The organism is Rothia sp. BD8, assembly GCF_044878465.1.
GTDB lineage: Bacteria > Actinomycetota > Actinomycetes > Actinomycetales > Micrococcaceae > Rothia > Rothia kristinae.
The window spans coordinates 228197-285218 of the sequence record NZ_JANJES010000002.1 but is presented as its reverse complement, the minus strand read 5'-3'; the positions used below and the strand labels follow the sequence as shown (position 1 = coordinate 285218).

51 protein-coding genes, 2 tRNA genes and 1 riboswitch (2 of these 54 cut by a window edge) are annotated in these 57022 nt (G+C 73.3%); of the genes, 48 read left to right on the top strand and 5 right to left on the bottom strand.

Going from position 1 to position 57022, the window contains the following annotated elements; all coding sequences use genetic code 11:
* Both NQ707_RS02910 and rpe read left to right on the top strand, forming a co-directional pair.
* Window positions 1-1632: the 3' portion of an RsmB/NOP family class I SAM-dependent RNA methyltransferase gene (locus NQ707_RS02910; RefSeq protein WP_058730311.1), read on the top strand. The gene continues 15 nt to the left of window position 1, outside the view; only the last 1632 of its 1647 coding nucleotides appear in the window; its start codon lies beyond the left edge, outside the window; the stop codon is at window positions 1630-1632.
* A gap of 78 nt (window positions 1633-1710) precedes the next feature.
* Complete coding sequence (gene rpe / locus NQ707_RS02905; RefSeq protein ID WP_064725244.1) at window positions 1711-2412, top strand: ribulose-phosphate 3-epimerase; 702 nt, start codon at window positions 1711-1713, stop codon at window positions 2410-2412.
* Here the strand turns inward: rpe and NQ707_RS02900 are convergent.
* The gene (locus NQ707_RS02900; RefSeq protein WP_404434675.1) at window positions 2387-3325 is read right to left on the bottom strand and encodes an SDR family oxidoreductase; all 939 of its coding nucleotides are present in this window, start codon (window positions 3323-3325) and stop codon (window positions 2387-2389) included. The two genes, rpe and NQ707_RS02900, sit on opposite strands and share 26 nt — an antisense overlap.
* Before the next feature lie 148 nt (window positions 3326-3473).
* A riboswitch (FMN riboswitch) is annotated at window positions 3474-3612 on the top strand.
* Between the two features lie 148 nt (window positions 3613-3760).
* Here NQ707_RS02900 and pnuC point away from each other — a divergent pair.
* The 7 genes from pnuC to hisF all read left to right on the top strand — a co-directional run bounded on the left by pnuC (window position 3761) and on the right by hisF (window position 10211).
* Window positions 3761-4498 carry a nicotinamide riboside transporter PnuC gene (gene pnuC, locus NQ707_RS02895; RefSeq protein WP_058730309.1) on the top strand — a complete coding sequence of 246 codons (738 nt, stop codon included), beginning with the start codon at window positions 3761-3763 and terminating at the stop codon, window positions 4496-4498.
* The gene (gene ribD / locus NQ707_RS02890) at window positions 4495-5598 is read left to right on the top strand and encodes a bifunctional diaminohydroxyphosphoribosylaminopyrimidine deaminase/5-amino-6-(5-phosphoribosylamino)uracil reductase RibD (RefSeq protein WP_263619084.1); all 1104 of its coding nucleotides are present in this window, start codon (window positions 4495-4497) and stop codon (window positions 5596-5598) included. The genes pnuC and ribD overlap by 4 nt, the downstream gene beginning before the upstream one ends.
* A 74-nt stretch (window positions 5599-5672) precedes the next feature.
* Window positions 5673-7667, top strand: coding sequence for a 3,4-dihydroxy-2-butanone-4-phosphate synthase (ribB, locus tag NQ707_RS02885; protein ID WP_404434672.1), 1995 nt, complete (start codon window positions 5673-5675; stop codon window positions 7665-7667).
* Window positions 7664-8149 carry a 6,7-dimethyl-8-ribityllumazine synthase gene (ribH, locus tag NQ707_RS02880; RefSeq protein ID WP_058730307.1) on the top strand — a complete coding sequence of 162 codons (486 nt, stop codon included), beginning with the start codon at window positions 7664-7666 and terminating at the stop codon, window positions 8147-8149. Before ribB ends, ribH begins: the two co-directional genes overlap by 4 nt.
* Window positions 8150-8263: 114 nt before the next feature.
* Complete coding sequence (locus NQ707_RS02875; RefSeq protein ID WP_058730306.1) at window positions 8264-8527, top strand: phosphoribosyl-ATP diphosphatase; 264 nt, start codon at window positions 8264-8266, stop codon at window positions 8525-8527.
* A gap of 30 nt (window positions 8528-8557) precedes the next feature.
* Entirely contained in the window at window positions 8558-9403 is an 846-nt protein-coding gene (gene hisG / locus NQ707_RS02870; RefSeq protein WP_358293962.1) for an ATP phosphoribosyltransferase, read from the top strand.
* A 43-nt stretch (window positions 9404-9446) separates the two neighbouring features.
* Window positions 9447-10211, top strand: coding sequence for an imidazole glycerol phosphate synthase subunit HisF (gene hisF, locus NQ707_RS02865; RefSeq protein WP_064725241.1), 765 nt, complete (start codon window positions 9447-9449; stop codon window positions 10209-10211).
* Window positions 10212-10228: 17 nt separating this feature from the next.
* Here the strand turns inward: hisF and NQ707_RS02860 are convergent, their stop codons facing one another.
* The gene (locus NQ707_RS02860; RefSeq protein ID WP_404434669.1) at window positions 10229-10900 is read right to left on the bottom strand and encodes a maleylpyruvate isomerase family mycothiol-dependent enzyme; all 672 of its coding nucleotides are present in this window, start codon (window positions 10898-10900) and stop codon (window positions 10229-10231) included.
* A gap of 96 nt (window positions 10901-10996) precedes the next feature.
* On the opposite strand from NQ707_RS02860, the gene hisI reads away from it, so the two are divergent.
* The 20 genes from hisI to NQ707_RS02760 all read left to right on the top strand — a co-directional run bounded on the left by hisI (window position 10997) and on the right by NQ707_RS02760 (window position 34887).
* On the top strand, window positions 10997-11500 hold the full coding sequence (hisI, locus tag NQ707_RS02855) for a phosphoribosyl-AMP cyclohydrolase (protein ID WP_133566156.1): 504 nt from the start codon (window positions 10997-10999) through the stop codon (window positions 11498-11500).
* Window positions 11497-13125, top strand: a complete 1629-nt coding sequence (locus NQ707_RS02850) for an anthranilate synthase component I (RefSeq protein WP_058743452.1) — start codon at window positions 11497-11499, stop codon at window positions 13123-13125. Before hisI ends, NQ707_RS02850 begins: the two co-directional genes overlap by 4 nt.
* Window positions 13122-13778, top strand: a complete 657-nt coding sequence (locus NQ707_RS02845; protein WP_058731322.1) for a Trp biosynthesis-associated membrane protein — start codon at window positions 13122-13124, stop codon at window positions 13776-13778. The genes NQ707_RS02850 and NQ707_RS02845 overlap by 4 nt, the downstream gene beginning before the upstream one ends.
* Before the next feature lie 66 nt (window positions 13779-13844).
* A complete protein-coding gene (locus NQ707_RS02840) occupies window positions 13845-14108 on the top strand; it encodes an HGxxPAAW family protein (protein WP_061225461.1) in 264 nt (87 codons plus the stop codon).
* 133 nt (window positions 14109-14241) lie between these two features.
* A complete protein-coding gene (trpC, locus tag NQ707_RS02835; RefSeq protein WP_404434665.1) occupies window positions 14242-15078 on the top strand; it encodes an indole-3-glycerol phosphate synthase TrpC in 837 nt (278 codons plus the stop codon).
* Window positions 15075-16544, top strand: coding sequence for a tryptophan synthase subunit beta (trpB, locus tag NQ707_RS02830; protein ID WP_081046121.1), 1470 nt, complete (start codon window positions 15075-15077; stop codon window positions 16542-16544). The genes trpC and trpB overlap by 4 nt, the downstream gene beginning before the upstream one ends.
* Entirely contained in the window at window positions 16541-17509 is a 969-nt protein-coding gene (trpA, locus tag NQ707_RS02825; protein WP_081046122.1) for a tryptophan synthase subunit alpha, read from the top strand. The genes trpB and trpA overlap by 4 nt, the downstream gene beginning before the upstream one ends.
* Window positions 17506-18393 carry a prolipoprotein diacylglyceryl transferase gene (gene lgt, locus NQ707_RS02820; protein ID WP_058731319.1) on the top strand — a complete coding sequence of 296 codons (888 nt, stop codon included), beginning with the start codon at window positions 17506-17508 and terminating at the stop codon, window positions 18391-18393. Before trpA ends, lgt begins: the two co-directional genes overlap by 4 nt.
* A gap of 301 nt (window positions 18394-18694) precedes the next feature.
* Window positions 18695-23332, top strand: a complete 4638-nt coding sequence (gene gltB / locus NQ707_RS02815) for a glutamate synthase large subunit (RefSeq protein ID WP_404434661.1) — start codon at window positions 18695-18697, stop codon at window positions 23330-23332.
* Window positions 23325-24785 (top strand): glutamate synthase subunit beta, encoded by a 1461-nt coding sequence (locus tag NQ707_RS02810; RefSeq protein ID WP_064725235.1) that lies wholly within the window; start codon window positions 23325-23327, stop codon window positions 24783-24785. The genes gltB and NQ707_RS02810 overlap by 8 nt, the downstream gene beginning before the upstream one ends.
* A 312-nt stretch (window positions 24786-25097) precedes the next feature.
* Complete coding sequence (serA, locus tag NQ707_RS02805) at window positions 25098-26693, top strand: phosphoglycerate dehydrogenase (protein WP_058730603.1); 1596 nt, start codon at window positions 25098-25100, stop codon at window positions 26691-26693.
* A gap of 36 nt (window positions 26694-26729) precedes the next feature.
* A complete protein-coding gene (gene metG, locus NQ707_RS02800) occupies window positions 26730-28280 on the top strand; it encodes a methionine--tRNA ligase (protein WP_404434657.1) in 1551 nt (516 codons plus the stop codon).
* 62 nt (window positions 28281-28342) lie between these two features.
* Window positions 28343-29065 (top strand): hypothetical protein, encoded by a 723-nt coding sequence (locus NQ707_RS02795; protein ID WP_058730605.1) that lies wholly within the window; start codon window positions 28343-28345, stop codon window positions 29063-29065.
* An 89-nt stretch (window positions 29066-29154) separates the two neighbouring features.
* A complete protein-coding gene (locus tag NQ707_RS02790) occupies window positions 29155-29670 on the top strand; it encodes a hypothetical protein (RefSeq protein ID WP_196826296.1) in 516 nt (171 codons plus the stop codon).
* Between the two features lie 54 nt (window positions 29671-29724).
* Window positions 29725-30801 carry a 3-isopropylmalate dehydrogenase gene (locus NQ707_RS02785; RefSeq protein ID WP_058730607.1) on the top strand — a complete coding sequence of 359 codons (1077 nt, stop codon included), beginning with the start codon at window positions 29725-29727 and terminating at the stop codon, window positions 30799-30801.
* Between the two features lie 65 nt (window positions 30802-30866).
* Window positions 30867-31976 (top strand): branched-chain amino acid aminotransferase, encoded by a 1110-nt coding sequence (locus NQ707_RS02780; protein ID WP_061224993.1) that lies wholly within the window; start codon window positions 30867-30869, stop codon window positions 31974-31976.
* Between the two features lie 78 nt (window positions 31977-32054).
* Window positions 32055-32834, top strand: coding sequence for a fumarylacetoacetate hydrolase family protein (locus NQ707_RS02775; protein ID WP_061224992.1), 780 nt, complete (start codon window positions 32055-32057; stop codon window positions 32832-32834).
* A gap of 95 nt (window positions 32835-32929) precedes the next feature.
* Window positions 32930-34447 (top strand): glutamate--tRNA ligase, encoded by a 1518-nt coding sequence (gltX, locus tag NQ707_RS02770; RefSeq protein WP_404434646.1) that lies wholly within the window; start codon window positions 32930-32932, stop codon window positions 34445-34447.
* Between the two features lie 165 nt (window positions 34448-34612).
* Window positions 34613-34684, top strand: a tRNA-Gln gene (locus NQ707_RS02765).
* 130 nt (window positions 34685-34814) lie between these two features.
* A tRNA-Glu gene (locus NQ707_RS02760) sits at window positions 34815-34887 on the top strand.
* Between the two features lie 181 nt (window positions 34888-35068).
* On the opposite strand, the gene NQ707_RS02755 is transcribed toward NQ707_RS02760, so the two are convergent.
* Entirely contained in the window at window positions 35069-35794 is a 726-nt protein-coding gene (locus NQ707_RS02755; protein ID WP_058731260.1) for an IclR family transcriptional regulator, read from the bottom strand.
* A gap of 236 nt (window positions 35795-36030) precedes the next feature.
* Between NQ707_RS02755 and leuC the strand changes: the two genes are divergently transcribed.
* The 9 genes from leuC to NQ707_RS02710 all read left to right on the top strand — a co-directional run bounded on the left by leuC (window position 36031) and on the right by NQ707_RS02710 (window position 46632).
* Window positions 36031-37470 (top strand): 3-isopropylmalate dehydratase large subunit, encoded by a 1440-nt coding sequence (leuC, locus tag NQ707_RS02750; protein ID WP_404434643.1) that lies wholly within the window; start codon window positions 36031-36033, stop codon window positions 37468-37470.
* A gap of 62 nt (window positions 37471-37532) precedes the next feature.
* The gene (leuD, locus tag NQ707_RS02745; protein ID WP_058731253.1) at window positions 37533-38132 is read left to right on the top strand and encodes a 3-isopropylmalate dehydratase small subunit; all 600 of its coding nucleotides are present in this window, start codon (window positions 37533-37535) and stop codon (window positions 38130-38132) included.
* 185 nt (window positions 38133-38317) lie between these two features.
* The gene (gene murA / locus NQ707_RS02740; RefSeq protein ID WP_058731252.1) at window positions 38318-39649 is read left to right on the top strand and encodes a UDP-N-acetylglucosamine 1-carboxyvinyltransferase; all 1332 of its coding nucleotides are present in this window, start codon (window positions 38318-38320) and stop codon (window positions 39647-39649) included.
* A 5-nt stretch (window positions 39650-39654) separates the two neighbouring features.
* Entirely contained in the window at window positions 39655-40461 is an 807-nt protein-coding gene (locus NQ707_RS02735; RefSeq protein WP_081046038.1) for a 1-acyl-sn-glycerol-3-phosphate acyltransferase, read from the top strand.
* A 74-nt stretch (window positions 40462-40535) separates the two neighbouring features.
* On the top strand, window positions 40536-41663 hold the full coding sequence (locus tag NQ707_RS02730) for an NAD(P)H-dependent glycerol-3-phosphate dehydrogenase (RefSeq protein WP_081046039.1): 1128 nt from the start codon (window positions 40536-40538) through the stop codon (window positions 41661-41663).
* A 250-nt stretch (window positions 41664-41913) separates the two neighbouring features.
* Window positions 41914-42684, top strand: a complete 771-nt coding sequence (locus NQ707_RS02725; protein ID WP_100463003.1) for a succinate dehydrogenase cytochrome b subunit — start codon at window positions 41914-41916, stop codon at window positions 42682-42684.
* A complete protein-coding gene (locus NQ707_RS02720) occupies window positions 42681-44645 on the top strand; it encodes a fumarate reductase/succinate dehydrogenase flavoprotein subunit (protein WP_404434638.1) in 1965 nt (654 codons plus the stop codon). The genes NQ707_RS02725 and NQ707_RS02720 overlap by 4 nt, the downstream gene beginning before the upstream one ends.
* Complete coding sequence (locus NQ707_RS02715; protein WP_404434636.1) at window positions 44642-45394, top strand: succinate dehydrogenase/fumarate reductase iron-sulfur subunit; 753 nt, start codon at window positions 44642-44644, stop codon at window positions 45392-45394. The genes NQ707_RS02720 and NQ707_RS02715 overlap by 4 nt, the downstream gene beginning before the upstream one ends.
* Window positions 45395-45489: 95 nt before the next feature.
* A complete protein-coding gene (locus tag NQ707_RS02710; protein WP_100462999.1) occupies window positions 45490-46632 on the top strand; it encodes a D-alanine--D-alanine ligase family protein in 1143 nt (380 codons plus the stop codon).
* Window positions 46633-46681: 49 nt separating this feature from the next.
* Here NQ707_RS02710 and NQ707_RS02705 read toward each other — a convergent pair whose 3' ends face one another.
* A complete protein-coding gene (locus tag NQ707_RS02705) occupies window positions 46682-47221 on the bottom strand; it encodes a DUF3515 family protein (RefSeq protein ID WP_231377303.1) in 540 nt (179 codons plus the stop codon).
* Between the two features lie 233 nt (window positions 47222-47454).
* Here NQ707_RS02705 and NQ707_RS02700 point away from each other — a divergent pair, with 233 nt between their 5' ends.
* The 5 genes from NQ707_RS02700 (at window position 47455) to rsmD (ending at window position 53484) form a co-directional block, all read left to right on the top strand.
* The gene (locus NQ707_RS02700) at window positions 47455-48483 is read left to right on the top strand and encodes a hypothetical protein (protein WP_404434634.1); all 1029 of its coding nucleotides are present in this window, start codon (window positions 47455-47457) and stop codon (window positions 48481-48483) included.
* Window positions 48480-49613, top strand: coding sequence for a thiamine-phosphate kinase (gene thiL, locus NQ707_RS02695; protein WP_129357457.1), 1134 nt, complete (start codon window positions 48480-48482; stop codon window positions 49611-49613). Before NQ707_RS02700 ends, thiL begins: the two co-directional genes overlap by 4 nt.
* Window positions 49603-50595 carry a DAK2 domain-containing protein gene (locus NQ707_RS02690; protein WP_404434632.1) on the top strand — a complete coding sequence of 331 codons (993 nt, stop codon included), beginning with the start codon at window positions 49603-49605 and terminating at the stop codon, window positions 50593-50595. Before thiL ends, NQ707_RS02690 begins: the two co-directional genes overlap by 11 nt.
* Window positions 50592-52832 carry an ATP-dependent DNA helicase RecG gene (locus NQ707_RS02685; RefSeq protein ID WP_133566080.1) on the top strand — a complete coding sequence of 747 codons (2241 nt, stop codon included), beginning with the start codon at window positions 50592-50594 and terminating at the stop codon, window positions 52830-52832. The genes NQ707_RS02690 and NQ707_RS02685 overlap by 4 nt, the downstream gene beginning before the upstream one ends.
* Window positions 52833-52911: 79 nt before the next feature.
* Entirely contained in the window at window positions 52912-53484 is a 573-nt protein-coding gene (gene rsmD / locus NQ707_RS02680; protein WP_058730888.1) for a 16S rRNA (guanine(966)-N(2))-methyltransferase RsmD, read from the top strand.
* Window positions 53485-53548: 64 nt separating this feature from the next.
* Here the strand turns inward: rsmD and NQ707_RS02675 are convergent, their stop codons facing one another.
* Complete coding sequence (locus NQ707_RS02675; RefSeq protein WP_404434629.1) at window positions 53549-54811, bottom strand: aminotransferase class I/II-fold pyridoxal phosphate-dependent enzyme; 1263 nt, start codon at window positions 54809-54811, stop codon at window positions 53549-53551.
* 41 nt (window positions 54812-54852) lie between these two features.
* Between NQ707_RS02675 and coaD the strand changes: the two genes are divergently transcribed.
* The 5 genes from coaD to mutM all read left to right on the top strand — a co-directional run.
* Window positions 54853-55344, top strand: a complete 492-nt coding sequence (gene coaD, locus NQ707_RS02670; protein ID WP_358293880.1) for a pantetheine-phosphate adenylyltransferase — start codon at window positions 54853-54855, stop codon at window positions 55342-55344.
* A 66-nt stretch (window positions 55345-55410) separates the two neighbouring features.
* Window positions 55411-56022: a DUF177 domain-containing protein gene (locus NQ707_RS02665; protein ID WP_064725610.1), complete on the top strand. Its 612-nt coding sequence runs from the start codon at window positions 55411-55413 to the stop codon at window positions 56020-56022.
* A 2-nt stretch (window positions 56023-56024) separates the two neighbouring features.
* A complete protein-coding gene (rpmF, locus tag NQ707_RS02660) occupies window positions 56025-56228 on the top strand; it encodes a 50S ribosomal protein L32 (protein WP_058730891.1) in 204 nt (67 codons plus the stop codon).
* 14 nt (window positions 56229-56242) lie between these two features.
* Window positions 56243-56941, top strand: coding sequence for a ribonuclease III (gene rnc / locus NQ707_RS02655; RefSeq protein WP_058730892.1), 699 nt, complete (start codon window positions 56243-56245; stop codon window positions 56939-56941).
* A 1-nt stretch (window position 56942) separates the two neighbouring features.
* Window positions 56943-57022, top strand: partial view of a bifunctional DNA-formamidopyrimidine glycosylase/DNA-(apurinic or apyrimidinic site) lyase gene (gene mutM / locus NQ707_RS02650; protein WP_404434625.1) — the start only. Its footprint extends 868 nt past the window's final position; the window shows 80 of its 948 coding nt (coding positions 1-80); the start codon lies at window positions 56943-56945; the stop codon falls past the right edge of the window.

The window sequence follows — 57022 nt, the reverse complement described above, 5'->3', positions numbered from 1 at the left end:
GGCCGCGGACGCGGCGGGAACGCGGGCTCCGGGCCCGGACGCGGTGGGCAGGCCCGCCCGGGGGAGCGGCGCAACGCCAAGGGGCGCCAGCGCCACCGCGGGGCAGGCCCGCAGCGGGACTTCTCCCGCACCGCCCCCAGCCAGCGGCGTCGCACCGGGGACCCGGCGCGCCTGGTCGCCTTCGAGACCCTGCAGGCCGTGCAGACCGAGGACGCCTACGCCAACCTCGTGCTGCCCCGGGCCATCCGGCGCCACCGCTTGGATCAGCGCGACGCCGCCTGGGCCACGGAGCTGACCTACGGCACCCTGCGCGAGCAGGGGCTCTACGATGCGATCCTCTCCCGGTGCGTGGACCGGCCCCTGGCGCGCCTGGACGCGAAGGTGCTGACCGTGCTGCGCCTGGGCGCCCACCAGCTGCTGGGCATGCGCACCGCCGCCCACGCCGCGATCAACGAGACCGTGGGTCTGACCCGCGCCGTCGTCGGGGCGGGCCCGGCCGGGATGGTCAACGCCGCGCTGCGCCGGGTCAGCGAGAGGACCCGGGAGCAGTGGCTCACCGAGCTGACCGCGGATCTCACGGATGAGACCCGCCGGCTGGCCCTGGAGCGGTCCCACCCGGTGTGGATCGTGCGGGCCCTGCGCCAGGCCCTGGCCGCCCACGGCCGGGTGCCCACCGAGATCGAGCAGCTGCTGGCCGCGGACAACGCGGCCCCCGTGGTGCACCTGGTGGCCCTGCCCGGGCTGGGGTCCCTGGAGGAGGCCGAGCGCAGCGGCGCCGAGGCGAGCACCCTGGTGCCGGGGGCCGCGACCTACCGGCACGGGGACATCGGCCGCCTGGAGACCGTGCGGGAGGGGACTGTGCGCGCCCAGGACGTCGGCTCCCAGCTGGTGGCCCGCGCCCTGGCCGCCGCACCCCTGGAGGGGGAGGACGGGCGCTGGCTGGACCTGTGCGCCGGTCCCGGCGGGAAGGCCGCGCTGCTGGGGGCCCTGGCCCAGCAGCGCGGCGCGGAGCTGGTGGCCAACGAGTCGGCCCCGCACCGGGCCGAGCTGGTGCGCACCTCCCTGCGGCCCCTGGACCCCGCCCGGTATGCGGTGCTGACCGGGGACGGGCGGCGGATCCGGGAGACCCTGGCCGATGCCGAGCAGCTGCCGGAGCAGACCTCCCTGGCCGTGGAGGCCTTCGGGGAGTCCGGGGAGATCTTCGACCGCGTGCTCGTGGACGCCCCGTGCACCGGCTTGGGGGCGCTGCGTCGTCGTCCCGAGGCGCGCTGGCGCAAGCAGCCCGCGGACGTGGCCGAGCTGCTGGAGCTGCAGACCCAGCTGGGCCGGGCCGCGATCGAGGTGACCCGCCCCGGCGGAGTCATCGCCTACGTGACCTGCTCCCCGCACGCCGCGGAGACGCAGAACGTGCTGGCGGACCTGCTGGAGACCGGGCAGGTGCAGCTGCTGGACACCGCGGCGATCACCCGCGACGCGGCCCTGCCGCACGCCCTGGACGGGGAGAAGGACCCGGGGCTCACGGCCCCGGACCTCGCCCCGGCCGAGGGTCAGGACCGGGCCTCCACGGTGCAGCTGTGGCCGCACGTGCACGGCACGGACGCGATGTTCCTGGCGCTGCTGCGCCGCATCTGATCAACGGCGGCTGCTGCGCCGCGTCTGATCGGGCGGTTGCTGCGCCGGAGCTGAGGCCGACCCGCCCGACCTGGAAGAATGGGCCGGGCATCGACGACCCGAGGAGCACCCGCCGTGACCCACCTGCGCATCCACCCCTCCATCCTCTCCGCGGACTTCGCCCGGCTGGGTGAGGAGCTGGCCGCGATCTCCACCGCCGACGCCGCGCACATCGACGTCATGGACAACCACTTCGTCCCGAACCTCACGTGGGGTCCGCCGGTGGTGCAGCGGCTGCGGGAGGTCTCCCCGGTGCCCTTCGACGTGCACCTGATGATCGAGGACGCGGACCGCTGGGCCCCGCGCTACGCGGAGATCGGCTGCGAGTCCGTGACCTTCCACGCCGAGGCCGCGATCGCCCCGATCAAGCTGGCCCGGCAGCTGCGTTCGAACGGGGCGCAGGCCGGGATGGCCCTGCGACCGGCCACGCCGGTGGAGCCGTACCTGGATCTGCTGGCCGGCGGGGAGCTGGACCTGCTGCTGGTGATGACCGTGGAGCCGGGCTTCGGCGGGCAGGCCTTCCTGGAGGTGACCCTGCCGAAGATCCGCCGGGCGGCGCAGGCCCTGCTCGGCTCGCAGGTTCCGGTGGCCCTGCAGGTGGACGGCGGGATCACGGAGGAGACCATCGCGCGGGCCGCCGAGGCCGGGGCGGACGTGTTCGTCGCCGGCTCCGCGGTCTACGGCGCGCAGGATCCGGCGGAGGCCATCGCAGCGCTCAGGCGATCCGCCGCCCGCTCATGACCTGCTCCAGGCTCAGCGGGGGATGCCCGGTGAGCCGTTCGACGTCGTCGGTGACCTCCGCGAGCTCACCCGCGGCGATCGCGATGTAGGTGGAGATCCAGGCCTCCAGCTCCCACTCCGGGGCTCCGTATCCGGCGCGGGAGGCCCGGGCCTGCTCGAGGGTCTCATCCTGAAACCGGTAGTCCTCACCCGTGGCCTCGGACATGATCCGGGCCGCCTCGGTCATGGTCAGCGCCTCCGGGCCGGTGAGCGTGTAGGCGCGGTCCTCGTGGGCGCCCGGATCGGCGAGCACCGCGGCGGCGGCGTCGATGACGTCCGTGCGGGCCACCGCCGCGACCCGCCCGGTCCCGGCGGGCCCCCGGATCACCCGGTCCTGCCCGGCGAAGTCCTCGAACACGTCCAGGTAGAAGTTGTCCCGCAGGAACGTGTGGCGCATGCCGGTGGCCCGGATCGCGGCCTCGGTGATCCCGTGGGTGCGGGCGAAGGTGAAGGTGGCCTCCGGGCCCGGGTGGGCGAAGGACAGGTAGACCAGGTGGCGCACCCCGGCGGCGGAGGCGGCCGCGACGGCGTCGATCTGCTGCTCGTCCCGGTGCGCGGCCTCGGTGATCGAGACCATGAACACGGTGTCCAGCCCGGTCATGGCCTCGCGCAGACCTGCCGGGTCGGCGAAGTCCCCGCGGGCGGCCTCCAGCAGACCCTCGGAGTCCTCCACCCGCTGCCGCACGGCCTCGGGGCGGCGCACCAGCAGGCGGTGGGGGATCCCGCGCTCCTGCAGCAGGCGGGAGACCCCGCCGCCGATCAGTCCCGTGGCCCCGGTGATGCCCACGCGCACCGGCTGGGCGTCGGGGTGCTCCTGGGAATCCTGGTGGTCGGCGGCGGCTTTGCGGGCGGAATCGGCGGGGTGATGGCTCATGGATGCTCCTCGGGATCGACGGTGAGGTGGCGGTCTCTTGGGTGCAACGGTGCGGTGCGACGGATTGTTTCCTCGGGTGTCCGCGGATGATGCCGCATCGTGGCCTGCGGCACGCCTTTCGGGAGGGTGTGGCATAGTGGGTGGCGCAATCGTGCTCCGGGGGTCGGTGAAACTCCGAACCGGCGGTAGAGTCCGCGAACCGGGACGGCCCTGAGATCAGGGGCCATCCCGACCGATCCGGTGGAATTCCGGAACCGACAGTCACAGTCTGGATGAAGGTGCACGAGCCCACCGCGACCCGTTGAACGGGGTGCGCGCGGGGTGTCGCCGTCGTCCCGTCCAGGGGCGTCCGCCGACGCACCCGGCGCAAGACCCGCCAGCTCGGCGCGCGTGTGTTCTCCCCGGGGCCTCCGCGGTCCTCGAGAAGGAGAGAACATGGACTTCCTGCGGTGGCTCTTCGACGCCCAGCTCACCATCGGCGGTGGGTTCATCCTGTGGCGCGAAGTGATCGGCAACCTCTTCGGCCTGGCCTCGGCCCTGGGCGGCATGCGCCGGAAGGTCTGGGCCTGGCCGGTGGGCATCATCGGCAACCTGCTGCTGTTCACGGTGTTCCTCGGCGCCGTGTTCGGCTCCCCGAATCCCGTGAACATCCTCGGCCAGGCCGGGCGCCAGGTCATGTTCATCATCGTCTCCGTCTACGGCTGGTGGCAGTGGCGGGCAGCCCGCGGGCAGGACGGCGCCGCCGTCACCCCGCGCTGGGCCAGCACCCGGGAGCGGGTGCTGCTGGTGGTCCTGCTCTTCGGCGGCACCGCCGCCCTGACCCCGGTGTTCCGGGCCCTGGGCTCCTACGAGCCGGTCTGGTCCGACGCCTGGATCTTCGTCGGCTCCCTGCTGGCCACCTGGGGCATGGCCCGCGGCTGGGTGGAGTTCTGGCTGATCTGGGTGGCCGTGGACGTGGTCGGGGTGCCCCTGCTGTTCTCCGCCGGGTACTACGCCTCCGGGCTGATGTACCTCTTCTACGGCTGCTTCACCCTCACCGGCTTCTTCGTCTGGTGGCGCACCCGACGTCGTGCAGACCGGGTGCGAGTTGAGACCCGCTTCCCGGACCCCACCGTGGAGGTGGCCGGCGGCGCAGCCGAGACCCCCGCCGAGTCCTCCACCGAGCGCCGATGAGCCCGGCACCGAACGCCCGTGCCGGGAGCGGGCGATCGTCCGGGTCGAGCGCGGAGGAGCGGCTGATGGGCCTCGCCCTGGCCGAGGCCGCCCGCGGACCTCGTGGGGCCAATCCGCTGGTCGGGGCGGTGCTCGCGGATCGGGACGGCACCGTGCTGGCTGTGGGCCACCACCGCGGGGCCGGCACCGCCCACGCCGAGCCGGACGCGCTGGCCGCGGCTCGGCGCGCCGGAACCGACCCGCGCGGGGCGACCCTGTGCGTGACGCTGGAGCCGTGCGATCACACCGGGCGCACCGGCCCGTGCACCGAGGCGATCCTCGCCGCCGGTGTCACCCGGGTGATCATCGGCGCCCCGGATCCCACCGGGGACGGCGCCGGGGGAGCGGCCCGCCTGTGTGCGGCCGGCGTCGAGGTGATCACCGGGGTGCTGCCCGAGCAGGCGCGGGAGCTGAACCACCGCTGGACCCGCGCCCGCGCCGAGGACCGTCCCTTCGTGACCGCCAAGACCGCGAGCACCGCCGACGGCTTCGTCGCCGCGGCCGATGGGACCAGCCGGTGGATCACCGGGCCCGAGGCCCGCGCCCACGCCCACCGGCTGCGCGCCCGGGTGGACGCGGTGCTGGTGGGCACCGGCACCGCCCTGGCCGATGACCCCCGGCTCACCGCCCGGGACGAGACGGGCGCGTCCCTGGCGCATCAGCCGCTGCGGGCGGTCATGGGACGCCGCACCCTGCCGGACACCGCCGCCCTCACCCGCGACGGCGGAGCCCTGCGCCTGGACACCCGCGACCCGGTCGAGGCCCTGCGGCGGCTGCGCGAGCGCGGCGTCGAGCACGTGCTGCTGGAAGGCGGGCCCACCCTGCTCACCGCCTTCCTCGCCGCGGACCTCGTGGACGAGCTGTGGTGGTACCGCGCGCCCCTGCTCCTCGGGGAAGGCGCCCCCGCCATCGGCCCGCTGGGCGTGGGCGGGCTGGGCGAGGCCCGGCGCTGGCGCACCGACCGCACCGGACCCGGCATCTCCGACGCCGCGCGCGGCGTCGAGATCCTCGGCCCCGACGTGCTCACCCGCTGCGAACCTCAGCCCCGGCCCGCGCCCTGACCACCCCTCACCCACCTGAGACCCCCACCCCTCGAGAACGGGCGCGCCGCCGACGACGCGCCGGAGAGGACCCCATGTTCACCGGAATCATCGACCACCTCGGCACCGTCGAGACCCTGGAGCGCACCGGCGACGCCGCCCGGCTGCGCCTCCGCGCCGGAGACCTCATCCGCGACCTGCCGCACGGCGGCTCCCTGGCCGTGGACGGCGTGTGCCTGACCGCCGTGCCCGACCCCGGAGCCGGCGAGGGCGTCTTCCTCGCCGACGTCATGGGCGAGACGCTGCAGCGCACCACCATCGGCCGCCTCGCCCCGGGAGATGCGGTCAACCTGGAACGCTGCCTGCCGGCCGGCGGGCGCTTCGACGGGCACATCGTGCAGGGCCACGTGGACGGCACCGGGAGCGTCATGGCGATCACCGAGCACCCCGCCTGGACCGTGCTGCGCATCGGCATCCCCGAGCGTCTGGCCCCGCAGCTGGCGGAGAAGGGCTCGATCGCCGTCGCCGGGGTCTCCCTGACCGTGACCCGCACCAGCCCCGCCGGCACCACCCCCGCCTGGTTCGAGGTCGGCCTGATCCCCGCGACCCGCACCGCCACGACCCTCGGGGGCGTGCGCATCGGGGATGCGGTGAACCTGGAGACCGACGCCGTGGCCAAGTACCTGCTGCGCTCGCGGGAGTTCGAGCGGGCGCTGCTGGGAGCCGACAGCGCCCCCGAGGACGACACCCCCGCGGCGGACGCACCGGACCGCCCCGTCGCCTCGGGGTCGGCCGCCGCACCGCACCGCGCCCCCGCGGCGATCGACCCCGACGCCGCCGCCGAGCCGGTGCGCCTGGACCGGGTCCAGGAGGCCCTGTCCGCCCTGCGCACCGGCGGGCTCGTCGTCGTGGTGGATGATGAGGACCGGGAGAACGAGGGCGACCTGATCGGGGCGGCCGCGACCCTGGATGCGGCGGGGCTGGGCTTCATGATCCGGCACACCTCCGGGGTGGTCTGCGCCCCGATGAGTACCGCGCGGGCCGACGCCCTGGGGCTGCCGCCGATGCTCGTGCGCAACGAAGACCCCAAGGGCACCGCCTACACCGTCACCTGCGACGCCGCCGCCGGGATCACCACCGGGATCAGCGCCGCGGACCGGACCCGCACCCTGCGGGTGCTCGCCGACCCCGCGAGCACCCCCGCGGACCTCACCCGCCCGGGGCACGTGTTGCCGCTGCGGGCCGTGGACGGCGGGGTCCGGGACCGTCCCGGGCACACCGAGGCCGCGGTGGAGCTGATGCGCCTGGCCGGGCTGCCCGAGGTCGCAGCGATCGCCGAGGTGGTGCACGAGGACGGCTCGATGCGCCGCAGCCCGGACCTGCGGGCCTTCGCCGATGAGCACGGACTGCCGATGATCTCCATCGAGCAGCTGATCGCCCACCTCGACGCCGCCCCGACCGCGCCTCCCGCGCCCGAGCCGGTGCTGGTGCCCACCGAGCACGGACTGTTCGCGGTGCGCGCCTGGCCCGGGGCGGGCGGGGTGGAGCACCTGTCCGCCACCGCCGTGCACCCGGACGGCACACCCCGCACTGGCCCGGGCGCCCCGCTGGTGCGTCTGCACTCGGAGTGCCTGACCGGGGACGTGCTGGGCTCGCTGCGCTGCGACTGCGGACCCCAGCTGCGCCAGGGGCTGGCGATGCTCGCCGCACGCGGCGGCACCCTGGTCTACCTGCGCGGGCATGAGGGCCGCGGCATCGGCCTGGGGGAGAAGCTGCGGGCCTACGCCCTGCAGGACGCGGGCCTGGACACCGTGGAGGCCAACCTGGCCCTGGGCCACCCGGCCGATGCCCGCACCTGGGAGGAGGCCGCCGCGATCCTGCGGGCCCTGGGCCTGCACACCGGGATCCGGCTGGTGACCAACAACCCCGCCAAGGCCGACGGGCTGCGCGCCGCCGGCATCCCGGTGCGCGAGCTGGTGCCGGATGAGATCCCCCCGCAGGAGCACAGCGCCCGCTACCTGCGCACCAAGAAGGAGCGCATGGGCCACCTGCTGGACCTGACCATGACGACCGAGAGGACACCCCGATGAGCGGACACGGAGCACCCCGACGCGACCCGAACACCCCGAGAGATCCCCGCGCGCGCACCCTGCGCGTCGGGATCGTCGCGGCCAGCTGGCACGAGGAGGTCATGGGCGGCCTGCTGGCCGGGGCCCGCCGCACCCTGGCCGAGGCCGGAGTCCCCGAGCCCACCGTGGTCCGGGTGCCCGGCTCCTTCGAGCTGTCGGTGGTCGCCGCCCGGCTGGCCCGCACCCACGACGCCGTCGTCGCCCTGGGGGTGGTCATCCGCGGCGGCACCCCGCACTTCGACTACGTCTGCTCCGCGGCCACGGACGGGCTGACCCGGGTGGCCCTGGAGACCGGAACCCCCGTGGGCTTCGGCCTGCTGACCTGCGATGACGAGGAGCAGGCCCGGGACCGGGCCGGGCTGGAGGGCTCCCGGGAGGACAAGGGCGCGGAGGCCGCCGACGCCGCGGTGCGCACCGCCCTGGTCCTGGCCGACCTGGACTGAGCCCGCCCGGATCCCTCGCGGCCCCTCCGGAGGGGTCCCGGCCCCGCCCGATGGGTGAGACGCTTCAGCCTGCGGTCCGCGCACCCGGTGCGCGGGCCGGTAGGCTGGGGGACCGTGAAGGATTTCGAGACGCTCTACGCCGAACTGGCCGAGAAGGCCGCCACCCGCCCCGAGGGCTCCCGCACCGTCGCCGAGCTGGACTCCGGGGTGCACGGCATCGGGAAGAAGATCGTCGAGGAGGCCGCCGAGGTGTGGCTGGCCGCCGAGTACCAGTCGGATGCGGAGCTGGCCGAGGAGGCGTCCCAGCTGATCTACCACCTGCAGGTCATGCTCATCGCCCGCGGGCTGAGCCCCGCCGACGTCTACCGCTACCTCTGATCCCGCCCCTCCCGGAAGGACACCCCACGGATGCTGCGCATCGCCGTGCCCAACAAGGGCTCCCTCTCCCAGGCCGCCCAGACCATGCTCACCGAGGCCGGCTACCTCCAGCGGCGGGACTCCCGCGAGCTGGTGCTCGCCGATGAGGCCAACGACGTCGAATTCTTCTACCTGCGCCCCCGGGACATCGCCGTGTACGTCGGCTCCGGGACCCTGGACGTCGGGATCACCGGGCGGGACCTGCTGATGGACTCCCCGGGCGGGGCGGAGGAGACCCTGCCCCTGGACTTCGCCCGCTCCACCTTCCGCTTCGCCGGGCCCCGCGGGGCCTTCGCCAGCGTGGAGGACCTCGCGGGTCAGCGCATCGCGACCAGCTACCAGAAGCTGGTCACCGACCACCTCACGGCCCGCGGCATCGAGGCCGAGGTGGTGCGCCTGGACGGGGCCATCGAGTCCTCGATCCGGCTGGGCGTGGCCGATGCGATCGCCGACGTCGTGGAGACCGGCAACACCATGCGCGCGGCCGGCCTGGAGCCCTTCGGCGATCCCGTGATGCGCTCCGAGGCCGTGCTGATCCGCCGCCCGGGCACCCCGGACACGGACGCCCTGCAGGTGCTCTCCCGGCGGCTGCGCGGGGTCCTGGTGGCCCGGCAGTACGTGCTGATGGACTACGACGTCGCCGAGGAGCACCTGCAGGCCGCCACCGCCCAGACCCCGGGCCTGGAGGCGCCCACCGTCTCCCCGCTGCAGCGGGAGGGCTGGTACGCGGTGCGGGCCATGGTGCCCAAGAACATGACCAACCAGATCATGGACGGGCTCTACGAGGCCGGGGCGCGGGCGATTCTGGTGTCCCCGATCGCCGCGGCCCGGCTGTAGCGCGGAGCGGACCCCGCACACCGGAAGGGCGAGGAGGAAGCCGATGGGACTGGCCGTGCGCGTGATCCCCTGCCTGGACGTGGACGCCGGGCGGGTGGTCAAGGGAGTGAACTTCGAGGGCCTGGTGGACGCCGGGGATCCGGTGGAGCTGGCCGCCCGCTACCACCGGGCCGGGGCCGATGAGCTGACCTTCCTGGATGTGACCGCCTCCTCCGGGAACCGGGAGACCACCTGGGAGGTCGTCGGACGCACCGCCGAGCAGGTGTTCATCCCGCTGACCGTCGGCGGGGGAGTCCGGGGCGTGGCGGACGTGGATCGGCTGCTGCGGGCCGGGGCGGATAAGTGCTCCGTGAACTCCGCGGCCGTGCGCGAACCCGGGATCATCGATGAGATCGCCCGCCGCTTCGGCAATCAGGTGCTGGTGCTCTCGGTGGACGCCAAGCGCACCGGGAACACGGCCTCGGGCTTCGAGATCACCACCCACGGCGGGCGGCGCCTGACCGGCATCGACGCGGTGGACTGGGCCCGGGAGGGTGCCTCCCGCGGGGCCGGGGAGATCCTGCTGAACTCGATGGACGCCGACGGCACCCGGGACGGCTTCGACCTGGAGATGATCCGGGCGGTGCGCGCCGTCGTGGACGTCCCGCTGATCGCCTCCGGCGGGGCCGGCCAGCCCGCCGACTTCCCGCCGGCCGTGGACGCCGGGGCCGACGCGGTACTGGCGGCCTCGGTGTTCCACTTCGGCCCGGAGAACGCGATCGCCGAGGTCAAGGACGCCCTGCGGGCCGCGGGGCACGAGGTCCGCTGATCCCCACCCCGCCGGGATCAGCTCAGCTCGACGTCGGCCTTGCGGCCGAACAGGTGCAGCAGCAGCTCCAGGGGCCGGCCGGTGACCGTCACGGGCTCCTCCTCCGGGGCGCGCACCACCGCCTGCACCAGCCGACCGGGCAGGGACTCCTCCACAGGGCGGCGCAGCACGCGCTCGCCGAACACCGGCTCGCCGTCGGCGTCCGTGCCGACCAGGCGCAGCCCGCCCGGGTGGCGCAGGGCCGAGATCAGGCCGACTCCGCCGAGCTTCCCCCAGATCAGCTCCTGCTCGTCGGAACGGAACGGGGTCAGGGCGGCCAGCTCGGCCCGCCCCGCCTCCTGCCCGCGCACCACATCCTCGCGGTGCACCAGGTACTCGATGGTGTTCATCCCCGCATCCACCCGCCCGATCGCCCGCGCCGGGGTGCGCGCCTCCGCGAAGCGGCGCAGCCCCTGCGCGTACTCCTCCGGAGAAGCCAGACGCTGTCCGAGCCGTCGGGTCAGCCGCTCGGTGCGCGAAGCCAGCGGCGGCAGCACGATTCCGGCCGCGACATCCGGGCGGGTCTCGCGCAGCAGCAGGTGGGCCAGCAGGTCGCTGGTCCGCCAGCCCTCGCACAGGGTGGGTCGATCCGGCCCGGCGGCCTCGAGCACGGCGGCGAGGTTGGTGCGCACGTCGGTGATCATCGTCATCTCCCCATGGTAGGCCCGGGCCCTGCACCGGTCAGCCCCACGACGAAACCCGCGCCACGGTGGGCGGGGGAGCGGGGCGGGTACAGTGGCCGGGTGATGAACACCCCCGAGACCCTCGCTCAGCAGCCCGCGCAGGACACCGCGCCGGAGCCTGACCTGGACCCCACGATCCGCGAGCGGCTGAAGCTGGACCCACAGGGCCTGGTGGCCGCGATCATCCAGCAGCACGACACCGGCGAGGTCCTCATGCTCGCCTGGATGGACCCCGAGGCCCTGCGCCGCACCCTGACCACCGGGCGGGTCACCTTCTGGTCCCGCTCCCGCCAGTCCTACTGGCGCAAGGGGGACACCTCGGGGCACTGCCAGTACGTCCGCTCCGTGGCCCTGGACTGCGACGGCGACGCTCTGCTGGTGCGCGTGGAGCAGATCGGCGCCGCCTGCCACACCGGCACCCGCACCTGCTTCGACGCCGACCCGCTGCCCGCCGTCGTCGGCGACCCGCAGCAGACCCCCCCCGAGCCCGCGCCGGAGCAGCCCGCACCCGCAGAGCCCGCGGCACCCGCTGCCGACCGTCAGCCGCCGAAGGAGGACCGGCCATGACCCGCACCCCCGAGATCCGCCCCACCCGCGAGGAGTTCCGGGAGCTGGCCCGCACCCGCCGGGTCATCCCCGTGCGCGCCAGCGTGGTCGCCGACGCGATGACCCCCATCGGCCTGTACCGGGCCTTGGTCGCCCGCGACGGGGACCCCCGCCCCGGCACCTTCCTCCTGGAATCCGCGAACGAATCCGCCTCCTGGTCTCGCTGGTCCTTCATCGGCGTGAGCTCCCGGGCCACGCTGACCGCCAAGGACGGTGCCGCCCACTGGCAGGGCACCGTGCCCGCCGGGGCCCCCGAGGGCGGGGACCCGGTCGAGGCGATCCGGGAGACCCTGCGCATCCTGCACACCGAGCCCTTCGAGGACGTGCCCCCGCTGACCTCGGGGCTGGTCGGCTACCTCGGCTGGGACGCGGTGCGCCACTGGGAGCGCCTGCCGAACCCGCCGGCCGATGACCTGCACCTGCCGGAGTTCGCCCTGAACCTCGTCTCGGACCTGGCCGTGCACGACCACCGGGACGGCACCGTGACCCTGGTGGCCAACGCCGTGAATTGGGACGGCACGGACGCCCGCGTGGACGAGGCCTACGACGACGCCGTCGCCCGCGTGCACGCCATGCTGGCCGACCTCTCCCGGCCCCTGCCGCGCACCACCGTCTCCACCGCCACCGCCCCGCAGGATGTGGAGCAGCGGTTGGAGGAGGAGGTGCAGGAGAGCTGGGAGCGCCAGCAGTTCCTCAACGCGATCGTGCAGGCCAAGCACGCCATCCGGGACGGGGACATCTTCCAGGTGGTCCTCTCCCGCCGCTTCGAGGCCCCCTGCGAGGCCTCCCCGCTGGAGGTCTACCGGACCCTGCGCCGCACCAACCCCTCCCCGTACATGTACCTGTACACGTTCGCCGCCGACGACGAGGCCGCCGAGCCCTTCCACATCGTCGGCTCCTCGCCGGAGGCGCTGGTCACGGTCCAGGGCCGCACCGCCACGACCCACCCGATCGCCGGCTCCCGGCCCCGGGGTGCCGACCGCACCGAGGATCTGGCCCTGGCCGAGGAGCTGCTGGCCGATGAGAAGGAGCGCTCCGAGCACCTGATGCTCGTGGACCTGGCCCGCAACGACCTCTCCCGCATCGCCCGCCCCGGCACGGTGGAGGTCACCCAGTTCATGGACATCGAGCGGTTCAGCCACATCATGCACATCTCCTCCACGGTCCAGGCCGAGATGGCCGAGGAGGCCACCGCCTACGACGTGCTGCGCGCGGCCTTCCCGGCCGGGACCCTCTCCGGGGCGCCCAAACCCCGGGCCCTGCAGATCATCGACGAGTACGAACCGCACCGGCGCGGGGTCTACGGCGGGGTGGTCGGCTACTTCGACTTCGCCGGGAACATGGACATGGCCATCGCCATCCGCACCGCGGTGCTGCGCAAGGGCCGCGCCTGGGTGCAGGCCGGGGCCGGGATCGTCGCCGACTCCGTGCTGGAATCCGAGGCCGCGGAGACCGTCGCGAAATCCGCCGCCCCGCTGCGGGCGGTGCTCACGGCCCGGGACCTCACGCCCCTGGACGCCGACGCCGACGGGGCGGGCCCCAAGGCCGACGCGGTCGATAGCGCCCGGGACGGGGCGGCCTCGTGAGCGCAGCACGGACCCCGGCCCCCACGATCGAGGGGGAGGAGGACTCCCGGACCCCCCGGACCCGCGGGGCGGGCCGCCTGATCCTGCTCAGCCTCCTGGTCCCGGCCCTGGCCTTCGCGGCGACCCTGCCGACCTGGGTCACCGCCCAGGTGGACACCGTGCTGGCCCAGCGCCAGGACATCAACGTGCCCGGCACCACCGCGGCCCCCGCGGTCTCCGCACTCGCCCTGGTCGCGCTGGCCGGGGTGCTCACGGTGCGCATCGCCGGGCCCGTGCTGCGCACGGTGATCTGCGCCGTCATCGCCTTGGCCGGGATCGGCACGGCGCTCGCGGCGCTGAGCGTGCCCCTGGACCCGGAGGGCGCCGCCCGCTCCAGCGTCGGGCAGCGCACCGGCGCGGTCGGAGCGGGCGGGGATTACACGGTGCACCCCTGGCCGTGGGTGTGCCTGGTCTTCGCCGTGGGCATCGTCGTCATGGCCGTGGTCCTGTGGCGGGCCTCCCGCTCCTGGCGCGGGGCCGGGCGCCGCTTCGAACGCCCGGAGCAGCGGGCCGCGGCGACCCGGGAGACGGCGCCGGCGCCCGAGCAGGCCCCGCACGCGCGGGACATCGACGCCTGGGATCGGCTCAGCCGCGGCGAGGATCCCACCGCCTGAACCGGCATGCACTAGACTGAGTCGGAGCATACGCATCGCACCCTGGGCGCAGAAGGAGCACTTCCCGTGACCTATGACAACCCCGACGTTCTGGTCTCCGAGCCGGTGGAGGGCCACGGCAGCACCGTGGCCGCCTGGTTCCTGGTCATCGTCACCACGATCGGGCTGATCGTGGCCACCGTCGCCTTCGACACCTTCCACCTGGTGGGCATGTGCGTGGGCTTCGGCATCATGATCGTGGGCCTGGGCGGCTCCGCCGTGCTCAAGGCCCTGGGCTACGGCAAGGACGGCAAGCACACCCTCGCCCGGGCCCGCTCCGCCGAGGACTAGCCCCATCGTCTTCCGACCGCAGCGCCCCCTGGCCCCGCGCCACCACGGCGCCCGGGGCTCCAGAGGGGCGCTGTCGGCTTAACGGCTTCCCCACCGTTCCCCGCACCCGATCCGAAAGCGACGCACCACCCCCATGACAGTCCTGGACGAGATCATCGCCGGAGTCCGCGAGGACCTGGAGGCCCGCCGGGCCGAGATCGGCCTCGAGGAGCTGGCCAAGAAGGTCGCCTCCGTCTCTCCGACCCGCGACGCCCTGGCCGCCCTGCGCGGCGCCGGCGTCGCCACCGTCGAGATCATCGCGGAGGTCAAGCGGGCCAGCCCCTCCAAGGGGGCCCTGGCCGAGATCCCGGAGCCGGCTCGTCTGGCCCACGAGTACGAGGCCGGCGGGGCTGCGGCGATCTCGGTGCTCACCGAGTCCCGCCGTTTCCAGGGTCGCCTGGCGGACCTGGACGCGGTGCGCGCGGAGGTCTCCATCCCGCTGCTGCGCAAGGACTTCGTCATCGACCCGTACATGATCTGGGAGGCTCGCGCCCACGGGGCGGACCTGGTGCTGCTGATCGCGGCGATCCTGGATGACGAACAGCTGCGCGAGTACCTGGAGCTGACCCACCGGCTGGGCATGAACGCGATCGTGGAGGCCCACACCGAGGAGGAGGTGGACCGGGCCGTGGCCACCGGGGCGAAGATCATCGGGATCAACACCCGCAACCTCAAGACCCTGGAGACCGACCCCGCGCACTTCGCGACCCTGGCGGATCGGATCCCCGAGGGGCGCCTGATCGTCGCCGAATCCGGGGTGACCGGCCCCGAGGTGGTCGCCGACTACGCCGCGGCCGGGGCCGACGTCGTGCTGGTGGGGGAGGCGCTGGTGCGCACCGAGGACCCGCGCGAGGCCGTCTCCGAGTTCCGCAACCACGGACGCCGGGCCCGCGCGGCCCGGCTGGAGAGCATCGAGGAGGAGCGGGCATGAGCGAGCAGCCGCGCGACGGCGCCAGCACGGCAACCCCCCAGGACCCCGGAGCCCGGGACGCCGGGGATGCCGGGCTGGCCGAGGCCTTCCTCGCCGGGGACCGCCCCGACGGCTCCGCGGGCGCGCACTCCCTGCGCGATGCCCCGGGGCCGTACTTCGGGCGCTACGGCGGCCGGTGGATGGCCGAATCGCTGATCCGGGCGATGGACGAGCTGGAGGAGACCTTCGAGAAGGCCAAGGCGGATCCGGCCTTCGCCGAGGAGTTCCAGCGACTCTCCCGCGAGTACTCCAACCGCCCCTCCCTGCTCACCGAGGCTGCACGCCTCAGCGAACGGGCCGGCGCCCGGATCTTCCTCAAGCGCGAGGACCTGAACCACACCGGCTCCCACAAGATCAACAACGTCATGGGTCAGGCCCTGCTGGCCCGGCGCATGGGCAAGACCCGCCTCATCGCGGAGACCGGCGCCGGCCAGCACGGCGTGGCCACGGCGACCGCAGCGGCGTACTTCGGCATGGAGTGCGTGATCTACATGGGCGAGGAGGACACCCGGCGCCAGGCCCTGAACGTGGCGCGCATGCAGCTGCTCGGGGCCCGGGTGGTCGCGGTGCAGACCGGCTCGCGCACCCTGAAGGACGCGATCAACGAGGCCCTGCGGGACTGGGTGGCCCATGTGGACACGACCCACTACCTGCTGGGCACCGCCGCCGGCGCCCACCCGTTCCCGGCCATGGTCCGGTACTTCCACGACGCGATCGGCACCGAGGCCCGCGCCCAGGTGCGCGAGGCCACCGGCGCCCTGCCCGACGCCGTCGCGGCCTGCGTGGGCGGCGGCTCCAACGCGATCGGCATCTTCCACGCCTTCCTGGATGACCCCGTGGACCTGTACGGCTTCGAGGCCGGCGGAGACGGGGTGGAGACCGGTCGCCACGCCGCGACCATCACCCTGGGGCGCCCGGGGATGCTGCACGGGGCGATGACGTACCTGATGCAGGACGAGGACGGGCAGACCATCGAGTCCCACTCCATCTCCGCGGGCCTGGACTACCCGGGGGTGGGCCCGGAGCACGCGCACCTGGCCGACATCGGGCGGGTCTCCTACCAGCCGGTCACGGACACCGAGGCCATGGACGCCCTGCGCCTGCTGTGCTGCACCGAGGGCATCATCCCCGCGGTGGAATCCGCCCACGCCCTGGCCGGGGCGCTGCGGGTGATCGAGCAGTGGAAGGCCGAGGACCCGGAGGCGGCGCGGGAGAAGGTCATGGTCGTGTGCCTGTCCGGACGCGGGGACAAGGACATGGACACCGCGGTGCGCTGGTTCGGGCTGGGCGAGGCCGAGCCCAGCTCCCAGCTGCACGGGGCGGGCACGCAGACCCAGACCGACGCCGTGCACGCCGCGGACCCGCAGGCCGCCGAGCAGCTGCCCACCGACCAGCACGAGGACACCGCCGAAGGGATGCAGCGATGAGCACCGACCCGACCGCAGCCCGCCGCGCCGAGGCCGCACCGGAAGGGGCAGAGCAGGCCGCACCCCGCGGGATCCGGCTGCCCACCGAGTTCCCGCCGGCCCCCGAGCACTCCCGGCTGGCCGAGCGCCTGGCGGCCTGCCGCGAGCAGGGCCGACCCGCCCTCATCGGGTACCTGCCCGTGGGCTACCCCAGCACGGAGGAGTCCATCGCCGCGGCCATCGAGCTGGGCCGATCCGGGGCGGACATCATCGAACTCGGCGTGCCGTACTCGGACCCCGTCATGGACGGGCCCGTGATCCAGGAGGCCACCGCGATGGCCCTGGCCCGCGGCTTCCGGGTGGACGAGCTGTTCCGCGCGGTCCGGGAGATCACCGCGGCCACGGACGCCGTCGTCGTGGTGATGACCTACATCAACCCGGTGCTGCGCCGCGGCGTGGACCGCTTCGCCCGGGAGCTGACCGAGGCCGGGGGAGCGGGGATCATCACCCCGGACCTGGTCCCGGAGGAGGCCGAGCAGTGGTTCGCGGCCAGTGCCGCGCACGGGCTGGACCGGATCTTCCTGGCCGCTCCCTCTTCCACCGCCCAGCGCCTGGAGATGATCTCCCGGGCCTCCAGCGGCTTCGTCTACGCTGTCTCGGTGATGGGCGTGACCGGGGCCAGGGAGAAGGTCTCCGACGCCGCCGAGAAGCTCGTGGCGGACCTGCGCGCCGCCGGGGCGCCCGCGGTGTGCGTGGGCCTGGGCGTCTCGCGTCGGGAGCACGTCGAGCAGATCGGGGCCTACGCCGACGGCGTCATCGTCGGCACCGCCCTGGTGCGGGCCCTGGGCGAGGGTGGCCCCGAGGCCGTCGGGGCGCTGACCCGGCAGCTGGCCGGGCGCGAGCCCTCCGGGGACGACGCGGCCGAGCCCGCCCCCAGCACCGCTCCGCGGGATCCGCGGGTCCCGTCCGGGGAGTCCCGCCTGTGAGCCCGCTCGCCGTGCTGGCGGCCATCCCGTCGCCGTCCTGGAGCGCCTTCCACCTCGGCCCGCTGACGATCCACGCCTACGCGCTGTGCATCCTGCTGGGCATCGTCGTGTGCCTGTGGCTGACCTCCCGGCGCTGGGCCGCGGCAGGGGAGGACCCGGACACCCTCTGGGACATCGCCTACGTCGCGATCCCCCTCGGGCTGGTCGGGGCCCGGCTGTACCACGTGCTGATCACCGCGCCCGAGGACTACTTCGGGCCCGGCCGGAACCCGTGGGATGCCCTGAAGATCTGGGAGGGCGGCATCGGCATCATGGGGGCGATCTCCTGCGGGGCGCTGGGCGCCTGGATCGCCTGCCGGCGCCTGGGGCTGTCCCTGACCAAGTTCGCCGACGCCGCGGCCCCCGGGATCCTGCTGGCCCAGGGCATCGGCCGCTGGGGCAACTGGTTCAACCAGGAGCTGTTCGGCAAGCCGACGACCCTGCCGTGGGGCCTGGAGATCGACCCCACCAGCTACAACTTCCCGCACCAGTACCCGCCGGGCACTCTGTTCCACCCGACGTTCCTCTACGAATCCCTCTGGGACGTGCTCGGGGCGCTGCTGCTGCTGTGGATCTCCCGCCGCGGGTTGCTGAAGCTGGGCCAGACCTTCTGGGCCTACGTGGCCTACTACGGCTTCGGTCGGCTGATGATCGAGCTGTTCCTGCGCATCGACCACTCCCAGGAGCTGCTGGGGCTGCGCATCCACGTGTGGACCGCCGGGCTGCTGGTGGTCCTCGGGCTGATCATGCTGGGGGTGTTCGGGCGCCGTCCCCGGGACTCGGAGGAGCGTCCGGATGCTGGAACGCAGGGTCACACTTTGGAGAACGCCGGGGATCCGCGGTAGTTTTGCATCACATCACCTGAGGAGAATCGGTCGTCCAGTGCGCCCCACCGGCGCCGCACGGCCCACTCGACCCTCCCCGCCGCCGCATCCGGCCGGACGGGATACGAGCGGACGAGCCTCGTCCACGCTGCAACGACGCGGCCACCGTGGAGACACTGGTTCGGAAGAGATCGCGCCGGCGCGTCCGCGCGGGCCCGGTTCCCCCAGGGCCCGCCGCCTCCTCGCCCGAGGATCTCACCTCGAGGGTCCGGGTCGGCGCACCCGACTCCACGGTGGCCCCGACCGGGAGGAGTCCGCGACCATGCCCGACGTCGACCAGACCGGTGAGCGCGCCCGCTCGCCCTTCGAGACCTTCTCCGCCGCGCCCCGGGACACCGGGCTGTACCACCCCGACCAGGAGAAGGACGCCTGCGGGCTGGCGATGATCGCCACCCTCAGCGGGGAGGGCTCCCACGAGATCGTCGACCAGGCCCTGATCGCCCTGCGCGCCCTGGAGCACCGGGGCGCGGTGGGCGCGGACGAGGGCACCGGCGACGGCGCGGGGATCCTCCTGCAGATCCCGGACGCCTTCTTCCGGGCGGAGGCCGACTTCGCCCTGCCCCCGCTGGGGGAGTACGCGGTGGGCACCGCCTACCTGCCCACCGACGGCATCGGCGCCGAAGAGCACCTGCAGGCCCTGACCGAGCTGGCCGAGGCCGAGGGGCTGCGGGTGCTGGGCACCCGGGTGGTGCCCATCGTGGAGTCCGTGGTGGGCAAGAGCTCCCGCGCCGTGATGCCGCACTTCGTGCAGATCTTCGTCGCCGAGGGCGGCGGCCAGGAGGCCTTCACCGGGCACATCCCCGTGGTGGGTCTGGACGAGGACGCCCGCCGGCGCCAGCTGGACCAGAAGGCCTTCCGGGTGCGCAAGCGCGCCCAGCACAAGCTCGGGGTGTACTTCTCCTCCTTCTCCAGCCGCACCATCACCTACAAGGGCATGCTCACCACCGCCCAGCTGGAGCCGTTCTACCCGGACCTGTCCGATCCGCGGTTCACCACCCGCCTGGCGATCGTGCACTCCCGGTTCTCCACCAACACCTTCCCCTCCTGGCCGCTGGCCCAGCCCTTCCGCACCATCGCGCACAACGGCGAGATCAACACCGTCAAGGGCAACCGCAACTGGATGCGGGCCCGGCAGTCCCAGCTGAAGTCCCCGCTGCTCGGGCGCAACCCGGAGGAGCTGTTCCCGATCTGCTCCGTCGGGGCCTCGGACTCGCAGTCCTTCGACGAGGTCGCCGAGCTGCTGATGCTCTCCGGGCGCTCGCTGCCGGAGGCGATCATGATGATGATCCCCGAGGCTTGGGAGAACCACGAGACCATGGACGAGGACCGGCGGGCCTTCTACCGGTACCACTCCACGCTGATGGAGCCGTGGGACGGCCCCGCCGCGGTGACCTTCACCGACGGCGCCCTGGTCGGCTCGGTGCTGGACCGCAACGGGCTGCGCCCGGGCCGGTACTGGGTCACCGAGGACGGTCTGGTGGTCTTCGCCTCGGAGGTCGGCGTCGTCGAGCTCGGGGATCGGAAGGTGGTGCGCAAGGGCCGAGTGTCCCCGGGGACCATGTTCCTCGTGGACACCGAGGCCGGGCGGATCGTCCCGGATGAGGAGATCAAGGCGGAGGTGGCCGCGCGCAACCCCTGGAAGCAGTGGTGCGAGCAGAACATCACCACCCTGGAGTCCCTGCCCCAGCGGGAGCACCAGCAGTCCTCCCCGCGCTCGATCCTGCTGCGCCAGCAGACCTTCGGGTACACCCACGAGGAGCTGAACAAGATCCTCAAGCCGATGGCCCGCACCGGGGCGGAGCCGATCTACGCGATGGGCACCGACACCCCGATCGCCGCTCTGGCCGAGCGGCCCCGGCTGCTGTTCGACTACTTCGTGCAGTCCTTCGCCCAGGTCACCAACCCCCCGCTGGACTCGATCCGCGAGCAGCTGGTCACCTCCCTGGGCACCAGCATCGGCCCGGACGGCAACCTGCTACGCAACGGCTACGTCAGCGCCCACCACCTGGAGCTGCCGTTCCCGGTGCTGGACAACGACGAGCTGGACAAGATCGTGCACCTGGAGGACGAGGACGGGATGTCCACGGCCCTGAAGGTGCGCGGCCTCTACGACCCCGCCGGCGGTGCCGCCGCGCTGCGCGCCCGGATCACCGAGATCTGCGAGAAGGTCTCCGCCGCGATCCACCGCGGGGTGCAGTACATCGTGCTGTCCGACCGCAGCTCCTCGGCCACCTGGGCCCCCATCCCGTCGCTGCTGCTCACCGCGGCGGTGCACCACCACCTGCTGCGTTCGGCCACCCGCACCAAGGTGGGCCTGGTCGTGGAGGCCGGGGACGTGCGGGAGGTGCACCACGTGGCCTGCCTGATCGGCTACGGCGCCTCCGCGGTCAACCCGTACCTGGCGATGGAGTCCGCGGAGCACCTGGTGCGCACCGGGGAGCTGACCGAGGTGAGCCCGCAGCAGGCGGTGCGCAACCTCATCACCGCCCTGGGCAAGGGCCTGCAGAAGATCATGTCCAAGATGGGCATCTCCACGGTCAGCTCCTACACCGGCGCGCAGACCTTCGAGGCCCTGGGGCTGTCCCAGTCCCTGATGGACGAGTACTTCACCGGCACCCACTCCCAGCTGGGCGGGGCCGGGCTGGAGGTCATCGCCGAGGAGACCCGGGCCCGCCACGCCCGCGCCTACCCCGCCGACGGCGTCTCCGTCCCGTTCCGCGCCCTGGAGACCGGCGGGGAGTACGACTGGCGCCGGGACGGGGCGCCGCACCTGTTCGACCCGCACACGGTGTTCCGGCTGCAGCACGCGACCCGCACCCGCCGCTACGACATCTTCAAGTCCTACACCCGCCGGGTGGATGACCAGTCCGAGCGGCTGATGACCCTGCGCGGGCTGATGGCCTTCCGCCCGGACCGGGAGCCCGTGCCGCTGGAGGAGGTCGAGCCGGTCTCGCAGATCGTCAAGCGCTTCTCCACCGGGGCGATGTCCTACGGCTCGATCTCCCAGGAGGCCCACCAGACCCTGGCCATCGCGATGAACCGGCTGGGCGCGAAGTCCAACACCGGCGAGGGCGGGGAGGATCTGGAACGGCTGCTGGACCCCGAGCGGCGCTCGGCCATCAAGCAGGTGGCCTCCGGGCGCTTCGGAGTGACCAGCCTGTACCTGACCCACGCCGACGACATCCAGATCAAGATGGCCCAGGGCGCCAAGCCCGGGGAGGGCGGGCAGCTGATGTCCGCGAAGGTCTACCCGTGGGTGGCCCGCACCCGGCACGCGACCCCCGGGGTCTCGCTGATCTCCCCGCCGCCGCACCACGACATCTACTCCATCGAGGACCTGGCGCAGCTGATCTACGACCTCAAGCGCGCCAACCCGAAGGCCCGCGTGCACGTGAAGCTCGTCTCCGAGATCGGGGTGGGCACGGTCGCCGCCGGGGTGACCAAGGCCAAGGCCGACGTCGTGCTGATCTCCGGGCACGACGGCGGCACGGGAGCCGCCCCTCTGAACTCGCTGAAGCACGCCGGGGGACCGTGGGAGCTGGGCCTGGCCGAGGCGCAGCAGACCCTGATGCTCAACGGGCTGCGGGACCGGGTGGTCGTGCAGGCCGACGGGCAGATGAAGACCGGACGCGACGTCGTCATCGCGGCCCTGCTGGGGGCCGAGGAGTACGGCTTCGCGACCGCCCCGCTGGTGGTGGAGGGCTGCATCATGATGCGCAAGTGCCACCTGGACACCTGCCCCGTGGGGGTGGCCACCCAGAACCCGGTGCTGCGCGAGCGCTTCACCGGCAAGGCCGAGCACGTGGTGAACTTCTTCGAGTTCATCGCCGAGGAGGTCCGCGAGCACCTGGCGAGCCTGGGATTCCGCAGCCTCCAGGAGGCCATCGGACACGCGGAGGTGCTGGACACCGAGCGGGCCGTGGCCCACTGGAAGGCCGAGGGGCTGGACCTGACCAACGTGCTGCGCTCCACCGCGGTGGAGTACGGCGGGCAGGGGGTGCGCAACCTGCGCGGGCAGGACCACGAACTGGACAAGCACCTGGACGCCGAGCTGATCCGCCTGGCCGCCCCCGCCCTTCAGCAGCGCACGCCCGTGTCCCTGGAGCACACCGTGATCAACACGGACCGCGCCGTCGGCACGATGCTCGGCAACGCGGTGACCGCGACCTTCGGCCCGGAGTTCCTGGACCCGGACACCATCACCGTGAACCTGTCCGGGCAGGCCGGGCAGTCCCTGGGCGCGTTCCTGCCGCAGGGCATCACCCTGCGCCTGGCGGGGGAGTCCAACGACTACGTCGGCAAGGGCCTGTCCGGCGGGCGGATCATCGTCCGACCCCACCGGCAGGAGGGCTACCTGTCGCAGGAGAACGTGATCGCCGGCAACGTCATCGGCTACGGCGCCACCAGCGGGGAGCTGTTCCTCTCCGGGCAGGTGGGCGAGCGGTTCCTGGTGCGCAACTCCGGGGCCACCGCGGTCGCCGAGGGCATCGGGGACCACGGCTGCGAGTACATGACCGGCGGCACCGCGGTGATCATCGGACCCACCGGACGCAACTTCGGCGCCGGGATGTCCGGGGGCACCGCCTACGTGCTGGACCTGGACCCGGTGGACGTCAACAGGGCCGCCCGGGAATCCGGGGAGCTGACCTTATCCGGACTGGACGAGCAGGATGAGCAGGTGGTCACCGCGCTGCTGGAGAAGCACTGGGCGGAGACCGGCTCCCCGGCGGCCCGCGCCCTGCTCGACGACGTCCCGGCCAGCCTGGCCCGATTCACCCGTGTGCTGCCGCGCGACTTCGCGGCCGTGCGGAGCATCCGCGAGCGCGCCGAGGAGAACGGCGCGGATCCGGACGGGGACGCCGTCTGGCAGGAGATCCTGGAGGTGACCGCCCGTGGCTGACCCCCGCGGCTTCCTGAAGCACACCCAGCGTCAGGACCGGCCCAAGCGCCCGGTCCCGGTGCGCATCCGGGACTGGAAGGAGGTGCAGGTCGAGCAGGACTCGGCGGTGCTCAAGGAGCAGGCCTCCCGCTGCATGGACTGCGGCGTGCCCTTCTGCCACCAGGGCTGCCCGCTGGGCAACCTCATCCCGGAGTGGAACGACCTCACCTGGCGGGGGCTGACCCGCGAGGCCGTGGACCGGATGCACGCGACCAACAACTTCCCGGAGTTCACCGGGCGGGTCTGCCCGGCCCCCTGCGAGGCCTCCTGCGTGCTGGGGATCAACCAGCCGCCGGTGACCATCAAGCAGGTGGAATACAGCATCGGGGAGTCCGCGTTCGAGGAACACGTGATCACCCCGCAGGTGCCGGAGCGGCTCGTGGACCGCACGGTCGCCGTCGTCGGCTCCGGGCCGGCGGGTCTGGCCGCCGCCCAGCAGCTGACCCAGGCCGGGTTCACCGTCGCGGTGTACGAGCGGGAGGACCGCATCGGCGGCCTGCTGCGCTACGGCATCCCGGACTTCAAGCTGGAGAAGGAGGTCATCGAGCGGCGCCTGCGGGTCATGGAGGCCGAGGGCACCCGGTTCCGGCCCGGCGTGGAGATCGGCCGGGACATCACCTGGGATCAGCTGCGCCGCCGCTACGACGCCGTCGTGGTGGCCACCGGGGCGACCAAGCCGCGGGATCTGCCGATCCCGGGGCGGGAGCTTTCCGGGGTGCACTTCGCGATGGACTACCTGGTGGCCTCCAACCGGGTGCAGGCAGGCGACGAGGTGCCCGAGGCGATCGACGCGGCCGGCAAGCACGTGGTGGTCCTGGGCGGCGGGGACACCGGTGCCGACTGCATCGGCACCGCCCACCGGCAGGGCGCGGCCTCGGTGACGACCCTGGCGATCGGGCGCAAGCCCCCGGAGGAGCGGGCCGAGCACGAGCCGTGGCCGATGTTCCCGAACCTCTTCGAGGTGGCCAGCTCCCACGAGGAGGGCGGGCGCCGGAACTACCTGGCCTCCACGGTGGAGTTCGTGGGCGAGGACGGGAAGCTGACCGGGATCCGGGTGGCCGAGACCGAGTACCGCGAGGACGGCAAGCGGGTGCCCAAGGCGGGCACCGAGCACGTGATCCCCGCGGACCTGGTGTTCCTGGCCCTGGGCTTCACCGGCCAGGACTCCGAGGCGATCACCGAGCAGCTGGGGGCGCCGCTGGATTCGCGCACCAACGTGGCCCGGGATGAGCGGTACATGACCGCGGTGGACGGGGTGTTCTCCTGCGGCGACGCCGGGCGCGGCCAGTCCCTGGTGGTGTGGGCCATCGCCGAGGGGCGGGCCTGCGCGGCGGCGGTGGAGCGGCACCTGCTGGGTGCGACGGCGCTGCCGGAGCCGGTGCGGCCCAGCGACCGGCCGATCGACCTGCTCTGAGCCGACGGCGCGGGGGGGGGGGGGGGGGGGGGCGGGGGGGGACCGCCGGGTGGGGGGGCCCCCCCCCGGGGGGGGCCCCCCGGGGGCCCCCCGGCCGGGGGGGCGCGGGGGGGGCCCGGCGGCCGGGCCCCCCCCCCGGGGGCGCCCCCCCCCCCCCCCCCCCGCCCCCCCCCCCGGGGGGGGGGGGGGGGGGGCCCCCCCCCCCCCCCCCCCCCCCCGCCCCGCCCTCGCGGGGCACCCCCAGCGCCGCACCACTCCACCCCGCATCCGCGGATACCCACACCCCGCCGCACCCCAAGCGAAGGAACCCCCGTGAGCGACAAGCCCGTCGTCCTGCTCGCCGAAGAGCTCTCTCCCGCGACCGTCGAGGCCCTGGGCCCGGCCTTCGAGATCCGCCGCACCGACGGCGCGGACCGCACCCGGCTGCTGGCCGACATCGCCGAGGTCGACGCGATCCTGATCCGCTCGGCCACGACCCTGGACGCCGAGGCCATCGCCGCCGCCCACCGCCTGAAGGTCATCGCCCGCGCCGGGGTCGGCCTGGACAACGTGGACATCCCCGCCGCCACGGCCGCGGGGATCATGGTGGTCAACGCCCCCACCTCCAACATCATCTCCGCCGCCGAGCTGACCGTCGGGCACATCCTGGGTCTGCTGCGCAACATCTCCCAGGCCAACGCCTCGCTGCGGGCCGGGGAGTGGAAGCGCTCGGCCTACACCGGCACCGAGCTGTACGAGAAGAAGGTCGGCATCATCGGCCTCGGGCGCATCGGCGGGCTGGTGGCCGAGCGCCTGGCGCCCTTCGGCACCGAGCTGCTGGCCTACGACCCCTTCGTCACCGCCCCGCGCGCGGCCTCCCTGGGCGTGCGCCTGACGGACCTGGAGACCCTGCTGGCCGAGGCCGACGTGATCACCATCCACATGCCCAAGACCCCCGAGACCATCGGGATGCTCGGGGCCGAGGCCTTCGCCGCGATGAAGGACACGGCCGTCGTCGTCAACGTCGCCCGCGGCGGACTGGTGGATGAGCGTGCCCTGGCCCAGGCCCTGAAGGAGGGGCAGATCGCCGGGGCCGCGCTGGATGTCTTCGAGACGGAGCCGGACACCGGGCTGGACCTGGTGGACCTGCCGCAGGTGGTGACCACCCCGCACCTGGGCGCCTCCACCCGCGAGGCCCAGGAGAAGGCCGGGGTGTCCGTGGCCCGCTCCGTGAAGCTGGCCCTGGAGGGCGAGCTCGTCCCGGACGCGGTCAACATCGCCGGCGGACCCATCGACGCCGACGTGCGCCCCGGCATCGCGCTGGCCGAGAAGCTCGGGCGGGTGCTCACCGCCCTGAGCACGGACTCGCCGCTGACCAGCATCGAGGTGCGCATCGCGGGGGAGATCGCGCAGAAGGACGTCTCCTCCCTGCGCCTGGCGGCCCTCAAAGGCGTGTTCACTGACGTGGTCTCGGAGAAGGTCTCCTACGTCAACGCCCCCATGATCGCCGAGCAGCGGCAGGTGGAGACCTCCCTGGTGACCACCCCCGAGGTCGAGGGCTTCCGCAACGAGACCACGATCAGCGCGATCCTGGCCGACGGCACCCGGCTGTCCGTCTCCGGCACGGTCACCGGCCCCAAGCTGGTGGAGAAGCTCACCGGGATCAACGGCTTCGACTTCGAGGTCAACCTCACCGACCACATGCTCCTGCTGGACTATCGGGATCGCCCGGGGATCATCGCCGCGATGGGGACCCTGCTGGGCACCGCCGGGGTCAACATCGCCGGCATGCAGGTCTCGCGGGCCGAGAACGAGGAGCGGGCCTTCTCCGTGCTCGCCCTGGACTCCCCGGCCGCCCCCGCGATGGTCGCCTCCATCCGGGACACCATCCGCGCCGGCCTGGCCGCGGCCGTGTCCCTGACGGACTGAGCCCGCAGGATCCGCCACCTCGATACAGTGGGAGCCATGACTTCACCCGCCGATCCGTACTACCTCACCACCGCGATCGTCTACCCCAACGGGGATCCGCACATCGGCCACGCCTACGAGCACATCGCCTGCGACGTGTTGGCCCGGTTCAAGCGCCTGGACGGCTACGACGTGCGATTCCAGACCGGCACGGATGAGCACGGACAGAAGATGCAGACCTCCGCGGCCAAGCAGGGCATCACCGCCAAGGAGCTGGCCGACGCCAACTCCGCGAAGATCCGGGCCATGGACGATCTGCTGGGGATCAGCTACGACCGGTTCATCCGCACCACGGATCCCGACCACGCGGCCGCTTGCCAGGAGATGTGGCGGCGCATGGAGGCCAACGGGGACATCTACCTGGACACCTACGCCGGGTGGTATTCGGTGCGCGATGAGGCCTTCTACGCCGAGGAGGAGACGGAGCTGCGCTCGGACGGGGTGCGCTACGCGATCCCCACCGACACCGAGGTGGAGTGGACGGAGGAGGAGTCCTACTTCTTCCGCCTCTCCAAGTACCAGGACCGCCTGCTGGAGCTGTACCGCACCGAGGGCCTGGCCATGCCGGAGCACCGGCGCAACGAGGTCGCCTCCTTCGTGGCCTCGGGGCTGCGGGATCTGTCCATCTCCCGGACCACCTTCGACTGGGGCATCCCCGTGCCGGGGGATCCGAAGCACATCATGTATGTGTGGGTGGACGCCCTCACCAACTACCTCACCGGCCTGGGCTTCCCGGACGTCGACGGCGAGATGTTCCGCCGCTACTGGCCGGCGGACTTCCACGTGATCGGCAAGGACATCATCCGCTTCCACACGGTCTACTGGCCGGCCTTCCTCTGGTCGGCCGGCATCGAGCTGCCCCGCAACGTCTTCGCCCACGGCTTCCTGCTCGTGGACGGGGCCAAGATGTCCAAGTCCGTGGGCAACGTGCTGGATCCGGCGCAGCTGGTGGACTCCTTCGGGGTGGACCCGCTGCGGTTCTTCCTGCTGCGCGAGGTCACCTTCGGCCAGGACGGCTCCTACAGCGCCCCGGCGATCGTCTCGCGGATCAACTCGGACCTGGCCAACGACCTGGGCAACCTCGCCCAGCGCTCGCTGTCCATGGTCGCGAAGAACTGCGGGGGAAAGGTCCCGGAGGCCGGGGAGCCGACCCCGGAGGACGCCGCCCTGCTTCAGGCCGCCGACGCGCTGCTGCCGGCGGTGCGCCGGGACCTGGAGGTCCTGGACTTCCACCGCGCGCTGGATCGGATCTGGCGGGTGATCGCCGAGGCCAACCGCTACTTCACCGCCCAGGAGCCGTGGAAGCTGCGCAAGGCGGACCCGGAGCGGATGGCGGCCGTGCTGGCCACGACGCTGGAGGTCCTGCGGACCGTGGCGCTGCTGGTGCAGCCGGTGATGCCGACGTCGATGGCCCGGCTCCTGGATCAGCTGGGCCAAGAGGAGGGCTCGGCGCGGATGTTCTCCGCCGTCGAGCAGCGCATCCGCCCCGGCACCGAGCTGCCCAGTCCGCAGGGGATCTTCCCCCGCGTGGAGCTGCCCGAGTCCTGAGCAGACAAGGCTCCTGCCTTGTGAGGGGTGCACACAAGGCTATGGCCTTGTAGGATCGTTCCATGGTGTTCGTGCTCACGGTCGATCAGATCGACTCCCGCCACCACCCGGATCGCATCCCGGAGCTGGACGGCGCCCCCTGGGCGGATCGCGCCCGCCTGCCCTTCGCCCGGACCGCCGGGGATGAGGCCCAGGCGGTGTTCGATGAGGCCCGGGACGCGCTGCGCTGCGCGGTGGAGCTGGCCCTGACCGGCCGGTGGCACTGCGGGATCGGGCAGGGCCCGGCCCGCCTCCCGGCGGGGCAGCCGGATTCCCGGGCCGGGCGCGGCCCCGCCTTCCTCCGGGCGCGCACCGCCGTCGAGCAGGCCAAGGCCGACCCCTCGCACCTGGGCTTCCAGGGTGGCCCCGCCGACGCCGACCCTGCCGGGCCATCTTCCGCGGAACCAGACCCGGATGCACCCCGGCCGGGTGCACCGGATCTGGCCGCCGCCGTGCAGGCCCAGCTGCGCCTGATCCTGCGGGTGCGCGCTCGGCAGCGCGAGACCACGCGGCAGGCCTACGACCTGGCGCTGACCGGCCTGACCCAGGCCGAGGCCGCGGCCCGGCTGGGCATCACCCAGCAGGCCGTCTCCGAGCGGCTGGACACCGCCCTGTACCGCCCACTCGAGGAGGTCATGGGCCACGCCGTCGCGCTGGCCGCGGCCCTCGAAGCGCGCGAGGGCTCCGAGGCCCGGGCCTCGAATCCTCGGACCTCCGGCACACCGACCGATGGGAGCAGACCATAACCTTCATCGCCCTCGTCCTGTCCCTGACCGCCGCCTTCATCGGGGCCGTCACCTGCCTGCGCGTGCCGCTGGCCTCCACGCGGTGGCGGATGGCCTGGGCCGCCGTGCTGCTGGCCCTGCTGGTGGTATGCGCGGTGCTGCTGCTCGCCGATCCCGGCACGCTCGCAGGCCAGGCGCCCAGCCTCGGCGCCGTCGAGGTCCTGCTGCTCGTGCTCGGGTGCGCGGGAGCGGCGGTCCCGGGCGGATCGGTCGTCAGCGCCGCCGTGCTCGGGCTGGCCCACCGCACGACGATTCCCGACGGCTCGGCCGGCCCGTCTGAGCCGCAGGATCCGGAGCGGGATCCCGTGCTGCGCTGCGGACAGTGGATCGGGCTGCTGGAGCGGGCCGCGGTCTTCGCCGCGCTGCTGCTGGGCTGGCCGGCCGGGCTCGGCGTGATCGCGGCGATCAAGGGACTGGGACGCCTCGGGCAGCTGCGCGGCGGGGCGGGAGCCGAGCGCTTCATCGTCGGCACCTTCGCCTCGGTGCTGTGGGCGGCCGCCTGGGCCGGGCTGGCCTGGCTCGCCGTGCGCGGGGCCGCCCACGGGGCACTGGGGTTCACATCGTGAGACGGGGTGTCCAGGATGCGGTTTCCGCGAGGACCCGAGGACTACCGTGGTGTCATGCCCACCACGTCTGAGCCCCCCGCCCCCTCCTCCGCCGCGCTGGACCTGGCCGTCATCCCCGGGGACGGGATCGGCCCCGAGGTGACCGAGCAGGCCCACCGCGTGCTGGTGCGCGCGGCCGAGACCGAGGGCGTCGCCGTGCGCTCCACCAAGTACGCCCTGGGCGCCGAGCACTGGCTGCGCACCGGGGAGACCCTCACCGAGGGCACCCTCGCTCGGCTGGCCGAACACGACGCGATCCTGTTCGGCGCCGTCGGGGCGGATCCGCGCTCGGCCGAGGTGCCCTCCGGGCTCGTGGAGCGGGAGATCCTCCTGCGCCTGCGCTTCGCCTTCGACCACTACGTCAACCTGCGCCCCTCCCGGCTGCTGCCCGGGGCCGTCTCGCCGCTGCGCGATCCGGGGGAGATCGACTTCGTCGTCGTGCGCGAGGGCACCGAGGGGCCCTACACCGGCAGCGGCGGCTCCCTGCGCACCGGCACCGATCACGAGATCGCCACCGAGGTCTCCGTGAACACGGCCCACGGGATCCGCCGCCTCGTGCGCTACGCCTTCGAGCTGGCCGAGACCCGGCGCCGGCGCCTGACCCTGGTGCACAAGACCAACGTCCTCGTGCACGCGGGGCGGCTGTACTCCCGGATCCTCGACGAGCTGGCCGCCGAGCATCCCGACGTCGCCGTGGACTACCTGCACGTGGATGCGGCGACGATCTTCCTGACCACGGACCCCTCCCGCTTCGACGTGATCGTCACGGACAACCTCTTCGGGGACATCCTCACCGACCAGGCCGGGGCGATCACCGGAGGCATCGGATACGCCGCGTGCGGGAACATCGACGCCTCCGGGGCCCACCCCTCGATGTTCGAGCCCGTGCACGGCTCGGCCCCGGACATCGCGGGACGGGGGATCGCCGATCCCACCGCGGCGATCCTGGCCGGCGCGCTCCTGCTGCGCCACCGCGGGATGGAGGCGGCGGCCGCCGGCATCGAGCGGGCCGTGGAAGCCGACCTGCGGGAGCGCTCCGGAGCCGAACGCTCCACCGCCGAGATCGGGGAGGCCATCCTGACCCGCCTGTGACCGCCCGACCGCCCGCCGCCCCCGAGAAACCCGCCATCCCAGCACCGAAACGAGGAACCCCTCCCATGACCCCCGAGCAGCCCCAGCCCTCCTTCCGCTTCGTCGAGAACACCGATCCGGTCAGCGATGCCCGGCGTCGGGAGATCCTCGCCGATCCGGGCTTCGGGGACCACGCCACGGACTACGTCGCCGCGATCCGGTGGAGCGGGCGCAGCCCGGAGGAGGGCACCTGGACGGACCCGCGGATCGAACCCCGCGCGCCGCTGCAGCTGGACCCTGCCAGCGCCGTGTTCCACTACGGCCAGGAGGTCTTCGAGGGCCTGAAGGCCTACCGGCACGCCGACGGCTCCGTGTGGCTGTTCCGCCCCGAGGCCAACGCGGCTCGGCTGAACCGCTCGGCCGAGCGCCTGACCCTGCCCGCCCTGCCCCCGGAGCTGTTCCTGGCCTCCCTGGACGAGCTCGTGCGCCGCGATCACCGCTGGATCCCCGACGGGGAGGGCACCTCCCTGTACCTGCGGCCCTTCATGATCGCCACCGAGCCCTTCCTCGGGGTGCGTCCCTCCCGGGAGGTGCTCTACGAGGTCATCGCCTCCCCGGCGGGCAACTACTTCGGCACCCCCGAGCCGGTGGACATCTGGCTGTCCACCACCTGGGCGCGGACCCACGCCGGCGGCACCGGATTCGCCAAGTGCGGCGGCAACTACGCCGCCAGCCTGCTGCCCCAGCTGGAGGGCGAGGCGCAGGGCTGCAAGCAGGTGATCTTCACCGACCGGAACCGCGAGGACGCCGTTGAGGAGCTCGGCGGAATGAACGTGTTCTTCGTCACCCGCGATGGGAAGCTGGTGACCCCGGAGCTGACCGGCACCATCCTGCCCGGCATCACCCGCGACTCCGTGATCCACCTGGCCCAGGACCACGGGATCGAGGTCGAGGAGCGCACCGTGACCCTGGGGGAGTGGCGTGAGGGCGTCGCCTCCGGGCAGATCGCCGAGATCTTCGCCTGCGGCACCGCCGCGGTGATCGCCCCCATGGGCCGGCTGCTCTCCGAGCGCGGGGAGATCCCCGCCCCGGCGCAGACCAACGGGGAGATCACCACCTGGCTGCGCGATCAGCTGGTGGGCATCCAGCACGGCACCGTCGAGGACCCCTACGGGTGGATGCACCGGGTCCTGTGACCTGACGGCCGCCTCCCGCCCGGCCGGCGCCGCACCCTCGCGGCGTCGGCCGGGCGGGCACGCGCTAGGCTGGGAGCCATGCGCATCGCGAGATTCACCGCCGAGAACGAACTGCACTTCGGCCGCGTGGACGGTGGGCCGGGGGAGGAGATCCTGACCGTCCTGGCCGGCGATCCCTTCTACACCGGCATCCAGCCCACCCGGCAGACCTACGCGATCGACGACGTCCGCCTCGTCTCCCCGATCATCCCGCGCTCCAAGATCGTCGGGGTCGCGCGCAACTGGAGCGGGCACGCCGAGGAGCTGGGAAACGCGACCCCGAGCACCCCGCAGCTGTTCCTTAAGCCCAATACCGCGGTGGCCGGGCCCGGGGACCCCATCACCCTGCCCGAAGCCAGCGAGGAGGTCTCCTACGAGGCCGAGCTTGCCGTGGTGATCGGGCGCATGGCCAAGTCCGTGCCGGTCGAGCGGGTGCCGGAGGTGGTCTTCGGCTACACCGCGGCCAACGACCTCACCGCCCGGGACCTGCAGCGCACGGACCTGCAGTGGGCGCGCGCCAAGGGCTTCGACGGTGCCTGCCCGCTGGGCCCGTGGATCCAGACCGAGCTGAACACCGAGGAGCTGTCCATCCGCACCTGGCTGGACGGGGACCTCGTGCAGGACGGGACCACCGCGGACATGGTCTTCTCCGTGCCTGAGCTGGTGGCCGCCGTCTCCGAGGCCTTCACCCTGCTGCCCGGGGACGTGATCCTCACCGGCACCCCGGACGGGGTGGGCCTGGTCCGGGACGGGCAGGAGGTCGAGATCGAGATCGAGGGGATCGGCGGGCCGCTGGTGAACACCTTCCGGGACGCCTGAGCCGCCGAGCACCCCCTCCCGGGCGCCCCCCCTCCCGCCATCACACGAACCATCGCACCGAAACATCGCACGAGAGAGCTGAGCTGAACACCGATATGTCCGACGCCATCACCCCCACCGTGAGCGGAAACCGCCCCGTGCGTGTGCGCTTCTGCCCTTCGCCCACCGGCACCCCGCACGTGGGCATGGTCCGCACGGCCCTGTTCAACTGGGCCTACGCCCGGCACACCGGCGGCACGCTGGTGTTCCGCATCGAGGACACCGACGCCGCCCGGGACTCCGAGGAGTCCTTCCAGCAGGTCATCGAGGCCCTGCACTGGCTCGGCATCGACTGGGACGAGGGCGTCGGCGTCGGCGGGCCGCACGAGCCGTACCGCCAGTCCCAGCGCGGGGAGATCTACGCCGAGGTCATCGACAAGCTCGTGGCCGCGGGCCTGGTCTACGAGGACTTCTCCACCCCCGAGGAGGTCGAGCAGCGCCACCGCGAGCGCGGCGAGGACCCCAAGCTCGGCTACGACAACCACGACCGGAACCTCACCGAGGAGGAGAAGGCCGCGTTCCGCGCCGAGGGCCGCCAGCCGGTGCTGCGCCTGCGGATGCCGGATGAGGACATCACCTTCCACGACCTGGTCCGCGGGGAGATCACCTTCAAGGCCGGCTCCGTGCCCGACTACGTGGTGGTCCGGGCCAACGGCAAGCCCCTGTACCCTCTGGTCAACCCCGTGGACGACGCGCTGATGGGCATCACCCACGTGCTGCGCGGAGAGGACCTGCTCTCCTCGACGCCGCGGCAGATCGCGCTGTACCGGGCGCTGGTGCAGATCGGCGTCGCCGAGTTCATCCCGGAGTTCGGCCACCTGCCCTACGTGATGGGCCAGGGCAACAAGAAGCTGTCGAAGCGGGACCCGGAGTCCAACCTCTTCCTGCTGCGCGAGGCAGGGTTCATCAAGGAGGGCCTGGTCAACTACCTGGCGCTGCTGGGCTGGTCCCTGTCCTCGGATCAGGACGTGTTCTCCCTGCAGGAGATGGTCGAGCACTTCGACGTCCGCGACGTGCTGGCCAACCCGGCGCGCTTCGACGTGAAGAAGGCCGAGGCGATCAACGGCTCCCACATCCGCCTGCTGGGCCGGGATGAGTTCGAGGAGCGGCTGATCCCGTATCTGCGCGAGGCCGGCATCGTGCACGAGAGCCTCAGCGACCGGGAGCGGGAGATCCTGCACGCGGCGGCGCCGCTGGTGCAGGAGCGGATGCAGCTGCTGGGGGAGGCCCCGGGGCTGCTGGGGTTCCTGTTCCGCGCAGACGACCAGATCGAGATCGCCGAGGACGCCCGCAAGCAGCTGAAGGAGTCCGCCCCCCAGGTGCTCGACGCCGCACGGGCCGCGCTGGGGGACCTGCAGACCTGGGAGGCCGCCCCGATCGAGCAGGCCCTGCGAGACGCCATCGTGGAGGGCCTGGGGATCAAGCCGCGCCTGGCCTTCGGGCCCGTGCGCATCGCGGTCTCCGGGGCCCGGATCTCCCCGCCGCTGTTCGAGTCTCTGGAGATCCTGGGCCGGGACTCCTCCCTGGCGCGCATCGACGCGCTGCGCGCCGAGCTCGGCGGGACCGCGGACTGACCCGGCCGACGCCGCCGCGCCCGTCCCGCAGCGGGGAGGGCGCGGCGGCGCTGCTCTGTGGAGGAGGACACGCGGCCTCGAGTTGCGCGCCCCGCGGGGTGTCGGTAGAGTGAATGTCCGTTGCAGCGATGGAAGCGGGCCGAAAGGTCGGCCATCCGGCAGCGATGGGATATGGTGTAATTGGCAACACAACGGTTTCTGGTACCGTCATTCTAGGTTCGAGTCCTGGTATCCCAGCGAAGCGCTCAGGCATCTGAAAGCTCGGATGTGAGAAGCTTCACCGAGAATGGATTTTGCAGGATCTCACGGATTCGGTAGAGTTTTTCGAGGCGCAGGACGCCGGGGGATTCCCCGGGGAAATGCTTCCGGCCCCATCGTATAGCGGCCTAGTACTCCGCCCTCTCACGGCGGCAACACCGGTTCGAATCCGGTTGGGGTCACGGCCTAAGATGAGAAGCCCGGCAGAACAGATGTTCTGCCGGGCTTCTCTCGTCTCCGCCCCGATTCTTCCGCCCTTCCTCGGTGATGCCGCGGGCATGGATCGCCGGTCTCGGGGGCGGGCGCCCGGGCCGCCGGTTGCGAACGGACGGCCCGGGCCTGCCCGCCGCCCACCCGCCCCGCTCAGGCTTGGGCGCGCAGGGCGTCGCTGAGCTGGCGGGCGGCCTGGCAGACGACGTCGGCGTGCAGGCGCCCCGGCTGACGGGACAGCCGCTCGATGGGACCGGAGATCGACACCGCGGCGATCACCTTGCCGGCCGGGTTGCGCACCGGGGCCGAGACCGAGGCGATGCCCCGCTCCCGCTCGCCCACCGACTGCGCCCAGCCCCGACGGCGCACCGCCGCCAGCACCGTGGCCGAGAAGCGCGCCTGGCGCAGCCCCTCCAGCAGCCGGTGATGATCCTCCCAGGCGATGAGCACCTGCGCGGCCGATCCGGCCTTCATGGACAGCTGCGTGCCCACCGGGATCGTGTCCCGCAGCCCGATGGGGCGCTCTGCGCTGGCCACGCAGATCCGCCATTCGCCCTGACGGCGGTAGACCTGCGCGGATTCCCCCGTGGCGTTGCGCAGCTGGTTCAGCACCGGCCCGGCCGCGGCGAAGAGCCGATCCTCCCCGGAGGCGGCGGCCAGCTCTCCCAGGCGCGGGCCCAGCACGAAGCGGCCCTGCACGTCCCGGGCCACCAGGCGGTGATGGGTCAGGGCCACGGCCAGGCGGTGCGCGGTGGGCCGGGCCAGCCCGGTGGCCTCCACCAGCTGCGCCAGGGAGGCCGGGCCGGCCTCCAGGCAGTCCAGGATGTGGGTGGCCTTGTCCAGAACCCCGACGCCGCTGGGCCGCACGGCCACGCTCATGGGATCCGCGGTGCCCAGGCCTCCGAGGATGCGCTCCCCGGATTCCTCCGGGTGGATCCCGGTGGGCCCCTCGGGGTCGCTCGGCGTGGTGCTGGTGCTCATGGTCGACGTCTCCGATCTCAAATGGTGGAAGGCTGGTCCATTTCCTGGAAGCCTACCCGATCCCTCGGCACAATGAGTCACCGAGCACACTTCGCGCCGCCCCTCGCGGCGCGGCATCGAGAAGGAGCAAGGACATGGCCGAGGCATCCCGCCCCCGCACCCTGGCCGAGAAGGTCTGGGAGGACCACCGCGTCGTCACCGGGCAGGACGGCGCGCCGGACCTCATCTACATCGACCTGCACCTGCTCCACGAGGTCACCTCCCCGCAGGCCTTCGAGGGGCTGCGCCTGGCCGGGCGGCGCCGGCGCCGCCCGGACCTGACCATCGCCACCGAGGACCACAACACCCCCACCCAGGACATCTTCCGGCGCATCGCGGACCAGACCTCCCGCCAGCAGATCGAGACGCTGCGGGCCAACGCCGCCGAGTTCGGGGTGCGCATCCACTCCCTGGGCGATGCCGAGCAGGGCATCGTGCACGTCGTCGGCCCCCAGCTGGGGCTGACCCAGCCCGGCATGACCGTGGTGTGCGGGGACTCGCACACCTCCACCCACGGGGCCTTCGGGGCCCTGGCCTTCGGCATCGGCACCAGCGAGGTCGAGCACGTGATGGCCACCCAGACGCTGTCCCTGGCCCCGTTCAAGACCATGGCGATCACCGTGGACGGGCACCTGAAGCCCGGGGTCACCGCCAAGGACATCATCCTGGCGGTCATCGCGAAGATCGGCACCGGCGGCGGGCAGGGATACGTCCTGGAGTACCGGGGATCCGCGATCGAGGAGCTGTCCATGGAGGGCAGGATGACCATCTGCAACATGTCGATCGAGGCCGGAGCCCGGGCCGGGATGGTCGCCCCGGATGAGACCACCTTCGCCTACCTCAAGGACCGCCCGCACGCCCCGCAGGGGCAGGAATGGGAGCGGGCGGTGCAGTACTGGCGCTCCCTGCGCACGGACGAGGGCGCGGGCTTCGACGCCGAGGTCGTCATCGACGGCGACGCCCTGGAGCCCTTCGTCACCTGGGGCACCAACCCCGGCCAGGGGGTGCCGCTGTCCGAGGCCGTGCCGGATCCGGGCAGCTTCGCGGAGGAGAGCGCCCAGGCCTCCGCGGCCAAGGCCCTGCAGTACATGGACCTGCGGGCCGGGACCCCCATGAAGGAGATCCCGGTGGACACCGTGTTCCTCGGCTCGTGCACCAACTCCCGGATCGAGGACCTGCGCGCGGCCGCCGAGATCCTGCGCGGGCGCACCAAGGCCGAGGGGGTGCGGATGATGGTCGTGCCCGGCTCCGCCCGGGTGCGCCTGCAGGCCGAGGAGGAGGGCCTGGATCGGATCTTCACCGAGTTCGGCGCGGAATGGCGCTTCGCCGGCTGCTCGATGTGCCTGGGCATGAACCCGGACCAGCTGGCCCCGGGGGAGCGCTGCGCCTCGACCTCCAACCGCAACTTCGAGGGACGCCAGGGCAAGGGCGGACGCACCCACCTGGTCTCCCCGCTGGTCGCCGCGGCGACCGCGGTGCGCGGGACCCTGAGCTCCCCGGCCGACCTGCCCGCCGCACAGCCGGTGCCCGCCTGAGCCCCGCCGCGCTCCCGAGCGGATCCTCGATTCCCGCCCCTTTCGTCGAAGAAGGCCCCGTCATGGAACCCATCACCCGCCACACCGGCATCGCCGCCCCGCTGCGCGCGGGCAACGTGGACACCGATCAGATCATCCCCGCCGTCTACCTGAAGCGGATCACCAAGACCGGATTCGACGACGCCCTGTTCGCCGGCTGGCGCAAGGACCCCGACTTCGTGCTCAACCAGCCGGCCTTCCGGGCCGCCTCCGTGCTGGTGGCCGGACCGGACTTCGGCACCGGCTCCTCCCGGGAGCACGCCGTCTGGGCGCTGAAGGACTACGGCTTCCGCGTGGTCATCTCCGCCCGGTTCGCCGACATCTTCCGCGGCAACGCCGGCAAGCAGGGACTGGTGGCCGCCCAGGTCGAGCAGCCCGACGTCGAGCTGCTGTGGAAGGCCATCGAGGAGGAGCCGGGCCGGCAGATCACGGTGGACCTCACCGAGCGCACCGTGGTCTGCGGCGGGCTGCAGGTGCCCTTCCGGATCGACGAGTACACGCGCTGGCGGCTGATGGAGGGGCTGGACGACGTCTCCCTGACCCTCTCCCACGAGCAGGAGATCGAGGACTTCGAAGCCCGGCGGGCCAGCTTCAAGCCCCGCACCCTGCCGGTGCGCACCTGAGGGGCCGCGCCGGCCCCGCAGCCGGTGCGCGCGGGGCGAATCCACCCCGGTCGCCGGTCCGGGGAATTGGCCTGGACGGGAAACTGAAATAATCTGGGGACGTCCTTTCCGCGACCATCGGCGCTGGTGAGGGCTGCTCGGGCCGCGGCCAGACCGCGCGGCGTTCCCCTCACGATTGGACAGCTATGATCGGCGCTTTGAACATCAAGGGCGGTGAGCCCCTCCGCGGTGAGGTGGCCGTGCGCGGGGCCAAGAACCTGGTCCCCAAGGCCATGGTCGCGGCGCTGCTGGGCGCCAGCCCGTCGGTGCTGCGCAGCGTCCCGGAGATCAAGGACGTCACGGTCGTCACCGACCTGCTGTCCCTGCACGGGGTCACCGTCACCAAGGACCCGGACAACGGGGACCTGACCCTGGACCCGACCAACGTCTCCGTGGCCCAGCACGCGGACATCGACGCCCACGCCGGGGACTCCCGCATCCCGATCCTGCTGTGCGGCCCGCTGCTGCACGCCATCGGCGAGGCCTTCATCCCGGATCTGGGCGGATGCAAGATCGGGGACCGGCCCATCGACTACCACCTGCAGGTGCTGCGCAACTTCGGCGCCGAGGTGGACAAGCTGCCCTCCGGCATCCGCATGATCGCCCCCAAGGGTCTGAAGGGCGCCAAGATCGAGCTGCCCTACCCCTCCGTGGGGGCGACCGAGCAGGTGCTGCTGACCGCGACCCGCGCGGAGGGCAACACCGAGCTGCGCAACGCCGCGACCGAGCCGGAGATCATGGACCTGATCGCGATCCTGCAGAAGATGGGCGCGATCATCACCGTGCAGACGGACCGGGTCATCCACATCGAGGGCGTGCCCGAGCTGTCCGGGTACAACCACAAGGCGCTGCCGGACCGCATCGAGGCGGCCTCCTGGGGCTCCGCGGCCCTGGCCACCGGCGGGGACATCTTCGTGCGCGGGGCCCGCCAGGGGGACATGATGGCCTACCTGAACACCTTCCGGAAGCTCGGCGGCGGCCTGGACATCACCGACGAGGGCATCCGGTTCTTCCACCCCGGGGGCAAGCTGAACCCGCTGATCGTGGAGACCAACGTGCACCCCGGGTTCATGACGGACTGGCAGCAGCCGCTCGTGGTGGCCCTGACCCAGGCCGACGGCGTGTCCATCGTGCACGAGACCGTGTACGAGAACCGCTTCGGCTTCACCACCGCCCTGAACCGGATGGGCGCCTCCATCCAGCTGCACCGCGAGTGCCTGGGCTCGGTGCCCTGCCGCTTCGGGCAGCGCAACTTCCTGCACTCGGCCGTCATCTCCGGACCGACCCCGCTGCACGGGGCGGACATCAACATCCCGGACCTGCGCGGCGGCTTCAGCCACCTCATCGCGGCCCTGGCGGCCGAGGGCGACTCGAAGGTCACCGGGGTGGAGCTGATCAACCGCGGCTACGAGCGCTTCGTGGACAAGCTGCAGGCCCTGGGCGCGCGCTTCGACGTCGACGACGCCGCGGGACGCTGATCCGGATGGCCTCCCAGCAGCCCGGCCCGAGCGGTCACGGCACCGCGGCGGCGGCCCGCGCCACCGGCAACGGCCCCACTAGGGCCGGGGATGCCCTGTTCCACGTGGCGGCCACGGTGGTGCGCGCGGTGTACTCCCTGGCGCTGCGCAAATCCTGGTCGGGTGAAGAGCACCTGCGCCGCGACGGCGGCTACATCGTCGTGGCCAACCACGTGACCGAGGTGGATCCGCTGACCGTGGCCTACCCCGTCTACCGCTCCGGCACGATCCCGCGCTTCCTGGCTAAGGAGTCCCTGTTCCGGGTCCCGGTGCTGGGCGCGCTGCTACGGGCCACCGCCCAGATCCCCGTCTTCCGCGGGTCCATGGACGCCAGCAGGTCCCTGAAGGCGGCCCGCGCCGTGGTGGACGCCGGGGGAGCGGTGATCATCTACCCGGAGGGCACCCTCACCCGGGACCCGGACCTGTGGCCCATGGCCGGGCGCACCGGGGCGGCCCGGCTCGCCCTGGCCACCGGGGCGCCGGTGATCCCGGTGGCCCACTGGGGCGACCAGGAGCTGCTGCCCCCGCACGCGAGTCGGCCCCGCCTGTTGCCGCGCAAGAGCGTGCGCACCCTCATCGGGGCGCCGCTGGAGCTGTCCGATCTGGTGGGCGAGGATCGCACCCAGCACGTGGACCGCGCGGTGCTGACCGAGACCACCGAGCGGATGATGTCCGCGATCACGCAGCTGCTGGAGCAGCTGCGCGGGGAGAGCGCCCCGCCCGGGCGCTGGGATCCCCGACAGGGCCGGCGCGTGAGCCACCCCGAGCGCTGAATCCCGGGAGTCCGGTGCCAGACCGGGCCCCGGCTGATCCTCGGGCCCACGGTCCGGGATGGAGGAGGACGACGATGACCGCACAGCCCGCACCGCACCCCGACGCCGCACGCCACGTCGACGCAGCACCGCACCCCGACCTCGCCCCGGACCCGGCCCCGCAGGGCGGGCTCCCGGGGAAGGTCGCGGTGCTGGGGGCGGGCAGCTGGGGCACGGCCTTCGCCAAGATCACCGCCGACGCCGGAGCCCAGACCCGAAGCCCCTGGCCGGTGGCCGTGTGGGGCCGGGACGCCCAGGCCATGGAACAGGCCCAGCGCCTGCGCACCAACGACCGCTACTTCCCGCACACCCGCCTGCCCGAGGCGCTGGAGTTCTCCTCCGACGCCGCGGCCGTGCTGGACGGGGCCGACGTCGTCGTGCTGGGGCTGCCCGCCCAGGCCCTGCGCGCGCAGCTGGAGGCCGTGCGCGAGGCGGTGGCCCCCGAGGCCGTGCTGATCTCCCTGGCCAAGGGCCTGGAGCGGGGCACCGGCCTGCGGATGTCCGAGGTGGTCGACCAGGTGCTGCCCGGGGCGATCGAGCGGGTCGCCGTGCTCTCCGGGCCGAACCTCGCCCGGGAGATCATCCAGGAGCAGCCCACCGCCTCCGTGGTGGCCGCCCGACACGCCGACGTAGCCGCGCGGGCCGCGGCCGCGTGCAACGCCCCGTACTTCCGCCCGTACACCTCCGCGGATGTGGTGGGGGCGGAGATCGGCGGACTGGTCAAGAACGTCATCGCCCTGTGCGTGGGGATCTGCGAGGGCCGGGACTACGGAGACAACTCGAAGGCCTCCGTGATGACCCGCGGCCTGGCCGAGACCACGCGCCTGGCCCTGGCCCTGGGCGGGCGCCCGGAGACCATGGCGGGACTGGCCGGGATGGGGGACCTGGTAGCCACCTGCTCCTCCCCGCTGTCCCGCAACCACACCGCGGGCCGCCTGCTCGGGGCGGGGCTGAGCGAAGCGGAGGTCGCCGCGCGCATGACCCAGACCGCGGAGGGCATGAAGTCCGCCCGGGTGGTCCTGGAGCTGGCCCGGCGCCACGGGGTGGAGATGCCGATCGTCGAGGCGGTCGTGGCGGTGCTGGAGGGGCGGGTCGCGGTGGAGCAGCTGCAGCCGATGCTGCTGGGCCGGCGCCTGAAGGCCGAGACCCCGCACCGGGACTGATCCCCGCACTCCGGGCCGCTGAGCCCGGCGACGGCGGATATCCGCACCGCGCGGGAATTGCGTCAGAACATTCTTCGCTAATTCTCCCGAGCATATCCGCGACGTCACATCGCCGTCATCTTCGCCGATATCCCCGAATATTGCGCCGATGATGCCGATAATGGTTGCGACGGCAGGTGAGACCGGGCTTCCGCGATCGCGGAGACCCGCGCTGCCGCCCACCCTGACCGCCCTCGCCCAGGAGCCCGCGATGAGCCCCAGCACCCGCACCGTCGCACCGCCCGACCGCCCCACGAGACCGACGCCCGCCGCCGAGCGCTCCCGCCGGCTGCGCGCGGGCTGGCCCTCCACGGTCCTGGCGAAATGGATCATGGCCGTCACCGGGGTGATCTTCGCGCTGTTCGTCCTGGTCCATATGATCGGGAATCTGAAGGTCTACACCGGGCCCGAGCACTTCGACGCCTATGCCCTGTGGCTGCGCACGCTCCTGGAGCCGCTGCTGCCCTATGAGGGCTTCCTGTGGATCTTCCGCACCGTGCTGCTGATCTGCCTGGTGCTGCACGTGTGGTGCGCGGTGGTGATCTCCCGGCGGGCCAGGATCGCCCGCGGCCCCCACCGCCGGCGCGGCCTGCGCGGGATGGACTCCTTCGCCGCGCGCACCATGCCGGTCACCGGCATCGTGCTGCTGCTGTTCATCGTCTTCCACCTGCTGGATCTGACCGCCGGGGTCGGGGTGGCCCCGGAGGGCTTCCAGCACACCACCCCCGAGGCCAGCCACGCCTACGCCAACCTCGTCGCCAGCTTCTCCCGGCCCTGGGCCGCCGCGGTGTACATCGCGGCCATGGTGATGCTCTTCCTGCACCTGGCCCACGGGCTGTGGTCCGCGCTGTGCGACGTCGGGATCACCGTCGCCGAGCGCGTGCGCGGCACCGTGATGCTGCTGTGCGGGGCGTACGGGCTGGCCGTGATGATCGGCAACATCTCCATCCCCCTAGCCGTACTGACAGGAGTCGTGCGATGAGCCAGAGGATCGACGTGGACGCCGTGGACCCCCGGATCGTGCACGGTGAGCCCGTGGACGGGAAGGTCCCGAAGGGAGACCCGGCCACCGCCTGGGCCCGCCGGCGCGACGAGTACCGGCTCGTCTCCCCGCTGAACCGCCGGAAGTTCGAGGTCGTGGTGATCGGCACCGGCCTGGCCGGGGCCGGGTGCGCCGCGGCCCTGGGGGAGCTGGGCTACCGGGTCACGGCCTACACCTTCCACGACGCCGCCCGCCGCGCCCACTCGGTGGCCGCCCAGGGCGGGATCAACGCCGCCCGGGCCCGCAAGGTGGATAACGACTCCCTGCGCCGCTTCGTCAAGGACACCGTCAAGGGCGGGGACTACCGCGGCCGGGAGGCCGACGCCTTCCGCCTGGCCGAGGAGTCCGTGCGCGTGATCGACCACATGAACGCCATCGGCGCGCCCTTCGCCCGGGAGTACGGCGGGCAGCTGGCCACCCGATCCTTCGGCGGCGTGCAGGTCTCGCGCACGTACTACACCCGCGGGCAGACCGGGCAGCAGCTGCAGGTCTCCGCGGCCCGCGCCCTGCAGCGCCAGGTGGCCGCCGGCTCCGTGGACCTGCACACCCACTGCGAGATGCTGGACGTGATCGTCCACGACGGCGTCGCCCGCGGCGTCGTGCTGCGGGACCTGATCACCGGGGAGGTCTTCTCCCACACCGCCCACGCCGTGGTCCTGGCCACCGGCGGGTACGGCAACGTGTTCCACAAGTCCACCCTGGCCCGCAACTCCAACGCCACCGCCGCCTGGCGGGCCCACCGGCGCGGGGCCCTGTTCGCCTCGCCCTGCTACATCCAGTTCCACCCCACCGCCCTGCCGGTCAGCGCCTCGTGGCAGTCCAAGACCACGCTGATGTCCGAATCCCTGCGCAACGACGGCCGGATCTGGGTGCCGAAGGAGGCCGGGGACGAGCGCGCCCCGGGGGACATCCCCGAGCAGGAGCGGGACTACTATCTGGAGCGCAAGTACCCCGCCTACGGCAACCTCACCCCGCGGGACATCGCCTCCCGGGCCGCCCGGGAGCAGATCGAGGCCGGCCACGGCGTCGGGCCCCTGCGCAACTCCGTGTACCTGGACTTCCGCGACGCCCTGCAGCGCCTGGGCACCAGGGTCATCGACGAGCGCTACGGCAACCTCTTCGCGATGTACCGCGACGCCACCGGGGAGGACCCCCACGAGGTGCCCATGCGCATCGCCCCCGGCGCGCACTTCTCGATGGGCGGGCTGTGGACCGACTACGACCAGATGTCCAGCATCCCGGGGCTGTTCGTGGCCGGGGAAGCCGGCTGGGCCTACCACGGGGCCAACCGGCTCGGGGCCAACTCCCTGCTCTCGGCCTGCGTGGACGGCTGGTTCACCCTCCCGTACTCCGTGCCGAACTACCTCGCCGGGCACCTCGGCGAGCAGCCGCTGGACGGGGACCACCCCGCGGTGCGCGCCGTCGTCGACGACGTGCGCCAGCGCATCGAGCACCTGCTGGGCATCGGCGGGAGCACCAGCCCGGAGAGCTTCCACGCGCAGCTGGGGGAGATCCTCTACCGGCGCTGCGGGGTCTCGCGCACCGCCGAGGGGCTGCGCCGCGGCATCGCCGAGATCCGGGAGCTGTCCGAGCGCTTCCACCGGGACCTGCGCGTGGTCGGCACCGGCGAGCGGCTGAACCAGGAGCTGGAACACGCCGGGCGCGTGCAGGACTACCTGGAGCTGGCCGAGCTGATGTGCGTGGACGCCCTGGACCGGGACGAATCCGCCGGGGCCCACTTCCGCGAGGAGCACCGCACCGAGCAGGGCGAGGCCCTGCGCGACGACGAGCACTGGTGCTTCGTCTCCGCCTGGCAGCGCGGAGCCGACGGGCAGCACATCCGCCGCGCCGAGCCGCTGACCTTCACCGCCGTACCCCTGCAGACGAGGAACTACTCATGAGACTGACCATCGAAGTCTGGCGCCAGGACGGACCCGAGGAACCCGGGCGCTTCGAGACCCACCGCATCGAGGACGCCGCCGAGGAGATGTCCCTCCTGGAGCTGCTGGACCACCTCAACGCCCAGCTGGTGGCCGAGGGCCGGGAGCCGGTGGCCTTCGACTCCGACTGCCGCGAAGGGGTGTGCGGGACCTGCGGGATCACGGTCAACGACCAGCCGCACGGCCCCGAGGCCAACACCCCCTCCTGCCGCCAGCACCTGCGCTCCTTCTCCGACGGGGACACGGTGCGCCTGGAGCCGTTCCGCTCCGGGGCCTTCCCCGTCGTGCGCGACCTCGTGGTGGACCGCTCGGCCCTGGACCGGGTCGTGCAGGCCGGAGGCTTCGTCGCCGTGGACGCCGGCACCGCCCACGACGCCGACGACGACCGGATCGGCCACGACCAGGCCGAGCGGGCCCTGGACTTCGCCGCATGCATCGGCTGCGGGGCCTGCATCGCAGCCTGCCCCAACGGGGCGGCGAACCTCTACGCCGGGTCCATCCTCGAGCACCTGGCCACCCTGCCCCAGGGCGCCCCGGAGCGCACCGAGCGCGCTCGCGGCGTCGTCGGGCAGATCGAGGAGGAGTTCGGCCCGTGCTCCGTGTACGGGGAGTGCGCGGTGGTCTGCCCGGCGGGGATCCCGCTGTCCGCGATCAGCGCGGTCAACCGGGAGCGGGCCCGGGCGGTGCTGCATCGCCGCTCCCGCGGCTGAGCGGCGGCCCGGTCGCGGCAGGGACTGGGTCCGGAGCGGGCCACCCGCGGTAGGATCGGGGACGTCCGCCGCACCCGTGAACCCGAAGGGCATCCATGACCATCGCGACCAGCCAGGCCACCGACCGCACGACCGTGGGGATCCTGTTCGGCGGACGCTCCTCCGAGCACGCCATCTCGGTGATCACCGCCGCGGGGGTGCTGCAGGCCCTGGATCGCGGCACCTACGAGCCCGTGCTGATCGGGATCACACGCGACGGGGTCTGGCACCTGTCCGATGAGCGGGAGCTGACCGCGACCCGCGAGGCCGACACTCTCCCGGAGTTCACCGGGCAGGGCCCCGAGGTGCACCTGCCGCTGGGCGGGCCCACCGCCCACCGGGAGCACCTGGTGCTGCGCGAGGCCGACGGCTCCTTCCACGAGGGCCCCCGCCTGGACGTGGTCTTCCCCCTGCTGCACGGCCCCTTCGGGGAGGACGGCACCCTCCAGGGCCTGCTGGAGATGGCCGGGCTGCCCTACGTCGGCTCCGGGGTCACGGCCTCGGCCGTCGGGATGGACAAGCACTTCATGAAGATGGCCTTCGAGGCCGCCGGGCTGCAGGTGGGCCCCTACCGGGTCATCACCGCCCGGCAGTGGGAGCGGTCCCGGCAGGAGAGCATCGAGCGGGTCCGGGAGCTGGGGCTGCCGGTGTTCGTCAAGCCCGCCCGGGCCGGATCCTCCTGCGGGATCACCCGGGTCGAGGACTGGGCCCACCTGGAGGCAGCGGTCGCCGAGGCCCAGGAGTTCGACCCCAAGGTCGTGGTCGAGGCCGGGATCGAGGGCCGGGAGATCGAGTGCGCCGTGCTCGACGGGCACCACCACGACACCCCGCGGGCCTCGCACCCGGGGGAGGTGGTCGTCGTCGGGCAGGAGGACGCCTGGTACGACTTCGAGACCAAGTACGTCCAGACCGAGGACTCCGTGCTGCGCTGCCCCGCGGACCTGCCGCAGCCCGTGCGCGATGACATCCGCGCGCAGGCCGTGCGGGCGTTCCTCGCCGTGGATGCGGAGGGTCTGGCGCGGGCGGACTTCTTCTGGACCACGGATGAGCGCGTCGTGATCAACGAGATCAACACCCTGCCCGGGTTCACCCCGATCTCGATGTACCGGCTGATGTGGGAGGAGACCGGCATCGGCTACGCCCAGCTGGTCGACGAGCTGCTGCGCCTGGCCCTGGAGCGCCCCGTCGGGCTGCGCTGAGCCCTGCTTGCTCGACGGCGGAGGCCCGGCGTCGGGCCTCCAGCGCCCCTCAGCGGTGGTACTGCAGATCCTGCACGGACTGGCACCTCTTGGTCTGCGGGATCTGGGAGACCGCGGAGTCCAGCTCGGTGAGCAGGGAGGAGGAGGGCACCTTCGAGGCGTCGAAGGTCACCCGGATCGCCGGGGTGCGCCCGAAGGTGGTCGCGGTCCACGTGCCCGTCGGGTCCTCGGACCGTTCGCCTGCCGACGCGGAGGAGGCCGCGGGGCTCGGACTGCCGGAGGTGGCGCGGGTGGGGGAATCCGAGGCCGCCGACGCCGGGTCCGCCTGATCGTCCTCCCGGGCCAGGATCCAATCCACCCCGTTGACGCTCACGCACGGATCCGCGACCGGCTCCTGCACATGCACCCCGCACTTGAGCACGATCGCCGCCGGATCCCCCCAGGCCGTGGTGGCCTGGGCGGTGGTCTCGCGCTGGTCCAGACCGGTCAGCTGGGTGGGCATGGCCACCATCGCGGGCGCGCATGCGGGATCCGCGGCATCGGGGGCCGGATCCAGCGTCACGGCCGCCCCCGCGCAGCCGCTGAGCAGCAGCGCCCCCGCCAGGGTGCCCGTGAGGATCAGGACCCGGCGGGTCTGTCTTTTCCGAGGGGCGGTCCGTACACTGTCAGACGGCGAGGGCAGGGCGGCGGCTGGGGATGACACGGTCCCCAGGGTAGTCCACCGCAGCGGCCGACGCCGGGGCGGCACCAGGCCCCGGGAGACGGCGCCCGAGCCCGTCGCCGCCGAGAGAACCGCCGTGCCGTGCGCAGGAAGGAGCTTCCATGGACCGCAGAGCCCACCCCCGGCGGGCAGCCCGCGCGCGGGCCCTCGGCGTCGGCGCGCTGACCTGCCTCGTGGGCACCTGCGTGGGAGGCGCCGCCCTGGCCCAGGAAGCGCCTGGACAGCCCACCCCCGCCCCGCAGGCCACCTCGAGCGCATCCGCCTCCGCGGCCCCCGATCCCACGGGCGCCCCTGCCCCCACCGCGCAGCCCACTACCGCTCCCGCGCCCAGCGCGAGCGTCGAGCCCACGGCCCCTGCGGTCCCCACCACCGCGCCCAGCGCCACCCCGGCGGGGCAGCCGACGCCGGCCCCCACCGCTCCGAGCGCGACCCCCGCGCCCAGCGCATCCCCCACGTCCAGCCCCGCGCCGAGCCGATCCCCGTCGGCCTCGCCCACCCGCTCCGCGCAGCCCACGCCCACCCGTGAGCCGACCCGCGAGCCCACGCAGGAGCCCACCCGCGCCCCGGCGCCCCAGCCCAGCGCCACCGGCGGTTCCGGTGGTGCGGGCGGCGCGCCGTCCTCCGGCGGGTCGGACGGCGGCTCGGCGGCCTCCGACGTCGCGCCCGGACGTCAGGAGGCGGCCGTCCCCTACACTCCCGGCACCCGGGAGTCGCAGGCGCGGGTCGAGGGTACGGGCGGCTCCTCGACTCGGCCCCAGGCGCGGGGACGCGCCGATGAGCACGGCGGGTTCTCCCCGCTGCGCGAGCACGGCGGAGAGCCGACCTTGGCCGGAGTCTCCGGCTGGGTCAGCTACTACCTGGATCGCGACGACGGCTCCGCCCGCTCGGACCGGACCTCGGGCGGGGCCCCCGTGGATTCCAATGACAACGCCGGCGTGCAGGCCGTGCGCGGGGAATCCGGGGACGCGGGCCTGAGCACCGAGGCCGGCGCGGGGACCCCGGACCTCTCCGCGCTGCGCGGACCGATCCCGATCATCGTGTTCTCCGCCCTGGCCCTCGGGGGGATCGTGCTGGTCATCCACCGCTCCTCCCGGACGCTGGGCGGGCCCCGTCGGGCCGGACGCCGATGACCCCGGCCCACCACGCGGCCCAGCAGGGGCGGGAGCCCGCCCCCGGCACGGCCGCGGCGACCGGGGAGGAGGGGATCCTGCGGCGGATCCTGCCGATCTTCGCCGCGCAGCCGGCGGGCCGCTCCCCGGAGGGCCCGCGCGTCGTGGAGGGCCCCGGGGACGATGCGGCCGTCTACGACCTGGCCGGACGCCTCGCGGTGCTCAGCACCGACACCCAGACCCAGGGGGAGGACCACCTGCTCCGGTGGCCGTGCGGGCACCGCACCCGCGGTGCGGAGCTGGGCTGGAAGTCCGCCGCGCAGAACCTCGCCGACCTCGCCGCGATGGGCGCGGACCCGCTGAGCCTGGTGATCTCCCTGAGCTTCCCCGGGACCACCGCGGTGGACTTCCTCGAGGACATGGCCCGCGGCTACGTGGCCGCGATCCGCGCGCTGGGGGCCGACGCCTGCTCGGTGGACGGAGGGGACCTGGGCGGGGCCGGGGAGCTGTCCGCGACCGTCGCCGCCCTGGGCGCCTGCCGCGGGATGCCGGTGCGCCGGGACGGGGCCCGGCCCGGGGACGTCGTCGTGCTGGCCGGGACGCTCGGACGCGCCGCGGCGGGGCTGGACCTGCTGCTGCACGAGGACTTCGACCCCGGGGACATCCCCACCGAGGAGGACACCGCGCACGCCCGGCCGGGTGCGCGGGATGCGGATCGGCGGGCCCTGGCGGACCTGGCCGCCACCCAGCTGCGCCCCTGCCCGCCCCTGGGCGCGGGCCCGGCCCTGGCGGGTGCCGGGGCCCGGGCCATGATCGACGTCTCCGACGGCCTGGTGCGCGACGCCGGGCGGCTGGCCCGGGCCTCCGGGGTGCAGGTGCGGCTGGACTCCCCGGCCCTGAGCGGGCTGCGCGCGGACCTGGAGCCGGCCGGGCGCCTCCTCGGACGGGACCCGATGGACTGGGTGCTGACCGGGGGAGAGGACCACGGGCTGCTGGCCTGCCTGCCTCCACAGGCGCCCCTGCCCCCCGGGGTGCGTGCGATAGGCTCGTGCCGCAAGAACCACAGCGACGACGAGCACAGGGACGACCCGCCCGTGACCCTGGACGGAGGCGTCCCCGAGCACCTGGGATGGGATCACTTTGGCGGGTAGGACGGCGACCGGCGCGGAGGCGCTGCGCGACTGGCTGAGCACCGCCGCCGCGGCCCTGGAGGAGGTCCGCGAACCCCTGGACGCCCTCAACGTCTTCCCCGTGGCCGACGCCGACACCGGCGGAAACCTCGCCGCCACCGTGCGCGCCGGGGCCGACGCCGCCCGGCTGGTCGGCACGAGCCTGCTCGGGGAGCTGCTGGGCATCTGCGCCCAGCACTGCCTGGAGGAGGCCCGCGGCAACTCCGGGACCCTCCTGGCGGTCATGCTCGCCGGGATGGCCGAGCCCCTGACCGACGCCAAGCGCCTGAGCGCACCGGAGCTGGCCGCGGCCCTGGACCACGCGCGGGTGCGCGTCACCTCCGCCCTGAACGACCCCGTGGAGGGCACCATCTGGACCCTCGTGCGCACCGTGGCCGAGGCCTCCGAGGAGTGGGTGGCCCGATCCACCGAGGAACCGGATTCCCACCGGGGGTTGGTCGCCCTGCTCGAGCACCTCGTGGAGGAGGGCTGCCGGGCCGTGGCCGCCTCCGGGGAGCAGCTGGAGGTGCTGCGCGGCACCGGACGGGTGGACGCCGGGGCCCTCGGCGTGCTCATCGTCCTGGACTGCCTGAGCCACACTGTGGCCGGGAAGGCCTACCCCGGGGCCCCCGAGCGCCCCTACGGGAGGTGGCTCACCACCCCCGAGCCCGCCGACCGGAACCCGTCGGCCCATCCCTCGCGCGGGCCCGCGACCGATCCCGACGCCGTCGAGTTCATGTGCACGATCGCGCTGGACCCGCTGGCCGCGGCGACCGTGCGCCACGAGCTGACCGGCATCGGCGACTCCGTGATCATGACCGCCATCGACCCCACCGGGCCGAGGATGCGCTGGAAGGTGCACGTGCACGTGGGCACGGCCGCCGAGGCGATGGCCGTGCTCACCCGGCACGGCCGACCCACCGGCATCACCACCGAGACCCTCGCCCCGGGAGAGCGCTCGTGACCCGCCTGGAGGACCGGCCCCTCACCGAGGTCCTGCACCCGCAGACCGCGAAGGCCCTGAGCCGGCACCTGGGCCTGGAGACCGTCGGGGACCTGCTGGAGCACCTGCCGCGGCGCTACCTGCCCCGCGGGGAGCTGACCAGCTTCGCCGAGCTGCAGGAGGGCCAGGAGGTCTCCCTGATCTCCCGGGTGCTCTCCGTGCACACCCGCTCCCTGCACACCCGCCGCGGCTCGATCGCCGAGGTCACCGTCACGGACCAGCTGGACCCCGCAGGCACCGGCCCCGCACCCGCCCCGGACACGGCGGCGGCGCGCCTGGACGGCCTGGCGGGCACCGACATCGGCGTGGCCCCGGCGGACCCGGGACAGACCATGACCCTGTCCTTCTTCAACGCCTGGACCGCGGCCAAGGACCTGCACCCCGGGGATCACGTGATGTTCTCCGGGAAGGTCTCCGAGTACCGGGGCCGACTCACCCTGACCAACCCGCACTACGCGGTGCTCACGGACCTCGCGGCCGCCGCGGACCCGCAGGCCGCCCAGGCGCCGATCCCCGTGTACCCCGCGACCGCGAAATACACCACGGACCGGATCGCCGCCGCCGTCGCCGCGGTGCTGGACGGCACGGATCTGACCCAGCTGGAGGACCCCGTCCCGGAGGCCCTGCGCCGCCGCCACCGGCTGATGCCGATCGCCGCGGCCTACGAGGCGGCGCACCGCCCCGACGATGAAGAGCAGCCGCACCGGGGTCTGCGCACCTTCCGCTACCGGGAGGCGCTGATCCTGCAGACCGTGCTGGCCCGGCGCGCCCACCGGTGGGAGTCCCGGCGCACCAGCGCCCACCCGGCCCGGGAGGACGGGCTGCTCGCCGCCTTCGACGCCGCCCTGCCCTTTCGCCGCACCGACGGGCAGGTGCGGGTCGGGGAGGAGATCGCCGCGGACCTGGCCGGCACCCGGCCCATGAACCGGCTGCTGCAGGGCGACGTCGGCTCCGGGAAGACCCTCGTGGCCCTGCGGGCGATGCTGCAGGTCGCCGACGCCGGGGCGCAGGCGGCGCTGCTGGCGCCCACCGAGGTGCTGGCCGGGCAGCACCTGCGCTCGCTCACCGCTGCCCTCGGGGACCTGGCCGCCCCGACCGGGCCCGTTCACGTGGCGCTGCTCAGCGCCTCCCAGCCGGCCGCCGCCAAGCGCCAGACCCTGCTGGACATCGCCACCGGCGCCGCGCAGATCGTCGTCGGCACCCACGCGCTGCTCGGCGAGCAGGTGATCTTCGAGAACCTCGGGCTCGTGGTCGTCGATGAGCAGCACCGCTTCGGGGTGGCCCAGCGCCACGCCCTGAGCGGCTCCGACCAGGCCCCGGCCCACCGGCTGGTCATGACGGCCACCCCCATCCCGCGCTCGGTCGCGATGACGGTGTTCGGGGACCTGGAGACCTCCGTGCTGGACGAGCTGCCGGCCGGGCGCCGGGAGGTCGCCACCCACGTGGTCTCCCTCGCCGCGCACCCCGGCTGGGAGCAGCGGATCTGGCAGCGCGCCCGGGAGGAGGCCCAGGCCGGGCACCAGGTGTTCGTGGTCGTGCCGACCATCGAGGACGGCGGCCCCGCCCGCCCCGGCACCGGCGCGCCCCTGCAGTCCGTGGAGGGTCTCTCCGCCCGCCTGGCCGGGATGCCGGAGCTGGCCGGGGTGCGCATCGGCATCCTGCACGGCCGGGTCCCGGGGGAGGAGAAGACCCGCATCATGCAGGAGATGGCGGCCGGGCGGATCGACCTGCTGGTCGCGACGACGGTGATCGAGGTGGGGGTGGACGTCCCCAACGCCACGCTGATGGTCATCATGGACGCGGACCGGCTGGGCATCTCGACCCTGCACCAGCTGCGCGGGCGCATCGGGCGCGGGAGCCTGCCCGGCACGTGCCTGCTGGTCACGGAGCAGGAGGAGGACGGGCCCTCGATGCAGCGCCTGCACGCGGTGGCCTCGACGCGGGACGGCTTCGCGCTGTCCCTGGCCGATCTGGAGCAGCGCCGCGAAGGCGACATCCTGGGCGCCAGCCAGTCCGGCACGCACTCGACCCTGAAGACCCTCTCCGTGCTGCGCCACCCCCAGATCATCGCCCAGGCCCGCGCCGATGCCCGGGAGCTGGTGGCCGAGGACCCCGAGCTGTCCCGGTGGCCGGATCTGGCCGCCGCCGTGGAGCGGGCGGACTCGGATGAGGCCAGCCGCTACCTGGAGCGCGGATGAGCCGCGCGGCGGGTCGGGCAGCGGTGACGGCGCAGCGGGCCTGGAAGGAGAAGATGCGAGGCGGCGGAGGGAGCGCAGAATGAGCAGGATCATCGCCGGGATCGCCGGGGGCGCCCGGCTGCAGCCGGTGCGAGGCCAGAACACCCGCCCCACCACGGACCGGGTCAAGGAATCCCTGTTCTCCCGGCTGGAGGGCTACGACGTGCTGGCCGGCGCCCGGGTGCTGGACCTGTTCGCCGGCTCCGGGGCCCTGGGCCTGGAGGCGGCCAGCCGGGGCGCCTCCAGCGTGGACCTGGTGGACCGGGACCGCGCGGCCCTGAGCGCCTGCCGGGCCAACCTGGCGGTCCTGACCCGGGCCGGCGCCCCCGCGCGGGTGACGGTGCACGACGCCGCGGCCCGCCCCTGGCTGGAGCGGCTCCCCGAGCAGCCCCGATGGGATCTGGTCTTCCTGGACCCCCCGTACGCGATGGGCCGGGAGGAGCTGGCGGACCTGCTGATGCGGGTGGCCCCCCGCCTGGACGCCGGCGGCGTCGTCGTCGTGGAGCGCTCCGCCCGGGACGAGGAGCCCGTGTGGCCGGCGGGTCTGGAGCGCTTCTCCCACCGGACCTACGGGGAGACGGCCCTGTGGTTCGCGGAGCCGGCCGAGGCCTGAGCGGGCCCAGCCTCGGGGTGCCTCGGGCCCGGATCCCCGCGCACCAGACTCCCCGGGGACCGGCTCACAGCCCGGCGGCGGCGATCCGTCGCGTGGCTTCGCGCAGCACCTCGGGGCGCTTGCAGAAGGCGAAGCGCACCCAGTCCGCGTAGAGGTGGGCATTGGCCTGCGTGGCGAAGGCGCTCAGCGGCACCACCGCGACCCCGGCCCGCTCGGGCAGGGCCTGGGCCAGCTGCGCCCCGGTGCCGGCCCATTCCGGGGCGTCCCGGCCGACCCGGGCCACGGCGAAGAACGTGCCCTCCGGCGCGCAGACCTCCAGGCGGGTCGCGGACAGGCCCTCCAGCAGCACGTCGCACTGGCGACGGTAGCGCTCGTGCAGCTCGGGGTAGAAGGAGCCCTGCTCGGCCCAGGCCAGCGCCCGGGCCACCGCCGCCTGCAGCGGGGCCGCCGCCGAATGCGACAGGTAGCCCTTGGTCACCCGCAGGGCGCGGGTCAGGGGCTGCGGGGCGATGGCCCAGCCCACCCGCCAGCCGGTCACGGAGAAGGTCTTCGAGGCGGCCGAGACCCGGATGGTGCGCTCGGCGGCACCGGGCAGCCCGGCCAGATCCACGGGGTCGGCGTCGTAGTGCAGGTGCTCGTACACCGAGTCCGTGAGGATCAGCGCGTCGTGGGCCGCCGCGAGCTGCACGACGCGCCGCGCCGTCTCCTCGCCCAGCACCGTGCCCGTGGGGTTGTGCGGGTCGTTGACCACGACCATGCGGGTCCGCTCGGTGAAGGCCGCCGCCAGGTCCTCGGGGTCCGGGCGGAAGTGCGGCGGGCGCAGGGGCACGGTGCGCACGGCGGCCCCGGCCAGCGCGGCCACGGCCGGGTACAGGTCGTAGAAGGGCTCGAAGAACACGACCTCATCGCCCGGGCGCAGGTGAGCCAGCATCGCCGCGGCCAGGGCCTCGGTGGCCCCGGCGGTCACGGTGACCTCGGTCTCCGGGTCCGGACGGCGCCGCCCGGCCCGCTCCTCGGCCTCGGCCACGCCCCGGCGCAGGTCCGGGTCGCCCGCGATGGTCGCGTACTGGTTGCCGCCGCCGGCCACCGCCTCGGCCAGGGCCTCGCGCAGGATCTCGGGGCCGTCCGTGTCCGGGAAGCCCTGGCCGAGGTTGATCGCCCCGTGCCGGGCCGCCAGGAAGCTCATCTCCTCGAAGATCGTGGAGGACAGTCGTCCCCGCTCATCGGTCAGACCCGCCGCATCGGCCAGGCGCCGCCAGGGCGCGGGGGATGGGCTGGCGGGATCCACGGGCTCGGGCAGGCGCGAGGCGCCGGTGTTCGCAGACATGCCTGCCATGCTACGGGCCCGGCCCTGGTACCTTGGCAGACATGACCCTCGCTGTGTGCCCCGGATCCTTCGACCCCATCCACAACGGCCATATCGAGATCATCGCCCGCGCCGCCAAGATCTTCTCCGAGGGGGTCATCGTCGCCGTCGCGCACAACCCCCAGAAGACCTTCCGCCTGCCCCTGGAGGAGCGGGTGGCCATGGTCCAGGAGGTCTTCTCCTGGCTGGACGGGATCACGGTGGAGCCGATGGGCGCCGGCCTGCTGGCCGAGTTCGCCCGCTCCCGCGGGGCCGGAGCCGTCGTCAAGGGGCTGCGCGATGACCGGGACTACCTGTACGAGGCCCCGATGGCGACCATGAACCGCAACCTCGTCGGCGTCGAGACGGTCTTCCTGGCCGGGGACCCCAAGCACGGGCACCTCTCCTCCTCCCTGATCATGGAGGTCGCCTCCCTGGGCGGGGACGTCTCCGACTACCTGCCGCGCAGCGTGCACCGGCACCTGCTGGAGCAGGGGCTGCTGGGGCACGGCTGAGGCTCCGCCGGCCGGTGGGATCGACGGCTGCCGCGGCGGGGGTTGTCCCGGTTCGGCGTCTCGAGTATGCTGGGACGTCGGTCCAACCTCGAACAGGAGTGCATCATCACGCGTGAGAAGGCATCGGCCCTCGTGGTCGACGTGAAGGCCCTGGCCGCCCGGCCGGGGACGATGGAGACGCTTCGGCGGGCCCTGCCGGCCCCCGAGGACTTCGGCAACGCCCTGATCGGGGCGCCGGCCGGCTCCGACATCACCGTGGATCTGCGCCTGGAATCCGTGCATGATGGTATCTTGGTCTCCGGCACCGCGTCCGTGACGGCCCACGGTGAATGCAGCCGCTGCCTGGATCCTCTCGAGGTTCCGGTCACGGCCGACATCCAGGAGCTGTACGTCCTGGACCCCGAGCCCGCAGCGGACGAGGAGGACGAGCAGCACGCCGTCGAGGACGATGCGATCGACCTCGAGCCCGTGCTGCGGGACGCGGTGATCACGCAGCTTCCGTTCCAGCCCGTGTGCCGGGAGGATTGCCCGGGCCTGTGCTCCGTCTGCGGGGCGCGCCTGGAGGAGGATCCGGAGCATCACCACGACGTGGTGGATCCGCGCTGGTCCGCCCTGTCGGGGCTGCTCGGCACCGAGGATGCCGCGAACGAGACGACAACGACGAGAGAAGAGAGATAGCAGTGGCTGTTCCCAAGAGGAAGATGTCCCGTGCCAACACCCGCGCACGCCGTTCCCAGTGGAAGGCGACCGCGCCTCAGCTGGTCAAGACCGTGGAGAACGGGAAGGTGACCTACAGCCTCCCGCACCAGGCCAAGGTCGTCACCGACTCCGCCGGCACCCCGCTGTACTTCGAGTACAAGGGCCGCAAGGTGGCCGACGCCTGATCCAGGTTCCCACCATGGACACCGCGTCCCACGGAGAGCTTCTGCAGCGTCTCGGCGTCGACATCGACGCCGAGACGCTGCTGCTTGCGCTGACCCACCGCTCCTACGCCCACGAGCACCCCGGCACCCCGGACAACGAGCGCCTCGAGTTCCTCGGGGACTCCGTGCTCGGCCTGGCCGTGACCACCGAGCTGTACCACCGCTTCCCGCACCTGCCCGAGGGGCAGCTGGCCAAGCGTCGGGCCGCCGTCGTCTCCGAGCGGTCCCTGGCGGTGCTGGCCCGCGGCATCGGCCTGGGGCAGCACATCCGCCTGGGGCGGGGAGAGGCCATCTCCCACGGCGGGGACAAGGACTCGATCCTCGCCGACACCATGGAAGCCCTGTTCGGGGCGACCTTCATCACCTGCGGCCCGGAGATCGCCCGGGACCTGGTCCTGCGCTTCACCTCGCCCCTGCTGGACGATGAGTTCGTGCTCGGCGCCGGGCGGGACTGGAAGACCGAGATCCAGGAGCTGGCCGCGGCCCGCGGCCTGGGGGAGGTCAGCTACGAGGTCCAGGGCGAGGGCCCCGAGCACGCCCGGATCTACCGGGCCACCGTCCTGCTGGGCGGGACCGCCCACGGGGAGGGCTCCGGTCCGGCCAAGAAGCAGGCGGAGCGGGCGGCCGCGGAGGTCGCCTTCCGCGCCCTGCACGGCGTGGTCACCGGCGCCTGAGGTGCCGGAGCTGCCCGAGGTCGAGGTGGTGCGCGCCGGACTGGCCGCGCACGTGCTCGGCGCCCGCGTCACCGACGTCGA

Coding starts and splice junctions, on each gene's coding strand:
- rpe (WP_064725244.1), top strand. CDS start 1,711: ATGGGCCGGGCATCGACGACCCGAGGAGCACCCGCCGTGACCCACCTG.
- NQ707_RS02900 (WP_404434675.1), bottom strand. CDS start 3,325: ATGAGCCATCACCCCGCCGATTCCGCCCGCAAAGCCGCCGCCGACCAC.
- pnuC (WP_058730309.1), top strand. CDS start 3,761: ATGGACTTCCTGCGGTGGCTCTTCGACGCCCAGCTCACCATCGGCGGT.
- ribD (WP_263619084.1), top strand. CDS start 4,495: ATGAGCCCGGCACCGAACGCCCGTGCCGGGAGCGGGCGATCGTCCGGG.
- ribB (WP_404434672.1), top strand. CDS start 5,673: ATGTTCACCGGAATCATCGACCACCTCGGCACCGTCGAGACCCTGGAG.
- ribH (WP_058730307.1), top strand. CDS start 7,664: ATGAGCGGACACGGAGCACCCCGACGCGACCCGAACACCCCGAGAGAT.
- hisG (WP_358293962.1), top strand. CDS start 8,558: ATGCTGCGCATCGCCGTGCCCAACAAGGGCTCCCTCTCCCAGGCCGCC.
- hisF (WP_064725241.1), top strand. CDS start 9,447: ATGGGACTGGCCGTGCGCGTGATCCCCTGCCTGGACGTGGACGCCGGG.
- NQ707_RS02860 (WP_404434669.1), bottom strand. CDS start 10,900: ATGACGATGATCACCGACGTGCGCACCAACCTCGCCGCCGTGCTCGAG.
- hisI (WP_133566156.1), top strand. CDS start 10,997: ATGAACACCCCCGAGACCCTCGCTCAGCAGCCCGCGCAGGACACCGCG.
- NQ707_RS02850 (WP_058743452.1), top strand. CDS start 11,497: ATGACCCGCACCCCCGAGATCCGCCCCACCCGCGAGGAGTTCCGGGAG.
- trpC (WP_404434665.1), top strand. CDS start 14,242: ATGACAGTCCTGGACGAGATCATCGCCGGAGTCCGCGAGGACCTGGAG.
- trpB (WP_081046121.1), top strand. CDS start 15,075: ATGAGCGAGCAGCCGCGCGACGGCGCCAGCACGGCAACCCCCCAGGAC.
- trpA (WP_081046122.1), top strand. CDS start 16,541: ATGAGCACCGACCCGACCGCAGCCCGCCGCGCCGAGGCCGCACCGGAA.
- gltB (WP_404434661.1), top strand. CDS start 18,695: ATGCCCGACGTCGACCAGACCGGTGAGCGCGCCCGCTCGCCCTTCGAG.
- metG (WP_404434657.1), top strand. CDS start 26,730: ATGACTTCACCCGCCGATCCGTACTACCTCACCACCGCGATCGTCTAC.
- NQ707_RS02795 (WP_058730605.1), top strand. CDS start 28,343: ATGGTGTTCGTGCTCACGGTCGATCAGATCGACTCCCGCCACCACCCG.
- NQ707_RS02790 (WP_196826296.1), top strand. CDS start 29,155: ATGGCCTGGGCCGCCGTGCTGCTGGCCCTGCTGGTGGTATGCGCGGTG.
- NQ707_RS02785 (WP_058730607.1), top strand. CDS start 29,725: ATGCCCACCACGTCTGAGCCCCCCGCCCCCTCCTCCGCCGCGCTGGAC.
- NQ707_RS02780 (WP_061224993.1), top strand. CDS start 30,867: ATGACCCCCGAGCAGCCCCAGCCCTCCTTCCGCTTCGTCGAGAACACC.
- NQ707_RS02775 (WP_061224992.1), top strand. CDS start 32,055: ATGCGCATCGCGAGATTCACCGCCGAGAACGAACTGCACTTCGGCCGC.
- gltX (WP_404434646.1), top strand. CDS start 32,930: ATGTCCGACGCCATCACCCCCACCGTGAGCGGAAACCGCCCCGTGCGT.
- NQ707_RS02755 (WP_058731260.1), bottom strand. CDS start 35,794: ATGAGCGTGGCCGTGCGGCCCAGCGGCGTCGGGGTTCTGGACAAGGCC.
- leuC (WP_404434643.1), top strand. CDS start 36,031: ATGGCCGAGGCATCCCGCCCCCGCACCCTGGCCGAGAAGGTCTGGGAG.
- leuD (WP_058731253.1), top strand. CDS start 37,533: ATGGAACCCATCACCCGCCACACCGGCATCGCCGCCCCGCTGCGCGCG.
- murA (WP_058731252.1), top strand. CDS start 38,318: ATGATCGGCGCTTTGAACATCAAGGGCGGTGAGCCCCTCCGCGGTGAG.
- NQ707_RS02735 (WP_081046038.1), top strand. CDS start 39,655: ATGGCCTCCCAGCAGCCCGGCCCGAGCGGTCACGGCACCGCGGCGGCG.
- NQ707_RS02730 (WP_081046039.1), top strand. CDS start 40,536: ATGACCGCACAGCCCGCACCGCACCCCGACGCCGCACGCCACGTCGAC.
- NQ707_RS02725 (WP_100463003.1), top strand. CDS start 41,914: ATGAGCCCCAGCACCCGCACCGTCGCACCGCCCGACCGCCCCACGAGA.
- NQ707_RS02720 (WP_404434638.1), top strand. CDS start 42,681: ATGAGCCAGAGGATCGACGTGGACGCCGTGGACCCCCGGATCGTGCAC.
- NQ707_RS02715 (WP_404434636.1), top strand. CDS start 44,642: ATGAGACTGACCATCGAAGTCTGGCGCCAGGACGGACCCGAGGAACCC.
- NQ707_RS02710 (WP_100462999.1), top strand. CDS start 45,490: ATGACCATCGCGACCAGCCAGGCCACCGACCGCACGACCGTGGGGATC.
- NQ707_RS02700 (WP_404434634.1), top strand. CDS start 47,455: ATGGACCGCAGAGCCCACCCCCGGCGGGCAGCCCGCGCGCGGGCCCTC.
- thiL (WP_129357457.1), top strand. CDS start 48,480: ATGACCCCGGCCCACCACGCGGCCCAGCAGGGGCGGGAGCCCGCCCCC.
- rsmD (WP_058730888.1), top strand. CDS start 52,912: ATGAGCAGGATCATCGCCGGGATCGCCGGGGGCGCCCGGCTGCAGCCG.
- NQ707_RS02675 (WP_404434629.1), bottom strand. CDS start 54,811: ATGTCTGCGAACACCGGCGCCTCGCGCCTGCCCGAGCCCGTGGATCCC.
- coaD (WP_358293880.1), top strand. CDS start 54,853: ATGACCCTCGCTGTGTGCCCCGGATCCTTCGACCCCATCCACAACGGC.
- NQ707_RS02665 (WP_064725610.1), top strand. CDS start 55,411: ATGCTGGGACGTCGGTCCAACCTCGAACAGGAGTGCATCATCACGCGT.
- rnc (WP_058730892.1), top strand. CDS start 56,243: ATGGACACCGCGTCCCACGGAGAGCTTCTGCAGCGTCTCGGCGTCGAC.